Source organism: Seonamhaeicola sp. S2-3 (assembly GCF_001971785.1).
In the GTDB taxonomy this organism is placed as follows: Bacteria; Bacteroidota; Bacteroidia; order Flavobacteriales; family Flavobacteriaceae; genus Seonamhaeicola.
In genome coordinates this window covers 57,672-115,342 of the sequence record NZ_CP019389.1, presented here as the reverse complement: position 1 = coordinate 115,342, position 57,671 = coordinate 57,672, and the positions used below count along the sequence as shown (strand labels likewise).

The following is a 57,671-nucleotide window of genomic DNA, read 5'->3' as shown; positions in this document are numbered from 1 at the left end:
TTCTAATACATTTAATGCTATAAAAGTAGATGGGGTAGCAGCAGTGGTAGGAGATTACATTATTTTAGAATCTGATATTCCAAAAGAAAGAGAACAAATTAAAGCCGCAGGTGGTAACGTAGAAGGTGTTACAGATTGTGAGTTAATGGGAGCTAAATTAGAAAGTAAACTCTATGCACACCACGCTATACAAGACAGTATTCAAGTGTCAGATGCCGAAATTAGGCAACAAGTAGATTACCAAATTCAGCAGTTTTTGCAATATTTTAATGGCTCAATGGAAAAATTATTAGCCTATTATAGAAAAGATGATGAAGAAAGTTTTAGAGATGAAATGTTTGAGATAAACAAAAGCAATCAATTAGCCTCTAAAATGCAAGCAAAAATTATTGAAGAGGTAGAAATCACTCCAGAAGAAGTCCGTGAGTATTTTAATAAGATACCAGTAGATAAAAGACCTGTTTTTGGTACCGAATTAAAAGTAGCGCAAATTGTTGCAGAACCTAAAGTAAGTGAAGAAGAAGAGCAAAGAATTATAAATAGATTAAATGAGTTTAGAAGAGATGTCTTAGAAAATGGTGCTAGTTTCAGGTCTAAGGTAGTACTCTATGGTGAAGATCCAGGGTTAAAACAGTCTGGTTACGTTTACACATTAGATAGAAAAAAACCAAGAATGGTTAAAGAGTTCAGGCAAGCCGCTTTTGCTCTTCAAGAAGGTGAAGTATCAGAGCCATTTAAAACAGATTTTGGTTACCATATAGTATATTGCCAAAAAATTAGAGGACAACAATATGATGTAAGCCATATATTATTAAAACCAAAAGTGTCGGCAGAGGCAATACAGGAAGCAAAAGAAAGATTAGAAAAAGTGAGACAACGAATTGTTGATGGTGATATAACTTTTGCAGAAGCAGCTAGAGAAGCTAGTGATGAAAAAGAAACTAAAAATGATGGCGGACAATTAATAAACCCAGAAACCCAGGATTATAATTTTGAACTTACAAGAATGGATCCTAGTTTGTATGCACAAATTCAAAATTTAAAAGATGGCGAAGTAAGTTTAGTTCTCAAAGATGAAGATAACAAAGGCAATGTGAAATTTAAAATTTTAATGGTTACAGATAGAATTGATGAACACACAGCAGACTATGCTAGAGATTTCCTTAAAATTAAAGAATTAGCCTTAAAAGAAAAGCAGTTACGAGCTATTGAAAAATGGCAATCAGAAAAAATAATGGACACTTACATAAAAATTAGTGGAAAATATAGAGACTGTGAATACACAAGTAACTGGTTAAAAAAGTAAAAATATGTCTGATGTAGCTGCTATAGAACAGTTTGTAAAAAAATATAATCAGTTAAAAGTAGAAATTGCCAAAGTCATTGTTGGGCAAGATGATGTTGTTAATCAAATATTAATTTCTGTTTTTTCTGGTGGTCATTCCTTACTAATTGGAGTTCCAGGGTTAGCAAAAACATTAATGGTAAATACTATAGCCCAGGCATTAGGACTAGATTTTAAACGCATACAGTTTACACCAGATTTAATGCCAAGTGATATTTTAGGAAGCGAAATTTTAGATGAAGACCGTCACTTTAAATTTGTTAAAGGCCCTATTTTTGCTAATATTATTCTTGCCGATGAAATTAACAGAACACCACCAAAAACTCAGGCAGCTCTATTAGAAGCAATGCAAGAGCGTGCTGTTACCGTTGCTGGTCATCACTATAAACTAAATTTACCATACTTTGTATTGGCAACTCAAAATCCTATAGAGCAAGAAGGAACATACCCATTACCAGAAGCGCAGTTAGACCGTTTTATGTTTGCCATAAATTTAGATTACCCAACATTTTCTGAAGAAGTTGCGGTGGTTAAAGCAACAACAAACGATGAAAAAGCACTAGTAAACGCATTATTCTCTGCCGAGGAAATCCTAAAATATCAGCATGTCATTCGTCGCATACCTGTGGCAGACAATGTTATTGAATATGCGGTGTCTATGGTTGGTAAAACTAGACCAAATAGTGAGTCGGCTGCAGATTTAGTAAAACAATATATAGATTGGGGAGCAGGCCCTAGAGCATCTCAAAATCTAATTTTAGCAGCAAAAACACACGCTGCCATTCATGGTAAATTCTCACCAGATATTGAAGATGTACAAGCCGTAGCTTACAGTATTCTACGCCATAGAATTATAAAAAATTATAAAGCCGAAGCTGAGGGTATTTCAGAAAATCAGATAATAACAAGTTTATTTTAAATCTTTTAAGATTAACTATTAATACATTTGTATTTTTCATTATAATATTTTGAAAATATTACAATCATTTTATTTAAAAATATCACATTAATTAAAACGTATATTAAGCGATAGCAATACTTACGTTATTTTTAAAATCTTTACATTAATTTCGTATTTTGCGCTGCTTTTTGAAATAAAAAAACAACTAAAACTTATTATAATAGTAAAATAACTTTTTATAGTAAATAAATGCAACTTGTGTTCATTGTAATTTTACTGTTATACTCATTTAGATATTGAAAAATTTAATTTATGAACTATACCGATTACATCAAGGAAATTGAAGAAAGGAAAGCTCAAGGATTACACCCTAAGCCAATTGATGGAGCTGAATTATTAAGTGAAATTATTTCGCAAATAAAAGATTCAGACAATAAATATAGAGAAGATTCTCTAAAATTCTTTATTTACAACACCTTGCCAGGTACCACCAGTGCCGCAGGTGTAAAAGCAAAGTTTTTAAAAGAAATTATCCTTGGTGAATCTGTTGTTCCAGAAATTTCACCCGCATTTGCTTTTGAGCAATTATCACATATGAAAGGAGGGCCTTCAATTAAGGTGCTGTTAGACTTAGCATTAGGTGAAGATGCCTCTATTGCAGCCGATGCCGCTAAAGTGTTAAAAACACAAGTGTTTTTATACGAAGCAGATATGGAGCGTATAGAAAATGCATATAAAGAAGGAAGTGCTATTGCAAAAGAATTATTAGAAAGCTACGCACAAGCAGAGTTCTTTACAAAATTACCAGAGGTTGAAGAAGAAATAAAAGTAGTAACATATATTGCTGGAGTAGGTGATATTTCCACCGATTTATTATCGCCTGGAGCCGATGCACACTCAAGATCTGATAGAGAATTACATGGGCAATGTATTTTTGAGCATAATAAAAAAATGCAACAAGAAGTACTAGCATTAAAAGAGCAACACCCAGATAAACGCGTTATGCTAATTGCAGAAAAAGGTACTATGGGTGTAGGATCTTCAAGAATGTCTGGTGTAAACAATGTTGCACTTTGGACAGGTATTCCATCATCACCATATGTACCATTTATAAATATTGCACCAGTAATTGCAGGTACAAACGGTATTGCTCCAATTTTCTTAACTACTGTTGGAGTAACAGGTGGTATTGGTATCGATTTAAAAAACTGGGTACAACAAAAAGATGAAAATGGTAATACTATCGTTGATGAAGAAGGAGAACCAATTTTAAAAGAAGTTTACTCTGTTGCTACAGGTACAGTACTTACCATAAATACTAAAAAGAAAAAGTTATATAACGGAGATAAAGAGTTAAAAGATATTTCTGATGCATTAACGCCTCAAAAAATGGAGTTCATTAGAGCTGGAGGTTCTTATGCGGTGGTATTTGGTAAAAAATTACAAACATTAGCTTGTAAAATTTTAGGAATTGATATCCCTCAAGTTTATGCACCTTCAAAAGAAATTTCTATTGAAGGACAAGGTTTAACGGCGGTTGAAAAAATCTTCAACAAAAATGCTGTTGGTAATACACCAGGTAAAACATTACATGCAGGTTCTAATGTACGTGTAGAAGTTAACATTGTAGGCTCTCAAGATACTACAGGGTTAATGACGTCTCAGGAATTAGAAATGATGGCAGCAACCATTATTTCTCCTATTGTAGATGCAGGGTATCAGTCAGGGTGTCATACTGCTTCTGTTTGGGATGATAAGTCTAAAGCCAACATTCCAAGATTAATGAAGTTTATGAACGATTTCGGATTAATTACAGGACGTGACCCAAAAGGGCAATATCACGCCATGACCGATGTAATTCATAAAGTATTAAATGATCTTACTGTAGATGATTGGGATATCATTATTGGTGGAGATTCTCATACTCGTATGTCTAAAGGTGTTGCGTTTGGAGCAGATTCAGGAACTGTGGCCTTAGCTTTAGCAACGGGTGAAGCTACCATGCCTATTCCAGAATCGGTTAAAGTAACCTTTAAAGGTCAAATGAGAAGCTTCATGGATTTCCGAGATGTAGTACATGCTACACAACAACAAATGTTAAAGCAATTTGATGGTGAAAACGTATTCCAAGGTCGTGTAATTGAAGTACATATTGGAACTTTAACGTCAGATCAAGCCTTTACATTTACAGATTGGACTGCTGAGATGAAAGCTAAAGCATCTATCTGTATTTCTGAAGAAGAAACACTTATTGAATCTTTAGAAATTGCTAGAGACCGTATCCAAATCATGATTAAAAAAGGTATGGATAACGAAAAGCAAATGCTTCAAGGTTTAGTTGATAAAGCAAATAAGAGAATTGAAGAGTTAAAAACAGGTATTAAACCAGCGTTAAAACCTGATGCTGATGCAAAATATTATGCTGAAGTTGTTATTGATTTAGATGAAATTGCTGAACCAATGATTGCCGATCCTGATGTAAATAACGAAGATGTATCTAAGCGTTATACCCACGATACAATTCGTCCGTTATCTTACTACGGTGGTACTAAACAAGTAGATTTAGGATTTATCGGGTCGTGTATGATTCATAAAGGCGATATGCAAATATTAGCTAAAATGTTAAAAAACATTGAAGCACAACAAGGCAAAGTTGAGTTTAAAGCGCCATTAGTAGTTGCGCCTCCAACCTATAATATTGTAGACGAATTAAAAGCAGAAGGCGATTGGGAAATACTAGAAAAATATGCAGGTTTTGTATTTGATGATAACAATCCAAAGGCAGTAGCACGTACAAAATACGAAAACAAATTGTACTTAGAGCGTCCTGGTTGTAACCTATGTATGGGTAACCAAGAAAAGGCAGAACCAGGAGATACGGTTATGGCAACATCAACACGTTTATTCCAAGGACGTGTGGTAAAAGATACCGATGGTAAAAAAGGAGAATCTTTATTATCATCTACACCAGTTGTTGTATTATCTACAATATTAGGTAGAACACCAACTATGGAAGAATATGAAGCTGCTGTAGAAGGCATTGTACTTACCAAGTTTAAGCCATCACAAAAAGAACTTGTATTGCAGTAATTTAACAATAAACACATAATAAATATAAAGCTCGGGTTTTTCAACTTGGGCTTTTTTACTTCAAAATGTCCCGTCCTAAAATAAGTTGACACAAAATCGACTTATTATGAAAAATAAAGAACACAAGCGATTTAAGCGCACACAACGAGATTACAATTTAGGCTTTAAATTAGCCTTGGTGTCCGAAGTAGAAAAAGGCAACTACACATACAAACAGATTCAAAAAGCTTATGGTATCCAAGGCAGGAGTACCGTTTTGGTATGGTTAAGAAAATATGGTACTTTAGATTGGAGTAAACCAAACTTTAATAATTTGCCTAAAGAAAAAGAAACACCAGCCCAAAGGATAAAGCGTTTAGAACGAGAACTAGAAGATGAGCGATTAAAGAACTTATTGCTCAATACAATGATAGATGTATCAGACAAACAATTTGGTACTTCTATTAGAAAAAAGCTTTTATCCCAACAATCCAAATCATCAAACAAGACAAGCAAGTAGCCATTGCGCACTCATGTAGATTGTTAGGGATAAGTAGACAAGCTGTTTATCAAGCTCAAAAACGTAAAGAAGCACGTATCAAAGAACTCTCAAAGATAAAATCCTTAGTACTTGTTATTCGTAGAGATATGCCAAGACTGGGTACACGTAAACTCTACTACTTGCTAAAGCCAGAGTTTGATAAACATCAAATAAAAATAGGGAGAGATGCCTTATTTGCTTATTTAAAAACAGAACATTTATTAATAACACCAAAGAAAAACTATACCAAAACCACAAACTCAAAACATTGGCTTAAAAAGCACCCTAACCTACTAAAAGACATCCAACCTAATAGGCCAGAACATGTGTTTGTAAGTGATATTACCTACATAAAAAGCAGAGAAAAAACACATTATTTATCTTTGGTAACAGATGCTTATAGTAGAAAAATAGTTGGATATCAATTAAGTGATGATATGAGTGCAAAAAATGTAGTCAAAGCTTTTAATATGGCCATAAAGAAAAGAGATACAAATAATGAAATTATCCATCATTCTGATCGTGGACTACAGTATTGTGCTTTTGTCTATCAAAAGGCTTTAAGGGAAAACAACGTAATACCATCAATGACAGATGGTTATGATTGCTACCAAAACGCATTAGCAGAGCGCATTAATGGAATTTTAAAACAAGAGTTCTTAATTTATAAGTGCAATAATGGAAGAGAGCTTGAACGGTTAATCAAAGAATCTATAGAAACTTATAACAATAAAAGACCGCATTTGAGCCTTAACATGAAAACACCTAACTTTATACACAACAAAAAACCTGAGAAGTTAAATTCTCAGGTTTAATTTAATTTATAAAAACTGTCAACCTATTTTAGGACGACTCAAAATGGCAAGTATAGATTTAAATTAACTCGTTATAAGACAAGTCTATATTTTTACTTTTTAAACGGTATTCTAATTTCGTATATTAGTGAACCTATAATTGAATTATTAAAAATTTAAAATATACACACTTATGGCATTTGATATTGATATGATAAAAGGCGTTTACGACAGAATGAAAAATCGCGTAGATATCGCCCGAGACATTGTTGGGAAACCACTAACATTATCTGAGAAAATATTATATAATCACCTTTGGGATGGTACGCCAACAAAAGCCTTCACTAGAGGGAAAGATTATGTGGATTTTGCTCCCGATAGAATTGCGTGTCAAGACGCTACAGCGCAAATGGCCTTATTGCAATTTATGCAAGCAGGTAAAAGTAAAGTTGCTGTACCAACAACGGTACATTGTGATCACTTAATTCAAGCTAAAGATGGTGCTGAAAAAGATTTAAGACATGCCAATTCTGTAAGTAGCGAGGTATTTAATTTCTTAGAATCTGTATCTAATAAATATGGTATTGGGTTCTGGAAACCAGGAGCAGGTATCATTCACCAAGTGGTATTAGAAAATTATGCATTTCCTGGAGGTATGATGATTGGAACAGATTCTCATACCGTAAATGCAGGTGGTTTAGGTATGGTAGCTATAGGTGTTGGTGGTGCCGATGCGGTAGATGTTATGGCTGGTATGGCTTGGGAGCTTAAGTTTCCTAAGTTAATTGGGGTAAAGTTAACAGGTAAACTATCAGGATGGACGGCGCCAAAAGATGTGATTTTAAAAGTAGCAGAAATTCTTACTGTAAAAGGAGGAACAGGTGCTATTGTAGAATATTTTGGACCTGGAGCAACGGCAATGTCATGTACTGGTAAAGGAACCATTTGTAATATGGGAGCCGAAATAGGTGCAACCACATCTACTTTTGGGTACGATGAATCTATGGATAGATATTTACGTGCCACCGATAGAGCTGATATTGCAGATGCTGCCAATGAAGTAGCTCCTTATTTAACAGCCGATGCTGAGGTGTATGAAAATCCAGAACAGTATTTTGATCAAGTTATAGAAATTAATCTGTCAGAATTAGGCCCATTATTAAATGGACCATTTACCCCAGACTTATCTACTGAAGTGGGTAAGGATATGACTAAAAAAGCAACAGAAAATGGATGGCCATTAAAAGTAGAGTGGGGGTTAATTGGGTCTTGTACCAATTCATCTTACGAGGATTTATCAAGAGCCTCTTCTATTGCTCAACAAGCCTTAGATAAGGGCTTAAAAACAAAAGCAGAGTTTGGTATTAACCCAGGTTCAGAACAAGTACGTTATACCGCAGAACGCGATGGTATTCTTCAAGTATTTGAAAAATTGGGTGCTAAAATATTCACCAACGCTTGTGGTCCATGTATTGGCCAATGGGCAAGGTACAGCGATCCTAAAAATGCACCCAAAAACAGCATTGTACACTCGTTTAACCGAAACTTTGCTAAACGTGCTGATGGAAACCCAAATACGCATGCTTTTGTGGCATCTCCAGAATTAACGGCGGCTATAGCCATTGCTGGTCGTTTAGACTTTAATCCATTAACTGATACTTTAATTAATGAAAATGGTGAAGAAGTAAAGTTAGACGAACCAACAGGATGGGAGCTACCACCAAAAGGATTTGAAGTAAAAGATAACGGGTACTTGGCTCCAGAAGAAGATGGTAGTCATGTAAATGTTGTGGTTAAAGAAGATTCTGAACGTTTACAGTTACTAACACCATTTGAACCACTAGGAGATTCTATTACAGGAGCCAAACTATTAATAAAAGCCTTTGGTAAATGTACTACCGACCATATTTCTATGGCGGGACCTTGGTTACGTTACAGGGGGCATTTAGATAATATAGCAAACAACACATTAATTGGTGCTGTAAACGCTTTTAATAAGCAAACAAACTTTGTAAAAAATCAGTTAACTGGAGAGTATGGTGGTGTGCCAGATGTACAGCGCCAATACAAAAAAGCAGGTATAAAAACAGTTGTAGTTGGAGATCATAACTATGGCGAAGGATCATCTAGAGAGCATGCTGCAATGCAACCTCGTCATTTAGGAGTTGCAGCAGTAATTGTTAAGTCGTTTGCACGTATACACGAAACAAACCTTAAAAAGCAAGGTATGTTAGGTTTAACTTTTGCTAATGAAAATGATTACGATTTAATTCAAGAAGATGACACCTTCAACTTTTTAGATTTAAACGAATTTGCTCCAGACAAGCAATTAACTTTAGAGGTAGTTCATGCTGATGGAAGTAAAGACATCATTAAATTAAATCACTCATATAACGATGCTCAAATAGAGTGGTTTAAAGAAGGTTCAGCATTAAATTTAATTAAGAAACAAAACGCTTAAGTTTTAATTCATTTATAAACAAAAGACCAACGTGGAAAGCGTTGGTCTTTTGTTTATAATTTTAATCAGTTTTATTAAGTTGATGTTATTGATTTGAATAGAAGGTTAAATGCGTTCTAACAACCAGTTTTTAAATTCAAAAAAGTTTTGAGGAGCTACACCATGCCCCACAGGAAATTCAGAATATTGGTGCTTAATATTTAAGCTTTTTAAAAAAGTAGGGGTTTGTCTTGCCCAATCTACAGGAATTACTTGATCTACACTACCATGGGAGCAATAAAAATTAAGATTTGAATAATCTCTATTTTCTAAATCTTTTGGAAGAATATCATGATAAACATAACCACTTAAAGCCACTATATTTTTAATTTTTTCAGGATAATTTAAGGCCACTCCGTAACTTAAAATACTACCTTGACTAAAACCTAAAAGTGTTACGTTATTTTTATTTACCGGATAGTTTTCTGTAGCTTCATCTATAAATTTAGCAATTAAATCTCTTGATGCTTCGGCTTGCTCTTTATCATTCCATTTACCTTTTTCAGCATCGAAATTAATGGCATACCAAGCATTTCCATAGGGAGACAGGGGGTAAGGAGCTCTTACTGAAATAATAAAAAAATCATCAGGTAATTCACTAGCAAACGAAAATAAATCGTTTTCATCGCTACCATATCCATGCATCATTATTAATAAAGGTGCATTTTCTTTTAAAACAGAAGGTCTAGTAATATGGAATAAAGAAAGTGAGTTGTTCATTGTTTATCGTCCTATATTTGAAAACCATTTTTGGAATAGCTCACCTAAAATAGGAACGGTTTGAGCTTTACCCATAATAGCGTTTATTAAACCATAAATAAACAAAACACAAAAAAATAAATAAAATCCTGATGTTACGCCCCAATTATCAAAGCCACTAACAACAAAGCCTAAAAGATGAAACATAAGCCATAAGCCTATAGATTGTCTTAAATGAAAGGCTGTGAACGGATTGTTTTTGTCATTATTTAAAAAATAAGCAATAATTATACCTATAAGAGCTAAATAACTTACTATGGCTAATCCTTTACCTTCTTTAATATCTTGTTGAGTCATGTATTAATTATTTAAAGACACTTTATTGTTTGAAATAATACCGTAAACATTTCCTTTTAAACTAGCTCCTTGGAAAATGCTATTTTTTGATTTGGATAAAATATGATTTTTATTAAAAGTGTATTTAGAATTTGGATTAAAAAGTGTTATGTTGGCTTTTTCTCCAATATTTATAGGTGAATAATTTACACCAAAACGTTGTTTACCTTTAGTAAGTAAATCTATAGTTTTTTTAGTGGTGAAAATGGTTTGTAATGCTCCAAATGCACTTTCTAAACCTATGGTTCCGTAATTAGCATGATCAAACTCTACTTTCTTTTCTTCAATGTCAATAGGGGTATGGTCACTAGTTACCATATCTATAGTACCATCTTTAACCCCTTCAATTAAAGCGTCAATATCGGTTTGAGTTCTTAATGGAGGTAGTACTTTATAATTTGAATCAAAAGTTGTTAAAACATCATCTGTAAAACACAAATTATGAATTGCAACGCTACAGGTAATGTCTAATTTTTTCTTTTTGGCTTCTCTGATTAATGCCACAGATTTAGCGGTTGAAATGGTTGGAATATGCAGTTTACCACCAGTGTATTCTAGCAAGAATAAATCTCTGGCAACTTGTAATTCTTCGGCTAAAGCCGGTATTCCTTTTAAACCTAATTTGGTACTAGTTATATTTTCGTTCATAACACCTAAACCAGAAATTTTATTTTCTTGTGGAAATGAGCATACCAATCCGTTAAAATTAGAGGCATATTGAAGCGCAATTTTCATTAGGTTAGGGTTACTAATAGGCTTTTTGTAATCATAAAAAGCTACAGCCCCAGCATTAGTCATATCGTAAATTTCGGCTAAATCAACACCGTTACTACCTATGGTTAAGGCGCCAATTGGTAATACCGTTACTGCATTATTATTTGCTTTTGCAGTAACAAATGTAATATCAGAATTAGTGTCTAAAACTGGATGCGTATTAGGGTTTAAAGCAATGGTGGTAAACCCTGATGCTGCAGCAGTTTTTAGTCCGTTTTCAATGGTTTCGCGTTCTTCAAAACCAGGTTCTCCAAAACAAACACTACTATCAAACCAACCTTGAGAAATATGTAAGTTTTCTAACTTTATTTCTTGGTAGTTGTTAGTGTTTTTAATGTTTTTTGCAATTTTTAAAATCGTGCCGTTTTCAATTAAAATATCTTGAGTTAAATTGTGAAACTCACTTTTTGAATCTATTATGGTGGCAGATTTTATAAGTATGTTCATTTAAAGTATTTTAAGATGAGCATTTCAATAACTAATAATACTAGTGCAAAAATAACAAACCATTTCCACAGAACATTAACTTTTGCATCACTTTTTATGGTATTAAAAACATTGGCTATTGAATTACTCAATGTTACATTTTCTAAATTTGAAAGGTCTTGGTATATTAAGTTACTCTCATTACGGTTGTAATTATAGCTAACATTTTTAATGGTTTTGTTTTTGTTTTTAATAGCGTAAATGTTAGCAATATTAGGCGTTTCAGAGGTGTTAATAATTACTTTGTTGTTAAAGTATTTTTGTCTTGGTATAATGCTAGTACCATTATTTACAAGCGATAAAATATCATCTTGTTGTAATTGCGTTTCTACTTCAAATTCATTATTGTTTCCAATGGTATAGTATAGCTCTGGTGTTTTAAAGCTTTGTTTGGCAATATTATAAAGTGTAGGTACTATTAAAGGCGAATTTTTGAAATTAGAATTATTAGTATTTAAGGCCGAAGTAAAAACAAATACATTTTTGTTTTGAAAAAGAAAAGGTTTATCATCTTCATAACTTAAAACAGAGGTGAAATTATTTGAAGTTGTTTCATAAAAACTAAGCACTTTTGGATATTGAAAATTGTTCACTTGTTTTTCAAAAACACCTTTTTTATATAAAGGGTGTGCATAGTTAATTGTGGTAATTCTTTTCTCTGTTAAAATTTGATTGCTAAAACTTGAATTATAGTTTGCTAAAAGTAAATTGTATGATTGTAAATTGATGGTTTTAGAAGGAATAACTATTACAGACCCACCATGTAATGTAAAATGTTTTAATGCCGAAACCATTGCATTTGATATGGTTTTAAGTTCATTTAAAATAATTAAATGTTGTTGGTCTATAATATTGTAGTTTAAAGCATTGTTAGACGTAGAAACTAGATTAAACTCATCGGCTGTAAAAATCTTTTTAAGAAAAGTATCATCACCGTTATTAACAGCTAAAACGTTAATTTTAGATTTGTTATTTATATTAAAAAACAAGCTATTATCAAACTGTAAGCCAGTATCATCAATAATTATTTTTCCGTTAATAATGTTGTTGGTAGGAATTGTAAAAGTGGTTTCTGCTTCTTTAGTTATCTCTACTGATGTTTTTGCAATTAATGTGTCTTCATTAAATAATGATATGGGCATATTTTCAATGGGGGTACCACTATTTTTTAATACAACTTTTAACTCATGGTTGGCAGGTGTGGTTTGAGAAACAAAAGCTGTATCAATAGAAACATTGTTAGTGTTTATGGGCTCTAATTTTACTAATCTTAGATTGGTAAGAGAGTCTAGTTGCGGATTAAAATTAGCTGCTCTTTGTTGAAAATCAGAAATAAACACCATGTTTTTTAGAGTCCCTTTTTTATTACTAAAAAGTGTTTTGCATTTTAAGAAAGCAGATTCTAAACTTAATTGATTAGGAGTATAATCTAGCCGAAGTAAATCATTCTTTATGGCTTTAATAGTGGTGTTTTTAAACGTACTATTGTTTGTTATAACAGATATGTTATCATTCTCAGGAGCATTACTAATTACATCTTGTATAGCTCGTTTTAGTAATCCGCCTTGACTTCCTTTAGCCTGCATACTAAAAGAGTTATCAATATAAATAACGGTTTCTTTTTCAACTTTAAAAGTGTTGCTTTTAGAGCTAAAAGGTTGTGCAAAAGCCAAAATTATAGCCGATAAAAGTAATAACCTAGTACATAGAATTAGCCATTTTTTTATCTGAGAACTTTTTCTGGAATTTTGTTTTATTTCTTTTAAAAAAGCAACATTGGTAAATGCTTCTTTTTTAAAGCGTCTTAATTGAAATAAATGAATAATAATAGGAACTAATAGTAAAAATAAAGCGTAAAGAAGTTCGGGGTTTTTAAACTGCATTCCTATTTAGATTTATCAAAACTACATATTTTTTTCAACAAAAGAATATATAATCTTTTATAGGTTTTAAATTTAAACTTGTTAAGTATTTTTTAATGTCTTTTTGGGCTTCTTTATTAGCCACAGTTACAAGGCTTTGAGGGTTTTTAATGTTTTTTAGAGCATTAAAATTTAAAAGTTTTTTACCGTAAATATCTCTTCCAATTTTATTGGGGTTATCACATATCCATTCAAAAGGAATGTTTCGTTCTAAAAATAATTTTGCCATTAGTTTGCCTTTGGTTCCTGCGCCCCAAATTACTGGTGTTTTAGCTTTGTTATAATCAATATCTAAATAGTGATGTACTTTTAAAGCTGTGAAATGATTTTGAGCATAATGTATATGTGTGCGTGATGTTCTGGTACTGTAATCGCGCCATTTATGAATTATGGTATTACAAGGAATACATTTAAATTGGTGCTTGTAAAACCTAAATGTTAAATCGTAGTCCTCTGGATAGATATCTGGATTAAAAGCATCACAAGCTATTAAATCTTCTCTGTAAATCATCCAAGAAGGAGACGGAATTACACACTCTTTATAAATTTCATTGTAATTGCTACCTGTTTTTGTTAAGTTGTTAAGCCAAGTTTCATAAGTTTTATAACCTTCGCCAACACCATGTTTACTAAAATATTCTACTAAACCTACAGCAACATGTTTTTTTCCATATTGTATTAAATTATTGGCTAGAACCTCTAATTTGTTGGGTAGCATAATATCATCACTATCCATTCTTGTTATCAATTGGCCAGAGCTATTTTTAAAAGCTAATTTTAGTGCAGCAATAATACCTTTACCATTGTTTTTAAATAGTTTAATACGCGTATCTTTTGAAGCAAATTCTTTTACTAATTGAAAACTATTATCTGTTGAGTGGTCATCAATAATTAATAATTCCCAATTAGTATATGTTTGATTTAAAATAGAATTTAAGCATTCATTTAAATAAACTTCTGTATTTTTAAAGGGTGTTATAATACTTACTAATGGTGTTTGCATAGGGCGAATATACTATCTTTTAACAAAACCTTAAGACTTGAAAATGTAACATAATGGTATTTTGCACGTCATTTAAAAAACTATAAACTCAATGTAATGAATAAAAGATTTTTTGCTGCAATTTTTGCAGTTATTTTAATGGCAAGTTGTAGTACAACTAAACAGGCTGCCAATGATTTAGCAATAAATTCACCTATTGAAACTACTATTGATTTATCAAATGTTCAAAATGATAAAGCGCCGGTAACCATTAATCCAGGTAGGTTTACACAAGAAACCGTTACTTATAGATTACCAAAAGTAATACCAGGCACTTATGCGGTTAGTAACTTTGGTAAGTATGTTGAAAATGTTAAAGCCTACAATTACAAAGGGGAAGAAATACCTGTTACCAAGTTAGACGATAATTCTTGGTCTATTACAGATGCTAAAGCATTAGATAAAATCACTTACTTTGTTAATGATACTTATGATGAAGAAACCGAAGGAGGTATAGGCAAAAAAGTACCATTTTCTCCTGCAGGAACTAATATAGAACCCGAGAATTTTGTGCTGAATTTACATGGATTTATAGGATATTTTGATTCTTTAAAAAACAATCAGTATAAAGTAAATGTAACAGCACCAGCAGATTTTGTAAGAACATCGGCATTACAAAAGGTAAATTCTACTACCAGTGAAGATGGTGAAAATGTAACAACAACATATTTTGCTACTCGCTACTTTGATATTACCGATAACCCAATGATGTATGGTAATTTAGATGTTGAAGAGTTTCAAGTAGGTGATATTAAAATTGTTTTAAGTGTGTATTCTCCAAATAAACTACACTCTGCAAAATCATTAAAAGAAACCATTTATAAAATGATGAAAGCCCAAAAAACATATTTGGGCGATATTAATTCTACACCGCGTTATGATATTTACGTGTATTTATCAGAACAAAAAGAAGATTCTCCTAAAGGCTTTGGTGCTTTAGAACATCATACATCAACGGTAGTTGTTATGCCAGAAGATATTTCAGAAGAAGCACTAGCTGAAAGTATGATAGATGTAGTGTCTCATGAGTTTTTTCATATTGTAACACCACTAAGTGTACATTCTGAAGATGTGCACTATTTTGATTATAATAACCCAACATTTTCAAAACATTTATGGATGTATGAAGGTGTAACAGAATATTTTGCAACCTTATTTCAAGTAAACCAAGGGTTGGTTGATGAAGCAGCATTTTATAATAAAATATTGACTAAAATTCAAAGAGCATCTCAAATGAATGATGCTATGAGTTTCACTATTATGAGTGAAAATGTACTTAAAGAGCCTTATAAAGATCAATACTTAAATGTATACCAAAAAGGAGCTTTAATAGGTATGTGTGTTGATATTTTAATTAGAGAAGGAAGCAACGGAAACAGAGGTATTCTAAGTTTAATGAAAGAATTATCAAATAAATACGGTAAAAATAAACCTTTTGAAGATGATAAATTAATAGATGAAATTGTAGCTATGACCTACCCATCTTTAGCCGATTTCTTTGATACACATGTTATAGGAGACATCCCTATTAATTACAATAAGTTTTTAGAAAAAGTAGGTTTAGAAATAGGCGAAGGTAAAGTAGAAACCAATTACATTTTAATGGATGGAGCTCCTATTGTTGGTGGAGATCCAGAAAAAGGAACAATTTTCTTTACAGATAAAGTATTAAAAAATAGTTTTTGGGCAGAAAATGGCGCATTGCCTAATGATGTTATTAAAACCATTAATGGTACAGATTTAACCTTACAAAACGCCAATAAAGTTTTACAAGATGTTTTTATGTGGAAACCTGGTATGGATGTAGAGATTAAATTAGATAGAAATGGAGAAGAAGTAGTTATTAAAACAACTACCACAAAATCTTATACAACAGGTAAAGCTATTGTTGAAAAAGCTGATGCTACAGATGCTCAAAAAGCATTAAGAAAAGCTTGGTTAAAGGGGTAAAAGCTATTTATAACTTATAATATATTTAACGATTGATAAACTCTCTGTTTGTCAATCGTTTTTATTTTCATTAAAAGCCTTCAAAAACCCCAAGTCCAAACAAGGCAAAATCATATTTTACAGGGTCTTGTTTATCTAGTTTACGAAGAGCGGTGTCTAACTCTAATAAAGCTTTAGCATCATTTTGTTTTCTTGTTAGAATTCCTAGTTTTCTAGCAACATTTCCAGAATGTACATCTAAAGGACAAGATAGTTGAGAAGGCGAGATGCTTTTCCAAATACCAAAATCTACACCAGCTTGGTCTTGTCTTACCATCCATCGTAAAAACATGTTTATACGTTTTGCAGCAGAATTTTTTAAGGGGTTGCTAACATGTTTTTCGGTACGAGGTAAATGTTCAATTTCAAAAAAAATTTCTTTAAATTTTGAAATAGCTTTTTGAAGGGAGTCTTTTTCTGCGTGTTTTAAAAATACAAATTCTAAACTATTGTATTGTTTATAGATATGATTTAATGATGTTATAAATTGAATAAAATCATCACCATTAAATGTGCGGTGTACAAATGATGAAAGTTTTTCTAAATCAGTTTTATTATGATTCATTACAAAGTCATGAGGTGCGTTGTCAAGCAATTCCATCATGCGTTGTGCATTTTTAATAATCATTTTTCGGTTACCCCAAGCTATGGTCGCTGTCAAAAAAGCGGCAATTTCAATATCTTCTTTTAAGCTAAATGCGTGCGGTATTTGTATAGGGTCAGTCTCAATAAACTTAGGGTTGTTGTATTGAAAAACTTTAGAGTCTAGGAATTCTTTTAATTCAATCAAGTTCAAACTTTAGAAATGCTAAATAACGGGTTAAATAACTAGGTAAAAATACGTTATTAAGGTAAATCAAAAAACCTAAAAAAGCATTTTTTGAAAGATTAAAAACGAGTGAAAACATCGATTAACAGTAACAAACACCCTTTAAAATGTAAAAAATTGAGGTAGTTTTTATTAAAATTCATATTTATAATGTTATTTAGTAAAATAAAAATAAATGTTATGCGAAAATTTATAGTCCCAATTTTAGCCATTCTTTTTATGAATTGTGAAGAAGAACTTAACGAAACAGCAGATTCAATTGCTGCTGTAGAGGCTTTAACAGAATATGTAACCATAAGTAAAGTATTTCAGGATATAGGAAATAATAGTGGAGACGCTCTTTTATCGGCAGAAGATTCTATGGAATCAAAATCTGGAAAAATTAGTACAGATGGTCCTGTTATAACTATAGAACCATTAGATTATACAACGTTTCCTAAAACAACTACTATAGATTATGGTGATGGTGTACTGTGTAAAGATGGTATTACCCGTAAAGGCATTGTTACCATTGTTTCTACTAATTGGTATGGAGTAGAAAATAGCACTCATACGGGTACTTTTACAGATTATTATCATGAAGATTTTAAGGTTGAAGGTACGCATGTGGTTAAAAACTTTGGAAAGAATATAAATGATGAGTTAGAGTATAGCGTTACTATTAATGATGGAAAAATAACAGCTACAACAGGAGCAACCATTAGTTACACCGAAAACTCTACAAGAACATGGATTGCAGGAGCCAATACCCCCTTTAATATTTGGGATGATGAGTATATGCTAGCTGGTACTCAATCAGGAGTAAGTTCTAAAGGTATATCTTATACTTTAACTATAGAAGAAGACTTGCATTTTGTGTTATTACCAAGAAGCATACAATCTGGAATATTAGATGTTAGTGTTGGAAGTATAGATGATATTAAGTTGAATTATACCACTTCTACAATAACTATTTTAGGAAAAACATTTTCTTTTGAAAATTAGCTCTAGCTAAATAAATAACTTTTATAAAGGTTTGCTATAAAATAAATTAAGCAAGCCTTTTTTATTTCTATAAAGCTTTAGTTGTTTACTATTTTACCATCAACCATTGTAAGTTTTCTATCTGCCATATTAGCTAGTTCTTCATTATGGGTAACAATAACAAAGGTTTGCCCAAATTCATCACGCAGTTTAAAAAATAAATTATGAAGATTTTCAGCAGATTCACTATCTAAATTACCAGAAGGCTCATCAGCAAAAATTAAATCGGGTTTATTAATTAAAGCTCTTGCTACCGCTACACGTTGTTGCTCTCCACCAGATAGCTCACTAGGTTTATGGTTGTAACGGTGAGATAAGCCTAAAAAATCTAATAATTCTTTAGCTCTAGTTTCGGCATTGGTTTTTTTAGTTCCTTTAATAAAAGCTGGTAAACAAACATTTTCAAGTGCAGTAAATTCTGGTAATAATTGATGAAACTGAAAAATGAAACCTATATGATGATTTCTAAATTTAGCTAATTCTTTATCAGAAAGAACAGATAAATTTGTATTGTTAATATTTAACTCAAAAGGGTCATCTTTTGAAGCGTTATCTAAAGTGCCTAAAATTTGTAAAAGTGTGGTTTTACCAGCTCCAGAAGCTCCAACAATAGATACTACTTCGCCTTTTTCAACCTTAATATCTACACCTTTTAATACGTGTAAATTATTGTAGTATTTATGAATGTTTTTTGCTTGAATCATTACTTGTGTTTCAAGCTATGAAAATACTACATTACTTGTTAATCAGCAAAATTATACCCACTGGTTTTTTATAAGAATTAAGTCTAATATTTTTTAACTATTTTTATTTTATAATAATAAGAGTATGCCGTACAAAAATTTAGAAGAATACAATGTTGAAATAACAGATCATATAAAAGAGCGTTACAAAAGCATTATTAAAGATTTAGGAGAAGACACTCAACGAGATGGTTTGCTAAAAACCCCCGAACGTGCAGCCAAAGCTATGCAATTTTTAACTCAAGGATATGAACAAGATCCGGTTGAGATTTTAAAAGCAGCCATGTTTAAAGAGTCTTATAATGAAATGGTTATTGTTAAAGATATAGAGTTGTATTCGCTTTGTGAACATCATATCTTGCCTTTTTTTGGTAAGGTACACATTGCTTATATACCTAATGGACAAATTGTAGGCTTAAGTAAATTACCAAGAGTTGTTGATGTTTTTGCAAGACGTTTGCAAGTGCAAGAACGCTTAACAGAACAAATTTTAGATTGTATTAATGATACATTACAGCCTCAAGGTGTAGCTGTGGTAATTGAAGCTTCTCATATGTGTATGATGATGCGAGGTGTACAAAAACAAAACTCTACAACTACAACCTCAGGGTTTAGAGGTCAGTTTGAAAAAATTGAAACCAGAAATGAGTTTTTAAAACTTATAGGAAAGTAGAAATTGTACAATATTTTGGTATGTTTCTTGTTATCAATTTATTAAAAGTTAGTTAATGAATAAATACAAAAAATTATTTCTTAGTTTAATTTTAGATGCATTGGGATATGTATCTTTTATTATTCCGGGAATTGGAGAATTTTCAGATATAGTATGGGCACCCGTTTCTGCTTGGGTAATGACTAAAATGTATAAAGGAAAAGATGGGAAAATAGCAGGAGCAGTATCTTTTATAGAAGAGGCAATGCCTGGTCTTGATGTGGTGCCAACATTTACGTTAATGTGGTTATACTCTTATGTGCTTAAGCCCAAAAAAGGAAAAGTTATAGAAGCATAAAAAACAAAAAAGAGGCTTGATTTAATCAAGCCTCTTTTTTTCTGTATTACAACAAATAAAAATATTCTAATTACTCTACTTCAATAGAAAATGTTACCGATACATCTGTACTACCACCGGCACTAGTTGATGTACCATCATTTGGTTTTGTAGGTTCATGTTTTAAAATAATGGTTAAAGAACCTGTTCCGGCATCACCAGTTGTTAAAGTTGTTTCAATACCAATTGGATTTCCATCTTCATCTGTATCTGTTTTTGTAAAAGTTATGTCTGAAATGGTTGAGGTATAGAAAAATTCGTGTTCATCACCTTCTTCTTCAACTTCTTCTGTAATATCTTCAGCAGGATTTTCGGTTGCGTTTAATAATTCAATAGATCCCGTATAAGTTGTGTTTGCAGATAGGTTACCAGAAACAGTATAAGTTCCATCTGTGCCACCTTCACCATCTAAATCTTCGAACTTTAAAGTAACAACATCGTCACCATTTGTTAATGTGTAAGTTACTGTAGTAATAAGTTCTTTTTCGTGGTCATGATCATCATGGTCATCATCGCTTGAACAGCTTACAAATACTAAGCTCGATACGAAAAATAAGGCTAATAATTTTATAGTTTTCATGTTTTTTAATTTTAAATGTGTTATCATTTTTCTTTTATTTTAGTAATTTATTTTAATTTTTAAGTTAAAGTTTCTTCCTAATTCATCGGCAAAATATCGAAGCCTATTAAGGTATTCTCTATACGATGTATTGAATATATTTTCAATATTAAATTCTAGTTTTAATGTTCCTTTTTTAAAAGCTTTAAAGCTTGCGGTACTGTTAAAACCAAATAATGAATAGGCAGATGGGGGAGAGCTAATATCAACATAAACGTAATCGTTAATAGTAGCATCATAGGTGTTAAAATTATAATCAGGATATCTGTTTTGTTGTAATACAGTTTTATGATTTAAACTAATTGATAGTTGGTTTAAATCTTTGTTATAGTAAGATATACTATTTGTGAAATTTGTTGATGGCATATGTATAAGCGGAATATCATTGGTTAAATTATCGCCTTGTAATAAACTTATACTGCCTTGGTAATTTAATGTGTTATTAATTTTCTTGTCAATATCAATATCAACACCAAAAATTATGGCATTAACTTGATTGTATTCCCAAACAGGAAAAGCACCCCTTACTGTTGTAGTGATACCTACAGGAATAAGTTGAACATAATCATTAATATAATTGAAATACGGACTTATGGTAAAGCCAAATTTTTGATTATTTCTTTCTAATGAAAGCATAAACTTATTAGCAATTTCTTTACCAATGGTTAATTTACCAGTTTCAATTCTAGCAGCGCTATGGTGTAAACCATCACTAAATAATTCTGATGGATTAGGCATTCTAGAAGCTAAACCATAATTAAAAAACAGCTCAAAATCGTTACTAAAGTGTCTGTTATAACCTAAGTTAGCCGAAAAGTTATGAAACGAAAACTCCGGATAGGTTAGTGTTTCAGAATTATCTGTTGTTCCAGATTCAAATTCTGGGAACAATTCATCGTAATTATAAGTATCTTCCCAATCTGTGGTATTATACCATTTTGTAGCTTCAATTCTTGAAAAATCGTATCTAAGACCTGCACTTATTTCGCTAAATAAATTGAGATTATAATTGGCTGTGGCATAAATACCGGCATCATATTTCTCAAAATCAGGAATTAAAGGGCTTACACCAGTTCCAGAAATAGCATCGTTTTGTTGAAACCGTAAAAGAAAACCCGTGTTTATTTCTAGGTTATCAAATACATCAATTTGTAAATTAGGTTGTAAAGAAGTTGTAAATAGTCTAAGGTCTATTACAGGAGTGTCTGCTAAATCACCTCTTCTTAAATCGTATTCTTTACGTCTGTTAATTTGAAAATCATACTGTAATGATAATTTACCTAATTTTTTAAAACGCTTGTAAGCTTCAATTTTGCCTAAATGATGCAAAATACTTTGTTTAGGATAACTTATATTATACGAGAAATCTTCTACCACTCTAGGCTCTTTATTATTTATTGCGGTAACTAAATCGTTCACATTACCAATATGAGATGATTTTAGAATGGCAAATTCATTATTTACAATACTGTAATAGGCATTAAAACCTTTTTCAAAACTGTTATATCCTATGCTCATTGAGGCATTAAGATTTCTAAGTCCAGTATTGGTTAAGTAATAGTGAGGAGCTTTAAAATCTCCAAACTGTTTATAACTAGCTTGCAGTTTTGCATAATAACCAGATTTGTAGGTTTTAATAATTTCAGAATTTACATTACCGCCCAAGCCATTTGTGTTAAATGACACCATAGAACTACCAAATAAACTATCTATAGCAGCATATTTTTTAGGTTTAATAAGTATTAAACCTCCAATAGCATCACTACCATATTTAAGGGTATTAGCTCCTTTAATAACTTCTAATGAATTACTAGTATTAATATCAATATTAGGTGCATGTTCGTCTCCCCATTCTTGGTCAAACAAGCGTACATTATTATTAACTATTAAAAGCCTACTGCTATGTAATCCATGAATCATAGGTTTAACAATAGAGTTCCCCGTGTTTAATGATGATACACCACTAATAGTATTTAATGCATCTCCTAAAGATTTATCGGTATAGGTTTCAATTTGTGTTTTAGAAACAGTTTGCTGAATAGCGGTGTTATCTAACTTTGTGTTGGCAGCAACTACAACTTCATTTAATTCTTCTAAATGATGTTCCATATTTATTTCTTTGTAGGTATTGCCGTTAATATCTATTTCCACACGTTTTGTTTCGCAACCAACATGAGAAATAACCAATACTAAAGTGCCATTGCACAAGTTTTTAACAGAGAATTTTCCGTTAATATCTGCAGTTGTATAAGAGTTAAGTGTTTCTATATGAATGGTTGCACCTGCTAAAGGTGTGCCATCATGAAAATCCTTAATTTCACCTAAAAAAGTATATGTGCAGTCTTGAGCATGGGTAATGTTTAAAAAACATAACACCACAATCAATAAATAATGTTTCATTGCAATTTTGTTTATAGTTTAAAAAAAAGAAGTGAAGCTTTAAACTAAAACAGGAGGGCCACGTAATGAAAAGGATAGTGGTTGGTATTTATTTAAAAATTTATAAGAAACAATTGGTGTTTGGTACTGATGAGAGACATTTAACCATTCATTAAATTCATCTGGAATTATGAAATGAGTACTTAGTTGAAATTTAAAAAACTCACATTCAAAATCTACTTGATGGATATGTGTTGAGTTACCACCTTTACAAACAACATGTTTATGATGCTCAAAAACATGAGCAAATTTAATTATAGAAGGCGCTAGAAATGTTGCTACTATTGAAAGAGCAACTAACTTAAAAGCTATATGTTGTTTAAGTTTATGCATTATTCTATAAAGCGTTTTAACCCAAGTCTAGCTAACATTTTTTTTTCAAAATTCCAAAAGAAACCGTATTGCCCAAAAAGCCAGCCTATTGCTACCAATAATATTTGATAGAAAATAAACCCAATAAAAATATATAAAGTCCAATAAGCAAAACTAGGCAGGTTGTCTTTAGTAATGCCAATAAATTTAATAATAGGTTTTCCTATATAAACAGATGATGATCCAGTAATTGCAAATACAAGAAAAATACTAATGAGCTCCCAGCGGTATGAAACATTCCATTTGCTTTCTAGTTGTTTAAAAATGTATAAAACAAGTTTGAGTAGCAAAAAAAATAAGATAGCACTTAGAGCAATGATAAGAGCAATATGTTGTTCTTTTAAGAACACTAAAGATAACCTGAATGAAGAATACGCTAAACCAATTATTCCTAGAAAAGGAAAAATTAGTTGGTAATTTTTATATATCTCCCAACGCTCTTTTAATTTTTTCACAAATGCAATTTAGTTGCAAAAGTATTAAAATTAAATTCTAGGAACAAACGGTCCTAGTCTTTGATTGTATTTCATTTGAAAATATATGAAGTAATTGTATAGTTTATAATTTACTTCGTATCCATAATCAATATTAGGGTCATAATCAATTCTTAATTCATATAGGTTAGGGTTAAACTTGTTAGGTTGTAATACTCTTTGGTTCCATTCAATAACGTAAATGTTATTTCTTGTTTCTAAAAATTGTTGCGAGTAGAAACCTTCTGGTTTAGCTCTAGACACCAACCAAGAGGCATAACCAGGGTCTATTATAATAATTTCGTATTCTAATGCTTCATTAGCTATTTTAACAGTATCACTAACTGCAGTATTTTCTTTTTGTTCATTATTTTTTGAAACGGGCTGTTTTGAAGTATTACAGCCAAAAGCAAGGAATAAACAGGTTATTGTTATGTAAATTAAATTTCTCATGATTAAAAGGTTCAATAATATATAACTCAAATGTAAATTGTAAGCTCAATTTATAAAAGTATAAATGAGTTAACGCTTATTTATGGTGAGTAATTATAATCAATGCTGTATTTAAATTTACAAAAATCATTCCGTAAAGCCTTGTTTTATAATGATTTTAACAAAAAAAAGCCAAACTAAAATGTTTGGCTTTTCGATATACATTTAGGAATTTTTACTTTCCGCCAAAAAGCCCTCCTAATAAACCACCAAGTCCACTTTTCTTTTTATCTCCTCCTAAAACCATACCAGCAACATCATCAACAACACTGCCATCACCATCGGCATCTAAAATAGATTCTAAAAAGCTTTGTTCTTGTTGCGGTGAATTTCCTTTTAACAAACCACCAAGCAAACTTTCTATTCCACCTGGATTACTAATGTTTTGTTGTTTTGATTGTTTCCCCAAAACACCCATTAATATTGGGGCTGCTACTTTTAGTATTTGAGCTACAGAGCCAGCGTCCATTCCAGATTTAGCGCCCAGTGCATTTGTAACATTTTGTTCTTTATTACCTAATACATGCCCTAGAATTTTACTACCATCATCAAGTACATCATTATCAACGCCACCACTAAAAAGACCGCCTAAGTTATCTAATATACTACCGTCATGTTTGTTGCTTAAAGCATTCATTAAGCCTTGAGCTCCTTCAGGAGTTGAAGCATTACGTTTCATGGCTTGCATTAACACAGGTAAAGCCATTGTTAAGACGTCTTGTGTTTTGTTTTGAGGTTGATTGGTTTGACCCGCAACACCACTAACAATGGTTTTCCCTAGGTCACTGTTTAATAAATCTAAAATTCCAGACATAATATTATTTAATTTAAATTGAAAAAAAATGGATTTAGAAGGTACAAAAAAAGTCCCAACTAATATAGTTAGGACTCAAATATAACGTTTAGGTCACATTAAAAAATATTAACCAAGGATACTAATAATTTGAGAAGCTAATTCCGTTCCAATTCTATCTTGAGCTTCATTGGTTGCAGCACCAGTATGAGGCGTTAGAGATAGAGCAGGATTCATAAGTAATTGAATTTCTGGTTTTGGCTCTTTTTCAAAAACATCTAAAGCGGCTCTAGCTACTTTTCCGCTTTCAATAGCTTTAACTAATGCAACTTCATTTACAACACCACCACGCGCAGCATTAACTAAAATAACGCCGTCTTTCATCATGTTAAATTCTGCTTCATCAATAACGTAATCTTTTTGTGCAGGTACATGTAATGTAATAAAATCGGCTTGTTTTAAAACGTCTTCTTTAGAAATAGTTTCAATATCAAAATTTACTTTTTGGCCATCAAAGAAATCTAATTCAAGATTAACTTTATCGATAAACGGATCAAAAGCAATTACTTTCATACCTGCGCCTAAAGCAACTTTTGCTGTAGCTTGACCAATACGACCAAAACCTAAAACACCTAAAGTTTTTCCTTTTAACTCAATTCCTTTAGCATATGCTTTCTTTAATCCTTTAAAGTTGCTATCTCCTTCTAAAGGCATTTCGCGGTTAGCATTATGTAAAAAACGAGCTAAACCATATAGGTGTCCGAACACTAATTCTGCTACAGAGTGAGATGAGGCCGCTGGTGTATTTATAACATGTTTACCTTGTTCTCTTGCATATTCTACATCAATATTATCCATACCAACACCACCACGACCAATGATTTTTAAGTTTGGACAAGCATCAATTAAATCTTTACGAACTGTTGTTGCACTACGTACTAATAGTACAGTAATGTCGTTCTCGTTTATGTAGTTTATTAATTGTTCTTGTGCTACGGTTGTGGTACTTACTTGATATCCTGCTTTTTCTAAGGCATCAATTCCGCTTTGTGAAATACCGTCGTTTGCTAATACTTTCATTTTTTTAAGTTAAAATTTTTAAGTTAAAAGTTAAAAGTTTATAAACTTTCTGTTTTTAACTAAAAGTTAATTTTATTTTAAAGTTTTTAATAGGCTAAAATAAAAAGCTTTTGCCTACAATAAACTGTTTAAGCTTTTCTTTCTAATTCACTCATTACCTCTACAACTACTTTAACACTATCTAGTGTTAAGGCATTGTACATTGAGGCTCTATACCCCCCAACACTTCTATGGCCATTTAAACCAACAACTCCTGCTTCTTTAAGCATGGTATCAAATGTTTCTTTAAGGTTTTCATTTTCTAAAGTAAAGGTTGCGTTCATTAAAGAGCGATCTTCTTTTGTAGCAAACCCTTTAAATAATGGGTTTAAATCTATTTCAGAATACATTAAACGCGCCTTTTTTTCGTTTTCTTTTTCTATAGCAGCAATGCCTCCTTGGTTTTTTAACCACTCTAAATTAAGCATTGAAGTGTAAACAGCAAATACAGGAGGAGTATTAAACATACTTCCTTTACTAATATGCGTTTTATAATCCATCATTGATGGAATTTTACGAGATACTTTACCTAAACAATCTTCTTTAATAACTACTAGAGTTGTGCCTGCTGGCCCCATGTTTTTTTGTGCTCCAGCGTATATAATATCAAATTGAGTAAAATCTAAAGTTCTTGAAAAAATATCACTACTCATATCACAAACCATTGGGATTGGAGAGTTAGGAAATTCTTTCATTTGAGTTCCATAGATAGTGTTGTTTGATGTACAGTGGAAATAATCATAATCTTCAGGGATTTCATAGCCTTTAGGAATATAATTATAGTTAGCATCTTTGGAAGAAGCTACTTCATAAATATCATCATAAATTTTAGCTTCTTTAATAGCTTTTGCAGCCCAAGAACCAGAATTTAAATAACCCGCTCTTTTTTCTAAAAGATTAAGCGCAACCATTAAAAACTGTGTGCTAGCTCCTCCTTGTAAAAATAATGCTTTGTAACCTTTACCTTCTAACCCAAGCAATTCTAGAGCTAGGGCTCTGGCATTCTCCATAATATCTACAAAAGCTTTACTTCTGTGTGAAATTTCTAGGACAGATAATCCACTATTGTCTAAATCTACAACGCCTTGAGAGGCTTTTAATAAGACTTCTGGTGGTAAAATACTTGGTCCTGCACTAAAGTTATGTTTTTTCATTTTGTGTGGTAAAATTTAAAGATGCAAAGTTGGTAATTAATTCAATAAATCATAGTGAAAAATTAATAATTTTTTTACTAAATTGATAATAAAAATTCAACAGAATCGACACTATCTGCATAATCCCAAAGTTGAGGTTTTTGTGTTTGCCCAAATGCAATTTCATTTTCGGTAAATCCATTAGAAGCAATACATTGAATGTGTTGTTCATCAAATTTTAGTTTTTCTTTGAGTTTGTTTGCATTATCATAAAACTCATAAAACACTGTAGCAATAGGTGATGCGTAGCTTTTATCTTCTTTAATCATAAGGAAACCGTTTTCTAACATATCAAACTCACTCATTAAATAAACCGCTTTATTATAATCATAATTATTAGCGTATTTGGTCTCTTCAATAATTGGGTGCCAATGGTAAATAGCTTTAAAGAAGCTATCAAAATTATAATTTTTAGGTACAAATAGTTTAGAAACGTTTCTACATCCAAGCCCGTAGTATCTAAAAATGTCTTCAGATAGATTTTTTAAATCATCTTCCGTTTCGTTACCTGTTAATACAGCTACCGAGTTTCTGTTGTTTCTAATAATAGAAGGTTTGTCTTTAAAATAATACTCAAAATAGCGAGCCGTATTATTACTTCCAGTAGCAATTACGGCATCAAAGTTTTCTATCTTTTCTTCTGTAAAAGAAATACGGCCTTTAAAATTTGGTTCAACATACTCTAAATATTTTGCTAAATAAGGAAGTAGTTGTTTGTCATTGGAAGATTGTTTAACCAAAACATGATGTCCGGAAATTAAAACAGAAAGAAAGTCATGAAACCCAACTAACGGAATATTTCCGGCCATAATAATAGCCACTTTTTTAGGCGATATTTCATTAAAATTATACTTAGAAAGCCACTTAGTAAGGTTTGCTTGTGTTAAAGCATTACTCCAGTTGTTTAAGGCAAAAGCAATGTTTTCTGTGGTAAACCAACCGTTGTGTTCTTCGGCTAATCTTAGTTGGTGTTTAAAACCATCAAAGAATAAATCATTTAATTCAACATTATTTTGTTTAGTAATAACTTTGTTAGAAAATTGTCCTAAAAAATCTCCTAATTTTATAAAAGCATTAATTCTTTCTTGTAAATGCATTCTTAATTTGGTTATGAATGGTTTTGGCGTTATTTTTGCGTCTGCAAATTTAAGCAAACTCAAGAGAAAAAACGGTATGGCAATTATAATAACAGACGAATGTATAAATTGTGGAGCTTGTGAACCTGAATGTCCAAACACTGCAATTTACGAAGGCGCCGATGATTGGCGCTATAAAGATGGTACTAGTTTAGAAGGTACCGTAGTGTTAACTAATGGTGCAGAAGTTGATGCAGACGAAGCTCAAGAGCCAATAAGTGATGAGTTTTACTACATTGTTCCGGATAAATGTACAGAATGTAAAGGTTTTCATGATGAGCCACAGTGTGCTGCGGTTTGTCCGGTAGATTGTTGTGTGCCAGATGAAGACCATGAAGAAACCGAGGAAGAATTATTGGCAAAACAACGTTTTATGCACCCTGAAGATTAGTATATAACTAATATTAATATTATTAAATCCCAAGTTAAAGCTTGGGATTTTTTGTTTTCAATCTAAATAATTAAATCATCTAATAATCAAATCCATCTAAATAACTACATTTGCACTCGCAAAAAACCTAATTAATAGGTTATTGTCTCTTTAATAAAAAAGTCTAAAGAAAAATGAAAGCAGGAATTGTAGGATTACCAAACGTAGGTAAATCAACCTTATTTAATTGTTTGTCTAATGCCAAAGCTCAAAGTGCAAATTTCCCATTTTGTACCATAGAGCCTAATATAGGAGTTGTAAACGTACCAGATCCTAGGTTAGAAAAATTAGAGAGTTTGGTAAATCCAGAACGCGTTTTACCTGCAACTGTAGAAATTGTAGATATTGCTGGATTGGTAAAAGGAGCTAGTAAAGGTGAAGGGTTAGGAAATCAATTTTTAGCAAATATTAGAGAAACAGATGCTATTTTGCATGTGTTGCGTTGTTTTAAAAATGATAATATTGTTCATGTAGATGGTAGTGTAGATCCTATAAGAGATAAAGAAACCATTGATATGGAGTTACAGCTTAAAGATCTTGAAACTGCCGAAAAAAAGTTAGATAAAGTAAAAAGAGCTGCCAAAACAGGTAATAAAGAAGCGCAAGCAGAAGAAGCTGTACTATTAAAAATAAAGGAAGGTTTAGAAAACGGAACATCAGTAAGAGCCTTAGAGTTTAGTGATGAAGATTATGCAGAGTACGTTAAACCCCTACAATTTATCACAGATAAACCTGTTATGTATGTGTGTAATGTAGATGAAGGAGCCGCCGTTTCTGGTAATGATTTTGTAGAACAAGTAAAAGAAGCTGTTAAAGATGAAAACGCCGAAGTTTTAGTTTTAGCCGTAGGTACAGAAGCCGATATAAATGAATTGGAAGATTATGAAGAGCGTAAAATGTTTTTAGAAGATATTGGGTTAGAAGAACCCGGTTCTGCTAAATTAATTAGAGGGGCTTACAAACTATTAAATCAGCAAACCTACTTTACCGCAGGTGTAAAAGAAGTACGCGCTTGGACTATTGATATTGGTGCTACAGCGCCACAAGCTGCAGGTGTTATCCACACCGATTTTGAAAAAGGGTTCATTAGAGCCGAAGTTATTAGTTACGATGATTACGTGTCTTATGGAAGTGAAACTAAAGTAAAAGAAGCTGGAAAAATGCGTGTTGAAGGAAAGAATTATGTTGTTAAAGATGGCGACATTATGCATTTCTTGTTTAATGTTTAAAAAGATATTGTCCCCATAATATCTGCTATAACAATTTTTTTTTTTTGAAGTGACTTTTAGGTTATGTTATGTGTCAATATAAAGGAGTTTAGTTGAATTAAACTTTTTTCCTTCGTAGTGTAACGTGTAATTTATAACCCGAAATATGCCAGTTATTAAAATAGAAACTAAAATTAATGCTAAAATTAAAGACTGTTTTGATTTAGCCCGTAATGTTGATTTTTATCAAGACACTTTAAAAAATAACTTAAAATATTCAAAAGAAATTGCTATTTCAGGTAAGGTTGCTGGTTTGGTTTGTTTAAATGATTATATAACTTGGGAGTCTAATCATTTTGGATTTGTTCAACACCTTACTTTAAAAATATCAGAATTTAAAACGCCATACTTGTTTGTAGAAGAACTGGTTTTTGGAGTTTTTAAAACTTACAGGCATGAACATCACTTTGTAGAGAAAGGTAATAAAACAATAATGACTAATGTCTTTCATTTTGAATTACCTTATGGAATTTTAGGTAAGCTGTTAAGTTGGATGTTCTTTAAAAAATATATGACCAAGTTTATAAAAACTAGAAATAATTTATTAAAAGCAAAGGCAGAAAAACAATTGGTATCTCTCACCAATTTACAGTTTAGATAATATTTTTTTCTACGTTCTCAACAATATTATTGTTGTATTGTTAATTACTTTGTGTTAATGCTATTTTATTTTTTAAGACGTTGTCTTATATTAGCATTCCATCATTAAATTTCACTCTTTTTTATGGCAGTACAATCTAATTATACCGAAGATAATATACGTTCATTAGACTGGAAAGAACATATTCGTATGCGCCCAGGAATGTATATTGGTAAGTTGGGTGATGGTTCATCGCCAGACGATGGTATTTATATCTTGCTAAAAGAAGTTATTGATAACTCCATAGATGAGTTTGTTATGGGGGCAGGAAAAACTATCGAAATTTCTGTTCAAGGAACCAAAGTTATTGTTAGAGATTACGGTCGCGGAATTCCTTTAGGAAAAGTGGTAGATGTAGTTTCTAAAATGAATACCGGAGGTAAATACGATTCTAAAGCCTTTAAAAAATCGGTAGGATTAAATGGCGTAGGTACCAAAGCAGTAAATGCACTCTCAAGTTATTTTAGAGTAGAATCAACAAGAGATGGTAAATCTGCTTCAGCAGAGTTTGAAAAAGGAGAGTTAATCAATAAAGACCTTCTTGATAATACTACACGCAGAAAAGGAACTAAAGTATCTTTTGTTCCAGATGAAAGCATTTTCAAAAATTATAAATTCAGAAGTGAATATATTGTAAAAATGCTTAAAAACTATGTATACCTCAATCCTGGGTTAACCATAGTTTTTAATGGAGAAAAGTATTTTAGCGAAAACGGGTTAAAAGATTTATTAACAGAGAGAACTAAAGAAACAGATTTATTATACCCAATTATACATTTAAGAGGAGATGACGTTGAAGTGGCTATAACCCACAGTAAAACACAATATAGTGAGGAATATCATTCTTTTGTAAATGGGCAAAATACCACTCAAGGAGGGACTCATTTAAATGCTTTTAGAGAGGCTATTGTAAAAACTATTCGTGAGTTTTATGGTAAAAATTTTGATGCGGCAGACATAAGAAAATCTATTATAAGTGCCATTGCCATTAAGGTTATGGAACCCGTTTTTGAGAGCCAAACCAAAACAAAACTTGGCTCTACAGATATGGGAGGAGATTACCCTACGGTTAGAACTTATATAAACGATTTTGTAAAAACCAACCTAGATAACTATTTACATAAAAACCCAGATACTGCAGAAAAAATTCTTAAAAAAATTCTACAAGCAGAACGTGAACGTAAAGAATTATCAGGAATAAGAAAACTAGCAAGAGATAGAGCTAAAAAAGCAAGCCTTCATAATAAAAAATTACGCGATTGTAGAATACATTTCGGAGACACCAAAAACGAAAGGAATTTAGAAACCACACTCTTTATAACAGAGGGAGATTCGGCTTCTGGTAGTATTACAAAGTCTCGAGATGTTAATACACAAGCGGTGTTCAGTTTAAAAGGAAAACCACTTAATTGCTACGGGTTAAGTAAAAAAATAGTTTATGAAAATGAAGAATTTAACCTGTTACAAGCAGCTTTAAATATTGAAGAATCTTTAGAAGATTTACGTTATAATAATGTTGTAATTGCAACCGATGCCGATGTAGATGGAATGCATATTAGATTATTATTAATTACGTTTTTTTTACAATTTTTCCCAGAAATAATAAAAGAAGGGCATTTATACATTTTGCAAACACCACTCTTTAGAGTTCGCAATAAAAAAGAAACCATTTATTGTTATACTGAAGAAGAGCGTATAGATGCTATAGAAAAACTTAAACCAAAACCAGAAATTACTCGGTTTAAAGGGCTAGGTGAAATTTCACCAGATGAATTTAAACATTTTATAGGAAGAGATATACGTCTAGATCCTGTAATGCTTGATGATGATATGTCTATAGATGAATTATTGTCATTTTACATGGGAAAAAACACACCAACAAGACAAGAGTTTATAATAGACAATTTAAAAGTAGAATTGGATATTATTGAGTAAACAGGTGTTTTAATTGTTAAATTAAGATTATTTGTTTGTTAAAATGAGAATTTGATATAAAAATAAGTTAAAATACGATGTAATATCTTAGTTTAAACGTAAATTTGCATTAGAAATAATGTTTAATACCTGTTTGGTTAACAGGACAAAATGAAATTAAGATGTTATATACAAAAGAAAAAAAAGAAGAAAAAAAGAGAAGTTACAAATATTTGTACCAAAATAATAGTAGTGAAGAATTACATTTTTTAAACGCTAAGAAGCTTAAAAAAATTCTTAAAGGTAAACCCCATTTAAATTAAAATAATTAATGATTGAGGAAGGCGAAGATTTAAATAACAAACCAGAAGAGTCAAAAGAAACAATTACCCGGGTAACGGGTATGTATAAAGATTGGTTTTTAGATTACGCCTCATACGTTATACTAGAGCGTGCAGTACCAGCTATTGAAGATGGTTTTAAACCAGTACAGCGTCGTATAATGCACTCTATGAAAGATCTTGACGATGGGCGCTATAACAAAGTAGCAAACATTGTAGGGCATACTATGCAGTATCATCCACATGGAGATGCAAGTATAGCCGATGCCATGGTTCAAATTGGCCAGAAAGATTTGCTTATAGACACCCAAGGTAACTGGGGAAATATACTAACAGGAGATAGCGCCGCGGCCTCTAGGTATATAGAGGCGCGCCTCTCTAAATTTGCTCTAGATGTAGTATATAGCCCTAAAATTACAGAATGGCAAGCTAGTTATGATGGCCGAAGAAAAGAGCCTGTTAATTTACCTGTTAAGTTTCCGTTGCTATTAGCACAAGGTGGCGAGGGGATTGCTGTTGGGCTTTCAACCAAAATATTACCACACAATTTTATAGAGTTAATAGATGCTTCAATTAAGCACTTACAAGGTAAACGTTTTACTTTACTTCCAGATTTTCCAACTGCAGGAATAGCAGATTTCTCAAATTATAATGATGGAAATAGAGGTGGTAAAGTACGTGTTCGTGCCAAAATTTCTCAATTAGATAAAAACACACTTGTAATCACAGAAATACCTTACGGAACTACCACATCATCTTTAATAGATTCTATTTTAAAAGCCAACGACAAGGGCAAAATTAAAATTAAAAAAATAGAAGATAACACCGCTGCTGAGGTTGAAATTTTAGTGCATTTACCATCAGGATTGTCGCCAGATAAAACTATTGATGCATTGTACGCTTTTACTAGCTGTGAATCTTCAATTTCGCCATTAGGCTGTGTCATAGAAGACAATAAACCTCTATTTATAGGGGTTTCAGAAATGTTGCGCCGTTCAACAGATAACACCGTTCAGCTTTTAAAACAAGAGCTAGAAATAAAACTAGGGGAGTTAGAAGAGCAGTGGCATTTTGCTTCACTTGAGCGTATTTTTATTGAGAACAGAATTTATCGTGATATTGAAGAAGAAGAAACTTGGGATGGTGTAATAACTGCTATTGACAAAGGACTAAAACCTCATATTAAACATTTAAAACGCGCCATAACAGAAGACGATATTGTGCGTTTAACCGAAATTAGAATTAAAAGAATTTCAAAATTTGATATAGATAAAGCACAACAAAAAATTGATGCTTTAGAAGAACAAATAGCAGAGGTAAAACATCATTTAGCTAACATTATAGATTACACCATAACTTATTTTAAAAGGCTTAAAAAAGAATATGGAGAAGGAAGAGAGCGTAAAACTGAGATTAGAACTTTTGATGATGTAGATGCCACAAGAGTAGTTATTAGAAACATAAAACTATATGTAAATAGAGCCGAAGGTTTTATAGGAACATCATTAAGAAGAGACGAGTATGTTTGTGATTGTAGTGATATAGATGACATTATTGTTTTTACCAAAGCCGGTAAAATGATGGTTACAAAAGTTGATGCTAAAACTTTTATTGGTAAAGACATTATTCATGTAGCTGTATTTAAAAAGAAAGATAAACGCACCATTTATAATTTAATTTATAGAGATGGTAAAAAAGGTCCTTCATACATTAAGCGGTTTGCAGTTACTGCAATGACAAGAGATAGAGAGTATGATGTAACTAACGGAAACAAAGGCTCACAAATACTTTATTTTTCAGCTAATCCTAACGGAGAAGCAGAGGTTGTTACAGTTCATTTAAGACAAGCAGGAAGTATAAAAAAACTTAAATGGGATATTGATTTTGCCGATATTTTAATAAAAGGGCGCGCATCAAAAGGTAACTTAGTAACAAAATATACCGTAAAACGTATAGAGTTAAAAGAAAAAGGAGTTTCTACCTTAAAGCCCAGAAAAATTTGGTTTGATGAAACCGTACAACGTTTAAATGTTGATGGCAGAGGTGAATTAATTGGTGAGTTTAGAGGTGAAGATAAGCTACTAATAATAAACCAAAAAGGCATAGTTAAAACAGTTACACCAGAGGTTACTATGCATTTTGATGATGATATGGTAGTGCTAGAAAAATGGAACCCCAAAAAACCTATATCTGTAATATATTTTCATGGTGAAAAACAAATCTATTACGTAAAAAGATTTTTAATTGAAAACGAAAATAAAGAGGAAAGTTTTATACCAGATGTTCCTAATTCGCAATTAGAAATTGTTTCTACAGATTGGAAACCAATGGCAGAAATTGTTTTTGCTAAAGAAAGGGGTAAAGACAGAAAAGATAATCTTGAAATTAATTTAGAAGAATTTATAGCCATTAAAGGTATAAATGCTATTGGTAATCAATTAACTAAAGATAAGGTGAATCAAATTAATTTATTAGATCCTTTACCTTATGAAGCTCCAGATGAAGTACATGCTGATGATTTAGAAGTTGTAGATGAAAAAGAAGTATCATCAGAAGACCCAAATGATGATAAAGAAGGTACAGATGATGGGCAAACGGCTTTATTTTAACTAAAAAAGCTATTTAATTTCCATTTTAACACATAAAAAATTTCAGATATTGTAATAGTGTAGCTAAAAGTTAGGCTTATAAATAATTGATATTCAAGATGTTGTTTGTTTTGTTTGTAGTAATATATAGTTTAAACTTATTTAAAACAAACTATGTAATATTTCAAATAACTAGTTTACTAAGAAGGCTTTAGTAAAAATTTACTCCATTTAATTTTTTTAATAAAAGTACCTTTAGAGTTTTATTAAGAAAAGCGTGTTCATATACTCAAAAAACTCTTAACTTATTTTTTAGAAATTCAAAATGTAATAGCTGTATATTTACACCAAAATTTAATAGCACAGTATGTCATCAGACACTATTTCATTTAAACAAACAGGCTATTTTTCATCATTAATTTGCAATTATATAGATGGAAACCCAGATTTAAAACCGTTTTATAATAGATTTCCAGAAGTAGATAATTTTCAAGTACAAATAAAGGAAAAACAACAGTCTGCTTTAGTTTCAAATTCTAATAGAAACGTTTTAGTAAAAGTTTTAAAAGAGCAATATAAAAACCTTAACACTTCAGATTTAACTTTACAGAATATTGAAGCTTTAAAAAGCGATAAAACTTTTACAATTACCACAGGGCATCAGCTTAATTTGTTTACGGGACCGCTTTATTTCCTATACAAAATAGTATCAACAATTAATCTTACCAAAGAATTAAAAAAACAATATCCAGAGTTTAATTTTGTGCCCGTTTATTGGATGGCTACAGAAGATCACGATTTTGATGAAATAAACTACTTTAATTTTAAAGGAAAAAAAATTCAATGGAATAGAGAATCTTATGGAGCTGTAGGCGAATTGTCAACTAAAGGATTAGAAGATGTTTTAGAAGTTTTAAAAGGTGAATTTGGCCATAGCAATAATGCAGAATATTTAAAAGAACTATTTAAAACCGCATACTTGCAACATAACAACCTTGCAAGTGCTACTAGATATTTAGCTAATGAACTTTTTAAAGCCTATGGTTTAGTTATTATTGATGCTAATAACAAAGAATTAAAGCGTTTGTTCATTCCTTATATTGAAGACGAATTGCTTAATAATACGTCTTTTAAAGCGGTTTCAGAAACTAGTAAAGAGCTCTCGAAAAATTATAATATTCAAGTAAACCCAAGAGAGATTAATCTGTTTTATATTACAGATAATTTACGTGAACGTATTGTTTTTGAAGATGGTGTTTATAGTGTTTTAAATACCAATATTTCTTGGAGTAAAAGTGAAATTCAAAAAGAACTAGCAGAGTTCCCAGAACGGTTTTCACCCAATGTTATTATGCGTCCGCTATACCAAGAGGTAATTTTACCTAATCTCTGTTATATTGGTGGCGGCGGTGAGTTGGCTTATTGGTTTCAGCTAAAACAAATGTTTGGTAAATTTAATGTAACTTTTCCAATATTGTTACTCCGTAATTCAGTGTTAATTCAAACCGAAAATCAATTTAAAAAACTAAAAAACCTAGGTGTTTCTAAAGAAGATATCTTTTTAAAAAGAGACACCTTTATTAATAAAAAAGTGAGAGAAATATCTAATATTGAAATAGATTTTTCTGAACAAAAACAGCATTTAAAAAAACAGTTTGAAACATTATTTTCTTTAGCAAAACAAACCGATAAATCCTTTTTAGGAGCTGTAAAAGCACAAGAAGTAAAACAATTAAAAGGCTTAGATAAATTAGAAAAACGATTGTTAAAGGCTCAAAAAAAGGTGCTGTCAGATCAAGTTTTTCGAATGACAGAACTTCAAAACCAATTGTTTCCAAACGGAAGTTTGCAAGAGCGTAATACCAATTTTTCTGAGTTTTATTTAGAGTTTGGTGAAAATTTAATCCCTAAACTTATAGAAAATTTAAAACCACTTCAAAGTGAGTTTCTAATATTAAAAATGTAACTAATGCATAAGATTGATATAGATTTAGTTGAAATGACTATGGATGTAATGAAATATACCATAGATAGGGTTTCAGCTACCAAAAGAGCAATAGGTAAACCTAAAAAAGAAGAAGAATTAAAGGAACTAGTAGGAGAAACCATTACACCAGAAGGAATAGGAGGTGAGTATGCTTTTAAGTTATGGAAAAAACACTTATCAAAAGCCACTGTACCCATAGATCACCCAAGGCATTTAGCTTTTGTATCTGCAGCACCAACTAGAGCTGCTATTATGTTTGATTTGGTAACATCGGCTTCAAGTATTCACGGAGCTTATTGGATGGAAGGGGCTGGTGGTATTTTTTGCGAAAATGAAGCAATGAGTTGGATAGTGTCATTAACAGGATTACCCCAAGGCGCTTTTGGTGTTTTTACAAGCGGAGGTACTGCAGCAAACCTATCGGCTATTGTTACAGCACGAGAATACTGGAGAGAAAATGAGGCTTTTAAATCAGAAAAAGGATTAATTATAACCTCTATTGGGGCGCACTCATCAATAAAAGCAATGGCTAAAGTTGCCGATGTTGATATTTTGTTAGTAGATACTGAAGATGTTTTACATGGTGAAGCCTTAAAAAATTGCATAAATAATTTAACAGAACAGCAGCGTAAACGTTTGTTTGCGGTAGTAGCAACAGGAGGCACAACAAATGCAGGTATTATTGATGATTTAGATGGAATAGCTTCGGTTTGCGAAAAAGAAAATTTATGGTTTCATGTAGATGCTGCTTACGGTGGAGGCGCTTTAGTAGCAGACTCTGTAAGGCATTTGTTTAAAGGCATTGAAAGAGCTGATAGCATTACAATAGATCCTCATAAATGGATGTTTTCTCCGTATGATTGCGGAGCCGTAATTTATAAAGATCCAGAATTAGCTAAAAGAGCACATGCACAAGAGGGATCTTATTTAGAAATATTTAAAGACGAAGGTGCCAATGGGTTTAATCCGTCAGATTATCAAATTCAACTAACAAGGCGTGTAAGAGGTTTACCTTTATGGTTTTCTTTAGCTATGCATGGCACAGAGAAATATAAAGAAGCCGTAGAGCGTGGATTAGAATTAGCACAAATAGCGGGTAAAATGATAGCAGAAAAACCACATGTTGAATTGGTAAGAGACCCAAGTTTATCTTGTGTTTTATATAGAAGAAAAGGATGGAATGCAGATGATTATAAACATTGGACTTATGAGAATCACAGAAAAGGATTTGCTTTAGTAACTCCTACAAAATGGCGAAAACCCGATGGTTTTGAAACCGTATCACGCTTCTGTTTTATTAATCCAGACACCACAGAAGATGATATTGAAGCTATTTTAGATTCTATGGTTTAAAACTTGTTAAAAAAATACGTACTCGTAATTTCTCATTATAAAATCAATTATTACTTTTGCGCATGCAACATGACAAGGTACTAATTTTAGACTTCGGATCGCAATACACACAACTTATTGCTCGTAGAGTTAGGGAACTCAACATTTATTCCGAAATACATCCATTTAATAAAATTCCAAACAACCTACAAGAGTATAAAGCGGTTATACTTTCTGGTAGCCCAAATTCTGTTAGAGGGGAAGATGCATTGCATCCAGATCTTTCAGAAATTCGCGGTAAAAAACCAGTATTAGCCGTTTGTTACGGAGCACAATATTTGGCACATTTTTCTGGTGGAGAAGTGGCACCTTCAAACACAAGAGAGTATGGGAGGGCTAATTTATCGTTCATAAAAAGTAATGAGCCATTTTTTGCACATATTCATACTGGTAGTCAAGTTTGGATGAGTCATTCAGATACTATTAAACAATTGCCTACTAATGGCGTTTTAATAGCTAGTACGCATGACGTTAAAAATGCAGCTTATAGAATTGAAGGCGAAGAAACGTATGCCATTCAATTTCATCCTGAAGTATACCATTCTACCGATGGAAAACAACTATTAGAGAATTTTTTAGTAAGTATTGCTGGCTTACACCAAGATTGGACACCAGACTCTTTTATAGAAGAAACTGTAGAAGCCATTGAAGAAAAAGTAGGTAATGAAAAAGTAGTTTTAGGTCTTTCAGGTGGAGTAGATTCTACGGTAGCGGCAGTATTGTTAAACAAAGCTATAGGCAAAAACTTGTACTGCATTTTTGTTAATAATGGTTTATTGCGCAAAAATGAATTTGAAAATGTACTAAATCAATATGAAGGCATGGGGCTTAACGTAAAAGGGGTTGATGCATCAGCACGTTTTTTAAATGCCCTAAAAGGTATTGAAGACCCAGAGCAAAAACGTAAAGCTATTGGTAATGCGTTTATTGAAGTTTTTGATGATGAAGCTCATAAAATTGAAGATGTTACCTTTTTAGCTCAAGGTACTATTTATCCCGATGTTATTGAAAGTGTATCTGCTACAGGAGGACCTTCAGCAACTATAAAAAGTCATCATAATGTTGGTGGATTACCAGACTTTATGAAACTTAAAATAGTAGAACCATTACGCGCCATTTTTAAAGATGAAGTGCGTAGAGTAGGTAAGTCTTTAGGAATTAACCCCGAGCTTTTGGGACGTCATCCATTTCCTGGTCCTGGATTAGGAATTAGAATTCTAGGAGATATTACTGCCGAAAAAGTGCGCATTCTGCAAGAGGTAGACCATATTTTTATTAGTGGTTTAAAAGAATGGGGACTTTATGATAAAGTATGGCAAGCAGGTGCTATGTTGTTGCCAGTAAATAGCGTTGGTGTTATGGGTGATGAGCGTACTTACGAAAAGTGTGTGGCTTTAAGAGCTGTAGAAAGTACCGATGGAATGACTGCCGATTGGGTAAACCTGCCTTATGAATTTCTTCAAAAAATATCAAATGATATAATAAATAAAGTAAAAGGCGTTAATAGAGTAGTTTATGATATAAGCTCTAAACCACCTGCAACCATCGAATGGGAATAATGGCGTGATAAAGTAAAAATTAGCGTGTCATAAAAAAGCAGTAAAGTAAAGGGCTTAGGGTATTTATAGCTATTTATAAATAGTAGTGTCAACTTAATTTCACAAAGTTTCGTATATATTTACATGAGTTTATAAATTTTTCCCTTTTTGGCATACTATATGATTTAGGTAACCTATATGTAGTAAAATTTTATAGATTTAACCTTTAACAAAATAAATAACAACGTTAAATGACTAAATTCTTTTCCATTTTTTGTTTTCTATGTTTTTTTGGTTTTGGCATAGTACAGGCACAAAATTACAGCACACATAAAGTTAAAAAAGGCGAAACTGTTGAAGGTATTGCTAAACAATATTACGTTACACCTCTTGATATTTACAAGTTAAATCCAGAGGCAAAAGCGGGGTTAAAACCCAATACCATTTTAATAATTCCAAAGTCTAAAGTTGAAATAAAAACAACGGTAGTTAAGGAATTACAAGGATTTAAAACCCATAAAACAAAAAGAAAAGAAACTTTATATAGTTTATCTAAGAAGTACAATGTAGAAGAAGCAGATATAAAAAAGCATAATAAGTTTTTGTATGCAAACCCACTAAGAAAGGGTGATAAACTTCAAATACCTATTTTTAAAACTACAGAAGTTACAGAAGCCGTAGAACCTTATAGAACTTACATAGTTAAACCTAAAGAAGGAAAATGGCGAATAGCTTATAAGTTTGGAATTACCATAGCTGAATTAGAAAGTATAAATCCAGATATGGGAGAGGTTTTAAAAGAAGGTCAAGAAATTAAAGTACCTAATATAGAAGATGAAGCAGAAAAAGTAGTAGATGAAGAATTTAGTTATTACAAAGTATTACCAAAAGAAGGTTTTTATAGGTTAAAATTAAAACTAGGCTTAGAACAATCTGAAATAGAAGCACTAAACCCTGGTTTAGCTGAAAGTGGCCTAAAAGCAGGTATGATTCTTAAAATACCTTTTAATGAAGCTCTTTCTGAAGAAAAGGAACATAAAATTAATTTAGTAGATAGTATTTCTGATTATACTACCAAGCATATTGCTGTTATGTTGCCTTTTAGATTGAGTAAGGTAGATTTTGATTCTATTTCAGGTATTAAAAAAAGTATTAAAAGAGACCCCTATTTAGATGCGTCGTTAGACTTTCATTCAGGGGTATTAATGGCTGTAGATTCTTTAAAAGCTTTAGGTATTTCACTTAAAGTTGATGTCTTTGACACAAAAAATCAAATAAGTGAAGTAGCAGATATTATTGATAATAATAATTTAGAAGAAGTAGATGCAGTTATTGGTCCGTTAACATCAAAGAACTTTGAAAAAGCAGCTTCTAAATTAAAGGCAGCACATGTTCCTGTAGTATCACCCATTGGTACAAACTTAAAATTGTATGATAATGTTTTTCAATCTAGAGCATCAGATGATTTGCTTAAAAGAAAAGTTGTAAATTTTGTAAAGGCAGATACGTTATCAAGTAATATTGTAATTATTTCAGATTCAAAACATACAGCTATATCAAACAGTTTAAAACAAGAATTTATTGCTGCAAAGCAAGTGTACTCTAAGAAAGATAAAGAAGGAGCAGATAAATATTATGTAAACAGACAAGATATTGAAAAAGTTTTAAAACCAGGTAATAACATGGTGTTTTTAGAAACCAAAAACTCTGGGTTTGTCTCAAACGTAACAAGTATTTTGGCATCTTTAATTCAAAAAGACGATAAAGCAAAAAGAATTGAACAACGAGATATTGTTTTAATAACCACCAATTTTAATAAAGCATTTGAAGGCGATGAGGTATCTAATGAGCATCTATCTAAACTTCAATTTCATTATGCAACCACCTCTAAAAGTTATGATGAAACCAATTCTTTTGTAAAGAACTATAAACGTAAATATAATATAACACCAAACAAAAGAGCCGTAAAAGGTTTTGATTTAACAATGGATGTTGTGTTGCGCTTAGTGTCTTCTGATGATTTATTTATGTCTGTAAAAAAAGCACCAGTTACAGAATATGTAGAAAACAAATTTGCTTACAAAAAGAAAATGTTTGGAGGTTACTATAATGACACGGTGTATTTAGTTAAATATCAAGATTTAACAATTGTAGAAGTGAAACAATAAGCTAATTAGCTTTACGTTTTAAATTTGTGATTAGAATTCTTATTGTTTTCTGTAGTTTTTTTCTAATTCAAGATGAACCCGTATTATCTTGGAAAGAGTCTTACAAACTCACTTGGTCTGATTTTAAAGGCACACCTAATTTACGTGATAGTGCAGTAGCGGTTACAGCTTCTGGTGTTTCTTTTGGGTTTTCCATTAAGCAAACTAACAAGGAAGTAACTGATTTTTCTACTCAAGTACATGCACATTTTTATCCAGAACAATCTTGGTATAAACCAGATAGGGCAGACCTTCATGTATTAAGCCATGAGCAGTTACATTTTGATATTACCGAGTTGCATGCCAGAAAGTTAAGGTATGAGATTAGTAAACTTAAAATAACAAATCATGTTAAAAGAGAGTTGAAAACTCTTCAAAAAAACATTAATATAGAATTAAAAAAGTTACAGGATAAATACGATTTAGAAACCAATTTTTCTAGAAATAAAGAAGCTCAGGCACAATGGGAAACCTATATTAGCCATGAGCTAAAAAAGTTTTCAAAGTATAAATCAAATTAATATTACTAACTTTTACATAAGTTAGATGCTTTTACCTCAAGTATAATAGATTTATTAAAAACTATGATTCCAGATAAAGAATTCCTTTTAAAGCTAGCACATACTAAAATGCCCTATGGCAAGTATAAAGACCGTTATTTAATAGACCTTCCTGAGTATTATGTGGTTTGGTATCATAGAAAAGGATTTCCTAAAAATAAATTAGGAGATATGCTTACCACAGTTTATGAATTAAAAGTAAATGGTTTAGAATATTTAGTAAGAAATATTAAAAAAGAATATCCAAGATAATAGCTATTAAAGCAAGGGTTAAATAAAAGTACCTATGGTAAATTGGTTATACTGTGGGATTAAAAATCCCCAACCACTAATATTATTATTTTGGTATTCGGTATTAATACTAGCCACAATAGTGTGCTTTTTATTGGGTTGAAAGGTGTCTTTGATGTTTAAAGAATAGGTGTTTTTAATAAACTCGAGTTCTTTGGTATTATTTGGTTAGGGTATATTACCATGAGATGTTGGATCGATTGTTCTTCTCGATTATTATTTTGATAACCTATATCTAAAAATAATGTATGTTTATCTATAGATGTGTTATTGATAACCTTAAAATGATTTACTTTATGGTATGGTAAATCTATATCTCTGTTAGAAGCATCGTAATCTATCTCAGAGACTCTAACTTCTAGACTATGTGCATTAGCAAAAAAGCCATTTTTAGCATAGACATTGCTGATAAAAGTTTCTGAGGTTATATTATTAAATGAGGTTATATTATTAAAATTGTAACCAATGCTGAAATTAGCATTAGCTTCACGTCCTGCTGTATTTCTTAAATCATTATCATGAAGTTCAAAAATGTAGTTTTCATAATTAATTTTATTTGTTGGTACTTTATAGTCACCATAATCTCTATAAGTTATGCGTGTACGGTAAAACCATTTTTCTTTCCGTTTTTGTAAACCTACAGAAACACCTAATAAATAATTATTACTTTCTGCTAAAAGGTTTACTTCACCATTAAAAGAGTTTTCAAGAGGCAATTTATGGGGTTCAATATCCACAACACTAGGAATAGCATCTGAGTCATAAACTAAAGAAGCAGCACCTTTTATTATTTTAATGTTCTCAATACCATATTGGTCACAAAAGGAGGGATGGCGTTGTAATAATAACAGTTTAATGCAATGAACAAACCGCCAAGAAGGTTCATATATTTACCGTAGTCTAAATACCGCTTGTTTTGTAAAAGGGGTAGGGTATAAGCCAGAATGATTAATCCCGAACCCGACCAACCTAAGAAGTCGAAGAGTAGCTTCATAGTTTGTTATATTGCAAATTGTCGATATATTGAGTTAAATTTTTTTAGCTAATAAAGTTGATATACTCTTGAATGATTTTTTCATTTCTTTTCAGATAGGACCATTTGCCGTGTCGTGTTGAAATGAGCAAACCACATTTTTCCATATTGGATAAATAGGTAGAAATGGTAGATTGTGAAAGACCTGCCTTTTCTTGAATGTAGGTTACGCAAACCCCGTCGTTAAAATGCTTTAAGGTCTTATGGGGCGGGAAGTTTTTTTCCGGCTCCTTCAACCATTCCATAATTTGCAATCGCGTGTGGTTAGACAAACATTTTCCTATTTCAGTAGCTTGTTTTAAATTCATGTTTCAAATATATCTATAATTTTCGATATGTGGAAGTGGTTAACGAGTTTTTTGTATGAATATTTGTTGAGATATAGGTAGTAAAAACCTCAAAACCCCATTTCGTTTCCAACGGTTGTGGCGTATTTTACAAGCTTGGCAACGGTTTTGTTTAATTCGTTTTTGCGCTTTATTAAAAGTGAAGTTCCTTGATAAATAGTATTAAAAACACTACTTATCAAGGAATATGGTTATAATTAATACCAACCTCCACCTAAGGCTTTGTATAAGTTCACTGTTGCTATTTGTTTTTGTTTATGAGCATCGATAAGCTCCAATTTACTCTGTAAATAATTTTGATGTGCTGTCAGCACTTCTAAATAGGAAGCTTTTGCCATTTTATAAAACAATTTTGAAGCCTCAATAGATTCTTCTAATATATTCGTTTCTTGTTTTTTAAGTTTTATGAGTTCTTCCAGTTGTTTTAGATTAATCATTTCGTCACTAACTTCCATAAAACCGTTCAAAATGCTTTTTTGATAATTGAACAAAGCTTCCAATTGATTGGCCTTAGCAGTATTAAATTCCGCTTTTAGGGCTTTTCGGTTGATTAAGGGAGCTGTCAATCCTCCGGTAATGGAATAAGCGATAGATTCTGGAGAGGTAAACAAAAATTTAGGATTAAAAGCATTATAACCCAATTTGGCTCCAATAGTTAAACTTGGAAAAAACGCAGCTTTAACGGTTTTTAAATCAAATTTTGTAGCCTCTACCTCTAAAGCAGCTTGACGAATATCAGGGCGGTTTGTGAGCAATTGAACGGGCAATCCTGTTTTAATGTCATGAGGGAAATCTTGAAATAAACGGGTTTTGGGGCGCTCAATGGGTTGTGGGTATCGACCTAATAAAAAATTAAGAGCATTTTCGGTTTTGGCAATGGCTTGTAAGGTTTCATTTTTACGGGCCTGTGAATTGAGCAATTGTGCCTGAAATTGCTGGATGGCCAATGCATTTGCTTTTCCTACTTCTTTTTGAAGATTTACCACTTCAAGGGCTTCTTTTTGTTTCTCAATGGTATGCGTAAGCGTTTCAAGTTCATTGTCCAAAGCCAACAGTTCATAATACAAAGTGGCAACATTGGCAACTAAGTTTGATTTTACAAAGGTACTGCCTTCAATACTTGCTAAGTATCTAGAAAGTGCAGCCTTACGGCTGTTTTTCAGTTTTCCCCAGATGTCAATTTCCCATGAGCTTGTCAAGCCTAAGTAATAATCATTATAGGCAGGGTTCAATGGGTCACCTGAGAGAAAAGTTCCCCCTTCATTACCGGCCCAATCTACAGAATATTCTCCAACACGTTCGCGACCAGCCCAAGAATTTAAATCTACATTAGGCAGCTGTTTGCCCTTAGCTTTCAACAATTCCGATTTCACAGTTATTATTCTTTGTAAAGCCATTTGTAAATCAAAATTGTTTGCAAGAGCTGTGTCTATTAATCGGATGAGATGCTCATCACCAAAGTATGCTTTCCAATTGAGTTGGGCTATATTGGTACTATCGCTCAGTGTTTTGTTATAATGTTCAGGAAGTTTTTGTTGTGGAATACCCACATTGGTATTTAGTGTCTTACAACTACTTAAAATAAGTAGAAATAAAAAAAGGATATATGTAAATTTTAATGATTTCATACTTAATGGTTTAATGTTTCGGTGAATGTTTTTTGAGACTTTTCGGTTCGACTGAATTTTTCAGATATTTTGGCAAAAATTAAATACAGTCCGGGGATGATAATTACACCAAAAAGGGTTCCGAACAGCATGCCGCCCAGTGCTGCCGAACCTATGGTTTTGTTACCTATGGCACCTGCACCAGAAGCCAAGACTAAGGGTAATAAACCAGCCATAAAAGCAAAAGAGGTCATCAAAATAGGACGCAAACGCAATTTAGCCCCTTCAATGGCGGCCTGTAAGGCACTTTTCCCTTCGCTACGTTTCTGATTGGCAAACTCCACAATTAGGATGGCATTTTTACCTAAAAGTCCAATGAGCATGATCATGGCAATTTGCGAGTAGATATTATTTTCCAAACCGAAAATGCTGAGGGTGAAGAACGCTCCAAACATGCCTGTTGGGAGTGACAGAATTACGGGCAGGGGTAGCAAAAAACTTTCGTATTGTCCCGAAAGAATCAAAAAAACAAAAAGCAAACAAATAAAGAAAATAAGGATGCCTTTGTTACCGGCATTGACTTCGTCATACGAAATACCTGCCCAAGCAATGTCAAAGCCTCTTGGCAGTTTTTCTTTTGCTACTTCTTGTATGGCCTTTAGAGCATCGCCACTACTGTAGCCTGGTGCTTCCTCACCATTTAGAGCTGCAGCAAAGTACATATTGTGTCTATTTATTTGATCTACGCCAAATGATTTTTCTAAGGAAATAAAGGTAGAAAGCGGTACCATTTCACCACGGTCGTTTTTTACACGATAATTTAAAATATCCTCTGGCTTCTCCCTGTATTGCGGAAGGGCTTGTACCATCACTTTATAGGTTCTTCCAAATTTGATAAAGTTGGAAGCGTATTCACTACCAACTAAGGTAGAAAGTGTATTCATGGCATTGTTTACCGTAACACCTTTTTGAGCAGCTTTATCATAATCCACATGTAATGTATAATGCGGTATGTTGGCGTTGAAAAGAGTAAAACAATTGCCTATTTCAGGACGATTGTTCAAATCTTCAACAAACTGTTGGGTAACGGCCTCCATTGCCTTTAGGTCGTTATTTCCTGTTTTGTCCAATAATTTCACTTCAAAACCACTAGCATTTCCATAACCCGGTACGGCAGGAGGAGGAAAAAATTCAATTTCAGCGCCTTTAATATGTGCTGTTCTTTCCTTAAGTTTTTCGATAATATCTGTTACAGAAGCTTTGCGTTCGCTCCAAGATTTAAGGTTAATCAAAAAGCTGCCGTAAGTGGCACCGGTTCCATCAGAAAGGATATTGGTTCCCGCCAAGGAAGAAATACTTTCTATCTCTTTTGCATCTCGGATTTCTTTTTCAATTTCAGCAACCACTTCTTTGGTACGTTCTAAGGTAGAACCCGGAGGAGTCAGTACGTTGATGTAAAACATTCCTTGGTCTTCATTAGGGATAAACCCGCTGCGCAATACTTTTCCAAAAATTCCCGAACCAATTACAAAAGCAATTAAGATTCCCCAAGTTATTACCCTTCTGTTGATGATACGATTGAGAATGTTTTGGTATTTGCTTTCCAAGTTTTCATAAATCCCATTAAATTTTGAAAAAAATTTTCCAAAGAAACTGTGGTTATCCAATTCAGGGTGTTTGAGCAACAAGGAACAAAGGGCTGGCGCTAAGGTAAGGGCAACGATTCCTGAAAGCACAATGGCAATGGCCATGGTAAGTGAGAACTGGCGAAAGAAAATTCCAGAAGGGCCGCTCATAAAAGCAACAGGAACAAACACAGCCGACATTACCAAAGTTATGGCAATAATGGCACCGCTAATTTCTTTCATAGCCGCTTGGGTAGCCTGTTTGGCATTTAGTCCGTAGTGTTCCATTTTAGCATGTACAGCTTCTACTACAACAATCGAATCATCAACGACAATACCAATCACAATCACCAAGGCAAATAGGGTAATTAAATTGAGTGAAAAGCCAAAGAATTGCATAAAGAAGAAAGTTCCTATAATAGAAACCGGAACGGCAAGAGCTGGAATGAGGGTGGCTCTCCAATTTTGTAGAAATACAAAAACGACTAAGGTTACCAAAAGCAAGGCTTCAATGAAGGTTTTTATCACTTCCTTGATAGAAGCGTCCATAAATCGAGAAGTGTCATAGCTCACCTCATAATCCATACCTTCAAGAAACATGGTTTCTTTGAGTTCTTCCATGCGTTGTTTAACATTCTCTATAACTTCTCGGGCGTTGGTTCCAGGCAATTGTTTAAGGATAATTGAAGCGGCAGGTTTGCCATTGAACTTAGCTTCGACATCAAAATACTCGGTGCCAAATTCAATTTCAGCCACATCTTTGATTCGCAATATCTTGCCTTCTTCATTGGCTCTAATTGGGATATTGGCATACTGTTCTTCGGTGTTAAATCTTCCAGTATAACTGAGAATATATTGTAAATCCGAATTGTCTGTTTTATCAGAGTTTTCGCCAACTTTTCCTGGAGAGGCTTCCAAATTATGTTCTTGTAAGGCCTCAATAACTTCATCAGTTGTTAAATTATATGCCAGCATTCTATCTGGTTTAAGCCAAATGCGCATGGCATATTCTTTGGCTCCTAAAATATTGGCATACCCTACACCTTTTACACGTTTTAGCTCGGTAAGAACATTCAAATCAGCAAAGTTATGGATAAATTTTTCCGTCATCTCAGGGTCATCACTAAAGATATTGATGTACATCAAAATGGCGTTGGTTTCCTTGCCAATAAGCACTCCACGCTGAATGACTTCTGGAGGGAGTTCACCCATAATATCCGTAATTCGGTTCTGAACATTAACGGCTGCGTCATTGATATCCGTACCGGTTTCAAAAATCACTTGAACAATACCCACACCATCACTACCGATGTTGCTACTCATATATTTCATGTTGGGTACGCCGTTGATGGCACGTTCCAAAGGTTCAATAGCCGATTTTGCCACGGTTTCTGCATTGGCTCCCTGATATTCCACCTCTACGTTTACCTCGGGTGGAGCAACAGAAGGAAACAGAGCCATCGGCAGTTGGAATAAAGATAAGATGCCTAAAAATAGTATAATCAATGAGATAACGATTGCCAATATAGGACGATTGATAATGTTGATTTTCATAATTTCAGAATTTTATTGTTAATTGAATTGAGAAAATGAAACCAACTCAGTATTGATGGTATCTCCTTCTTTTACATATTGTAATCCTTCATAAAGAATCTTATCTTTTGGGGATAAGCCCTCTTTTATAGCGATGAGGTGAGGCAATCGAAACGATGGCTTTACTTTTCGAATTTGAAGTCTATTTTGTTTGTCAACTACAAAGACACACAAGTGTTCTTGCTGTTCGAAAGTTACTTTTTGGGGGATTAGAATAGCATTTTTTACTTGTTCTTCGAGTTGTACTTTAGTTGTAGCTCCGTGCTTTAGAACATTGTCAGGATTAGGAAATTTAGCACGAAAGGCAATAGTTCCCGTATTATTGTCAAATTCACTTTCTACCGTTTCAATGACACCTTGATGAGGATAGCGACTACCATCGGCTAAGATTAAGCTCAAGGTTCTCTTATCTTCTTTGGTTGAGGCTATATATTTTAAATAATCGACTTCAGAAACATTGAAATAAGCAAACATTTCCTGATTGTTGGAGATAGTAGTAAGCAAATCACCTTCTTCAACAATACTACCTATTTTTAAAGGAATGCGGTTAATAAATCCGTCAAAAGGAGCTCTAACCTGGGCAAAGGAAAGATGAAGTTCTGCTTGTGCTTCTTCGGCTTTTGCTTCTTGTAATTTGGCTTTTAAAGCTTCTACCTTGGCCTGTGTTATATTGTATTCGGCCTGTGAAATAAAATTTTTGTCAAGCAATTGTTGTGCCCCTTCCAATTCAATTTCGGCAGAACGAAGTTCGGCTTCTGCACTTTGGGTTGCAGCTTTTGCTTTTTGGAGGTTTTGGACAAACTGACTGTTGTTAATGCTAAATAACACTTGACCTTTTTTTACTTTCTGTCCTTCGTCTACCAGCTGAGATTCTATAAATCCATTTACGCGAGAGCGAATTTCTACATGTTGTAAAGCATGGATTTCTGCAACATAATTTTGTGTATAAGAAGTGTCTTTTAACAAAGGAGTTGTTACCTTAAAAGTTTGTTTTTCTTTTGAAGTATTGGTTTTTGTAGAGCATGCAGTTAAAATTGTTATAGCGCCAATGCTCAAAAGCCAGAATAAATTCTTCATAGTTTTTGATGTTTTTATAAATGTTTGTACATAAAATGTTTGGAGTAAAATTTAAATTGATGTTGACTAACAAATAGTAATAGACATCTTACTTCAATCACAAAAAGTGTTCGTAGTAAGAATGGTGTTTTACTAAAGCTGTTAATCAGAAAAAAATGAAGAATTAAGCCTTAGGAGGCGGCGTAGAAATTTCGGGTTGAAATTGCTTGAAGTATTTGTCTTTATAAAAGCTGATGTGTTTCTTTTCAATGAAGTTATCGTGAAGCAAAACAGAATAATTGAATTGTTTCTGATAGAAAACAGGAACGAAACTGTGATTTAAAAGCCCTTGAGAGGTATCATCGTCTTCTTGTTCAGGTATAGCATCTTCAAAACCCAAAATCTGTTCAAGCACAATTTCCACAACACTTTCCATATCGTTATAGCCTAAATCTTCAGGAATATAATCAGGCTTAACATCAGGAGCATCAACACTAATATTCAGAATGTGCAAAGACATTATGAACCAGAAAAGTCTAAGATTGATATGTTGTTTTATAAAAGTCATAAAATCATGGCAAAAATAAAAGACTTTGTTAATACTCTTTAAGTTTTAAAAATAATTAACATTGTATTTCTTTTAAACGTCATATAACATAATAAACTCCAAAAAATTGTGTTGAAAACAATTATTACCAAAGAAATTTGTAAGTAAGCTGTTATAATAAGTTTTATGAACCAAAACCTCAAAACCCCATTTCGTTTCCAATAATTTTGGCGTATTGAACAACATTAGTAACCGCTTTTTTTCTAACCCAATGTTCTCGAAGAAACTCACCAGCATTGGTAAATTTTACATTTCTCTTACTACTTTGAAAAAAGTTGTATTTGTAATGCGTCTTCTGAGGCTTGCATTTGTATACTCAATGAGTGCTTTAAAATATAATTGAAGAAAGATTTTGATTTCCATTTGGTTTTAACCTAGTATCTATGTTGTTAACTACCGTTTTTTTATTTTATTTCAAAAAATTGATTATCAGAATCAACCAACAAAAAGAGAAACCATGTTTAAAACGGCTGTTTTAATTCTGTTAAAGTTTAAATTTCTAAATGAAGGTTTGCTCGGACGAAAGTTATTTTAAGTCAACAGAAAAAGTTGATTGTTTTTGGAAATTTGGCGTAAAGCCCCAACAGGTAAATTGCATGTAACATTACATTAGGAATGTATTATAAATTTTGAACATACTCCATTATTCTTTCACTATTAAATCATCACACTTAGATTTTTTGTCAAATGATTGCTTCCATATGTGATTTGGTCTTCCGATTTTTCAGATGTAGGACTATGAATGATGAAACAAAACATATATCGATACCAATCCTAATTAAAACTTTAAAGAATTCTTATTAATAAATTCCAAAAATTTAGGCTTATACTGTTCTGAAACGGTAATGCGCTGTTTGTTAATAATGATTTGGCTGCGTTCTATTACATCTATATTATTTAATGATACTATAAACGAACGATGTACACGCATAAATTGGGTTTCAGGCAATTCTTCTTCCAAAGATTTAAGGCTCATTAAAGTTAAAATGGGTTTAGGATTATCTTTCAACCATATTTTAATGTAGTCTTTTAAACCTTCAAAATACAATACATCGGCTAGTTTAATGCGTAGTTGTTTGTATTCTGATTTTACAAAAAGAAATTCTTTTTCTTTTGAAATCAATTCAGGTTGGTTGGTTTTTCCTTTTAATAATTCAAACCATTTTTGTGCTTTGTTAGCTGCGGTTAAAAACTCGGCATAATCAAAAGGCTTTAACAAATAATCTATGGCATCTACTTTAAAGCCGTCTAATGCATAGTGATCAAAAGCTGTTGTGAAAATAACGCGTGTATGCTCTGGTAATAATTTAGAAAATTCAATACCAGTAAGATCTGGCATTTGTATATCTAAAAATAACAGTTCTACAGGATGTTCTTTAATATATTGCATAGCTTCTATAGCGCTACTGCATTTAGTTTTTAGTTTTAAAAATGGCGTTTTTTCAATATAACTTTCTACTAAGTTTAAAGCCATAGGTTCGTCATCTACAGCTACGCAAGATATTTTTAAACTACTCATATTTTAAACAGTTTCCAACTCTAAATTTACATTAAAATATTCATTTTCTACCTTAGTATTAAATTTATATTTACCTGCGTATAAAAGTTGTAAACGTTTTTCAAGATTTTGTAGCCCAATACCAGAGCCACTTTTATCTTGAGTGTTTTTAGGAAAGTTATTGTTTTTTGTTATAAACATTACCTTGTTATCTTCTAGAGTCATTGTAATATCTATTGTACTATCTTGACTTGCAGACACTCCGTGTTTAAAAGCATTTTCTATTAATGAGATAAATAATAAAGGTGCTATTTTAATACTACTTCCGTCTTTTGGGAAACTATAATTAACAATAGTTTTCTCAGAGACGCGTAGCTTCATTAATTCAATGTATTTAGACATAAATTCAATTTCCTTAGTCAGGGAAACTTCTTCTACATTGGTCTCGTACAACATATAGCGCATTAGTTTGCTTAAGCTATGAATAGATGTTTTGGCTTTTTCTGGCGAAATATCTACCATTGCATAAATGTTGTTTAACGAATTAAAAAAGAAATGTGGCTGTAACTGGTAATGTAAATGTTGTAATTCTGACTGTAATTTAAAATTAGCGGCTTCTTTACGCTCGGTCTCCGCTTTTACCCAACGTTTGGTGGTTTTTACAGCAATTGAAAATAATAAAGGTGCCAAATAAGAAAACATTTGCACATAAATCATCATCTTTAATGGAGGGCCATTACCATCACTGTTTTTAGGAATACTAAGATCAGCAAAAACATTACCTTCAATTTGTTCTTTTGCAGTAATACAAACAGCAATTATTAAGGCATTAATAAGTATAAATAAAAGCGTTTCCTTTTTAAACAAATACTTATCAATTAACACAAAATAGTTAGTGTAAAAAATAACAGCATAAAAGAGAACAGGAATCCAAAAATGAGCTATAACTCTATTGATGTTTTGCTCTTGCCCATACGATAAAATATACGGAATACTAAAAAGTACCAACCATACTAAACTATGTGAAAAAAACGTTATTTTATTTTTTTTATCCATAAAGATGAATTGATTTTAGTCCCAGATATGTTTCGATGAAATAGCATATTTTCCAGAACCTATAAAAAACAAAGTTAATGCACCAAAAGCATACAATAAAATTAATTCTATTTGTAAACCGCCTGTTTTTGATAATGCAAACATATTTCCTGAATGTGCTAAAAATAAAGCGGTTATCATTCCAAAGAAAAATATTATCGATGCTAAACGTGTTCTAAAGCCTATAATCATTAAAACTGGAGCAATGATTTTAGTTATAAATACACCATAAGCCATAAATTCAGGAATTCCACTAGAAGATAACATATTTTTGATACCATCTAAATGACTCAATTTTGCTACGCCATGAAACAACATTAAACCTGCAACTGTAATCCTTAGTATTAAGAATCCTAAATCTATATTTTTTTTCATTTTATTTATTTTACCTTCTAATTTAAGGTTTGTTTTAAGTTTTTGATACTAAAATAGATGTTTGTATCTGTTAACTATATAGATAGTATCATTTTATCGATGGAAGTTGGTCTTCAATTTTACTATTTTATACACAAATTAATTAAGCCAACCTCCCCCTAATGCACGGTACAACTGAATAACAGCTTGTAGTTCTTGTTGCTTGTCACTAACACTATCTAATTGTGATGATAAAAGATTGTTTCTTAATCAAGTTGTTTTCTGTTTTTAGTTTAACTATTCGTTTTGCAAGCCTTTTAAATTATATTTCTTCACTAGTAGTACAGCAAACAAAGCCGCTAAAGCATCACTTGCAATAAAGGCTGTCCAAATTCCCTTAAATCCATACCAATCACTTAAAACAAAAGAGATGGGAATGAAAAGAAATATTGGTCGTAGTATTGCCAAAAAGGTGGCAATGGTATTTTTTTGCAAAGCCTGGAAATACCGGGCTATAACCACTTGCGTCATGTAAAAAGGAATGGACCAAACAAAAATATTTAGTGCAGTATGCGTAATACTTCGGATATTTTCATTGCCATTGATAAAGATGTTGATGATGGCATTAGGGAATAATTCTAAAATTAAAATCCCAAACAACGCCACAGAAAGTACAAAAACCAAAACATAGATCAAGGTTTTTGCGGCTCGGTCGTAAAGTTTTGCACCAAAATTAAAACTTACAATAGGCTGCATACCATCACCAGTACCAAGAGCCGTCATCATAAAAAAGACATTGATTCCAAAAATGATTCCCATAGCGGCTACCGCATCAGTTCCCCCTGTTTGTAATAGAAGGTTATTCGCAAAAGCATTTTGAAAACTCACCGCCCCATCCATAAGAAAAGGAGAAAAACCCACTGATAAAATAGGGAGAATGACTTCTTTTTTTAATCGGATTTGTTTCCATTGCAATTTCACCAAACTTTTACCATTGAGATAATAATTAATTAAAAGCAATGCATTAGTTCCTTGAGCAATAATGGTAGCAAGTGCAGCACCTTTAACGCCCATATCCATTACTTTCATAAAGACATAGTCTAAACAGATGTTGATAATGGCAGAAAGCAATATAAGTTTTGCGGGTAAACGCGGATTGCCTTCGGCACGGCAAGTAAATTCCAGTGCGATAAAAAAGCTTAAGGGAAACCCTAACACAATAACAAACAAGTATGCAGCAGACTGTTGTAACAATTGTCCCTCGGCTCCTAGAAGCTGTAAAATTTCTTTATGGAAAAGCAAGCCTAAAAGAGTAAAAACAGCACTAACAACAGTAAGACCTGCCATCATATTGCCCAATACCTCTTCGGCTTTGTCTTGCCTGTTTTCGCCTAAGTATTTAGCTATTAACACACCGGCGCCACTGCCTAACAACAGTACAAAACTGAACTTAAAAAGAGCAATCGGGAATACCATGGTTACGGCCGATAAGCCGTCGGCTCCCACAAAATGGCCAACAAAAATTCTATCTACAACATTGTAAAAAATATTGATTAAAAGCCCCAATACTGCTGGACCTACAAAGACCCAAAGCAGTTTGATAATGGATTCTTTTTTAAGCGAATCATGTTTGCCTATTATTGGTTCTGTTTGCATGGTTTATACTTCTCAGCAACGGAGTGTTCGTTAACCCATAAAGGATGAATTCCTAATTTACATTTCTAACCAAACGCACGTAATTATAATACCTTTCGCCACCTTCACCTGCTGGACCATTTTCATGTTTGGTGTCAAATCGAACAGCTCCCGCACCGTGAAAATCCAAACCTTTTGGATTTACAGCGCGACCAAAAGCCACGTACCAAGCATAGTAATAAGGCATGCCCTTTCTAAATCTTGCCGAAGTACTTGTCCAATAATTAGGATAATCTTTATCGCCATTTTCATTAGTGATTTCAGTAGATTGAAACAAAGGGTCTATAGCAGGTCCCACATGCTCTGGATCTTTGGCATCAGGCGCGTAAGAATAATCTACAATGCCCTGTAATTCTTTTACATTCGGCAATCGCCAATCTGAATACCCGGCCAAATTGGAATTCTTAGCATAAGTTAAAGCCGTTTTCCAATCCATGCCTTCACCGCTATCTACTTTTGCCCACATTAATCCTGTAGCATTATCGGTTATGGTACTATCACCATTATCTTTAAAATCATTAGTTCCATAAACAGTACCTCTAACAGCACGAACATGTTTTAACATTGGATTTCCCATGGGGCTATCTCCATTACCTGGAGAAGGTGGTCTGTTCCCTTGTTCACCATCACCTTTAGCTACACCTTCTCCTTGAGGGGGTTGATTCCCTTGAGGAGGGCGTTGATTGCTTGGAGGCGGTCCCTTGCGCTCTGTATTATTTTGGAAAGCTTCTCCCGGATACGCTTTAATATGTCCGGTAGCATGATTAACCCCAAAAGCAGCACTGTATTTACCTTCTTCGGTGTGACCAACATATGTGTTGCTTGTCCAATATTGTTCACTCTTATCTACAAAATTGTTGTTAACAAGCGAAAAATAGGTTGTATCTAAATAGGGCCAACCTTCGCTAAAATCGCTGATAGAAAATAATTCTTTGGCAGTTGGCAGCCTCCAATCATCATAACCACCAAGTTCTAAGTTCTCACAATAATCTTTAGCCGATTGCCAATCAAAACCTTCGGAAGTTGGTGTTTCTTGCCACATTAAGCCAGAATTGACATCGGTTATAGTACCATCACCATTATTAACATAAGCCATTTTTTTGCCAGTTGGGTAATTGGCATCTTGCCCAAAAAGCGAATCGCTGGGTTGTAAATGGGTAACGATATTACCATCTTCGTCATATAAATCTACCTGCCCAGTAGCTATTTGTGTAAAAGGTTTTTCTTTAGTCTTTATAGTAGTTTGATTTTCCTTGGTCTTACTGCT

47 protein-coding genes (2 of these 47 cut by a window edge) are annotated in these 57,671 nt (G+C 32.5%); 20 read left to right on the top strand and 27 right to left on the bottom strand.

Going from position 1 to position 57,671, the window contains the following annotated elements:
• The 5 genes from BWZ22_RS00535 to BWZ22_RS00510 form a co-directional block, all read left to right on the top strand.
• A protein-coding gene (locus BWZ22_RS00535; protein ID WP_076697123.1) for a peptidylprolyl isomerase crosses the window boundary here: on the top strand, window positions 1-1,306 show its 3' portion. 155 nt of this gene lie to the left of the window's left edge; the window shows 1,306 of its 1,461 coding nt (coding positions 156-1,461); its start codon lies beyond the left edge, outside the window; the stop codon is at window positions 1,304-1,306.
• Window positions 1,307-1,310: 4 nt separating this feature from the next.
• Entirely contained in the window at window positions 1,311-2,264 is a 954-nt protein-coding gene (locus BWZ22_RS00530; protein ID WP_076697120.1) for a MoxR family ATPase, read from the top strand.
• A gap of 294 nt (window positions 2,265-2,558) precedes the next feature.
• On the top strand, window positions 2,559-5,336 hold the full coding sequence (locus BWZ22_RS00525; protein WP_076697119.1) for a bifunctional aconitate hydratase 2/2-methylisocitrate dehydratase: 2,778 nt from the start codon (window positions 2,559-2,561) through the stop codon (window positions 5,334-5,336).
• Between the two features lie 106 nt (window positions 5,337-5,442).
• A protein-coding gene (locus BWZ22_RS00515; RefSeq protein ID WP_371326805.1) for an IS3 family transposase occupies window positions 5,443-6,671 on the top strand; the annotation gives its coding sequence in 2 pieces (ribosomal slippage) (window positions 5,443-5,803 and window positions 5,803-6,671; 1,230 coding nt in all).
• A gap of 172 nt (window positions 6,672-6,843) precedes the next feature.
• Window positions 6,844-9,111, top strand: coding sequence for an aconitate hydratase (locus BWZ22_RS00510; protein ID WP_076697112.1), 2,268 nt, complete (start codon window positions 6,844-6,846; stop codon window positions 9,109-9,111).
• 105 nt (window positions 9,112-9,216) lie between these two features.
• Here BWZ22_RS00510 and BWZ22_RS00505 read toward each other — a convergent pair whose 3' ends face one another.
• Genes BWZ22_RS00505 through BWZ22_RS00485 form a run of 5 tightly spaced genes read right to left on the bottom strand, consistent with a single transcriptional unit; the run spans window position 9,217 to window position 14,430 of the window.
• Window positions 9,217-9,870: an alpha/beta hydrolase gene (locus BWZ22_RS00505; protein ID WP_076697110.1), complete on the bottom strand. Its 654-nt coding sequence runs from the start codon at window positions 9,868-9,870 to the stop codon at window positions 9,217-9,219.
• 3 nt (window positions 9,871-9,873) lie between these two features.
• Entirely contained in the window at window positions 9,874-10,206 is a 333-nt protein-coding gene (locus tag BWZ22_RS00500; RefSeq protein ID WP_076697108.1) for a hypothetical protein, read from the bottom strand.
• A gap of 3 nt (window positions 10,207-10,209) precedes the next feature.
• The gene (locus BWZ22_RS00495) at window positions 10,210-11,466 is read right to left on the bottom strand and encodes a dihydroorotase family protein (RefSeq protein ID WP_076697106.1); all 1,257 of its coding nucleotides are present in this window, start codon (window positions 11,464-11,466) and stop codon (window positions 10,210-10,212) included.
• A complete protein-coding gene (locus tag BWZ22_RS00490) occupies window positions 11,463-13,388 on the bottom strand; it encodes a BatA and WFA domain-containing protein (protein ID WP_076697104.1) in 1,926 nt (641 codons plus the stop codon). Before BWZ22_RS00490 ends, BWZ22_RS00495 begins: the two co-directional genes overlap by 4 nt.
• Window positions 13,389-13,422: 34 nt before the next feature.
• A complete protein-coding gene (locus BWZ22_RS00485) occupies window positions 13,423-14,430 on the bottom strand; it encodes a glycosyltransferase family 2 protein (protein ID WP_076697102.1) in 1,008 nt (335 codons plus the stop codon).
• A gap of 96 nt (window positions 14,431-14,526) precedes the next feature.
• Between BWZ22_RS00485 and BWZ22_RS00480 the strand changes: the two genes are divergently transcribed.
• Entirely contained in the window at window positions 14,527-16,419 is a 1,893-nt protein-coding gene (locus BWZ22_RS00480) for a peptidase M61 (RefSeq protein WP_076697100.1), read from the top strand.
• A 70-nt stretch (window positions 16,420-16,489) separates the two neighbouring features.
• Here the strand turns inward: BWZ22_RS00480 and BWZ22_RS00475 are convergent, their stop codons facing one another.
• A complete protein-coding gene (locus BWZ22_RS00475) occupies window positions 16,490-17,254 on the bottom strand; it encodes a TIGR02757 family protein (protein ID WP_076697098.1) in 765 nt (254 codons plus the stop codon).
• 213 nt (window positions 17,255-17,467) lie between these two features.
• On the opposite strand from BWZ22_RS00475, the gene BWZ22_RS00470 reads away from it, so the two are divergent.
• Window positions 17,468-18,271: a hypothetical protein gene (locus tag BWZ22_RS00470; protein ID WP_157607871.1), complete on the top strand. Its 804-nt coding sequence runs from the start codon at window positions 17,468-17,470 to the stop codon at window positions 18,269-18,271.
• 77 nt (window positions 18,272-18,348) lie between these two features.
• On the opposite strand, the gene BWZ22_RS00465 is transcribed toward BWZ22_RS00470, so the two are convergent.
• Window positions 18,349-19,014 carry an ABC transporter ATP-binding protein gene (locus BWZ22_RS00465; protein ID WP_076697094.1) on the bottom strand — a complete coding sequence of 222 codons (666 nt, stop codon included), beginning with the start codon at window positions 19,012-19,014 and terminating at the stop codon, window positions 18,349-18,351.
• 124 nt (window positions 19,015-19,138) lie between these two features.
• Here BWZ22_RS00465 and folE point away from each other — a divergent pair, with 124 nt between their 5' ends.
• Both folE and BWZ22_RS00455 read left to right on the top strand, forming a co-directional pair.
• Window positions 19,139-19,726 carry a GTP cyclohydrolase I FolE gene (folE, locus tag BWZ22_RS00460; RefSeq protein WP_076697092.1) on the top strand — a complete coding sequence of 196 codons (588 nt, stop codon included), beginning with the start codon at window positions 19,139-19,141 and terminating at the stop codon, window positions 19,724-19,726.
• Window positions 19,727-19,781: 55 nt separating this feature from the next.
• Window positions 19,782-20,063, top strand: a complete 282-nt coding sequence (locus tag BWZ22_RS00455; RefSeq protein ID WP_076697090.1) for a hypothetical protein — start codon at window positions 19,782-19,784, stop codon at window positions 20,061-20,063.
• Window positions 20,064-20,133: 70 nt separating this feature from the next.
• Here BWZ22_RS00455 and BWZ22_RS00450 read toward each other — a convergent pair whose 3' ends face one another.
• From BWZ22_RS00450 to BWZ22_RS00410, 9 genes are all read right to left on the bottom strand, one after another.
• Entirely contained in the window at window positions 20,134-20,682 is a 549-nt protein-coding gene (locus BWZ22_RS00450; RefSeq protein ID WP_076702200.1) for a type 1 periplasmic binding fold superfamily protein, read from the bottom strand.
• Window positions 20,683-20,721: 39 nt separating this feature from the next.
• Window positions 20,722-23,121 carry a TonB-dependent receptor gene (locus BWZ22_RS00445; RefSeq protein ID WP_076697088.1) on the bottom strand — a complete coding sequence of 800 codons (2,400 nt, stop codon included), beginning with the start codon at window positions 23,119-23,121 and terminating at the stop codon, window positions 20,722-20,724.
• A 39-nt stretch (window positions 23,122-23,160) separates the two neighbouring features.
• On the bottom strand, window positions 23,161-23,493 hold the full coding sequence (locus BWZ22_RS00440; RefSeq protein ID WP_076697087.1) for a hypothetical protein: 333 nt from the start codon (window positions 23,491-23,493) through the stop codon (window positions 23,161-23,163).
• The gene (locus BWZ22_RS00435) at window positions 23,493-23,987 is read right to left on the bottom strand and encodes a DUF6787 family protein (protein WP_076697085.1); all 495 of its coding nucleotides are present in this window, start codon (window positions 23,985-23,987) and stop codon (window positions 23,493-23,495) included. The genes BWZ22_RS00440 and BWZ22_RS00435 overlap by 1 nt, the downstream gene beginning before the upstream one ends.
• A gap of 30 nt (window positions 23,988-24,017) precedes the next feature.
• Window positions 24,018-24,458, bottom strand: coding sequence for a DUF6146 family protein (locus tag BWZ22_RS00430; RefSeq protein ID WP_076697082.1), 441 nt, complete (start codon window positions 24,456-24,458; stop codon window positions 24,018-24,020).
• A gap of 214 nt (window positions 24,459-24,672) precedes the next feature.
• Window positions 24,673-25,311, bottom strand: a complete 639-nt coding sequence (locus tag BWZ22_RS00425; RefSeq protein ID WP_076697080.1) for a DUF937 domain-containing protein — start codon at window positions 25,309-25,311, stop codon at window positions 24,673-24,675.
• A gap of 108 nt (window positions 25,312-25,419) precedes the next feature.
• On the bottom strand, window positions 25,420-26,370 hold the full coding sequence (locus BWZ22_RS00420) for a D-2-hydroxyacid dehydrogenase (protein WP_076697077.1): 951 nt from the start codon (window positions 26,368-26,370) through the stop codon (window positions 25,420-25,422).
• Window positions 26,371-26,498: 128 nt separating this feature from the next.
• A complete protein-coding gene (serC, locus tag BWZ22_RS00415; RefSeq protein WP_076697074.1) occupies window positions 26,499-27,563 on the bottom strand; it encodes a 3-phosphoserine/phosphohydroxythreonine transaminase in 1,065 nt (354 codons plus the stop codon).
• Between the two features lie 77 nt (window positions 27,564-27,640).
• A complete protein-coding gene (locus tag BWZ22_RS00410; RefSeq protein ID WP_076702199.1) occupies window positions 27,641-28,699 on the bottom strand; it encodes an acyl-CoA reductase in 1,059 nt (352 codons plus the stop codon).
• A 76-nt stretch (window positions 28,700-28,775) separates the two neighbouring features.
• On the opposite strand from BWZ22_RS00410, the gene BWZ22_RS00405 reads away from it, so the two are divergent.
• The 11 genes from BWZ22_RS00405 (at window position 28,776) to BWZ22_RS00355 (ending at window position 43,855) form a co-directional block, all read left to right on the top strand.
• Complete coding sequence (locus BWZ22_RS00405; RefSeq protein ID WP_076702196.1) at window positions 28,776-29,129, top strand: 4Fe-4S dicluster domain-containing protein; 354 nt, start codon at window positions 28,776-28,778, stop codon at window positions 29,127-29,129.
• A 173-nt stretch (window positions 29,130-29,302) separates the two neighbouring features.
• Window positions 29,303-30,397: a redox-regulated ATPase YchF gene (gene ychF / locus BWZ22_RS00400; RefSeq protein WP_076697072.1), complete on the top strand. Its 1,095-nt coding sequence runs from the start codon at window positions 29,303-29,305 to the stop codon at window positions 30,395-30,397.
• Between the two features lie 145 nt (window positions 30,398-30,542).
• On the top strand, window positions 30,543-31,037 hold the full coding sequence (locus tag BWZ22_RS00395) for an SRPBCC family protein (protein WP_076697069.1): 495 nt from the start codon (window positions 30,543-30,545) through the stop codon (window positions 31,035-31,037).
• Between the two features lie 123 nt (window positions 31,038-31,160).
• Window positions 31,161-33,011 (top strand): DNA topoisomerase IV subunit B, encoded by a 1,851-nt coding sequence (locus tag BWZ22_RS00390; RefSeq protein WP_076697066.1) that lies wholly within the window; start codon window positions 31,161-31,163, stop codon window positions 33,009-33,011.
• 310 nt (window positions 33,012-33,321) lie between these two features.
• On the top strand, window positions 33,322-35,940 hold the full coding sequence (locus BWZ22_RS00385; protein WP_076697063.1) for a DNA gyrase/topoisomerase IV subunit A: 2,619 nt from the start codon (window positions 33,322-33,324) through the stop codon (window positions 35,938-35,940).
• 346 nt (window positions 35,941-36,286) lie between these two features.
• Window positions 36,287-37,885 carry a bacillithiol biosynthesis cysteine-adding enzyme BshC gene (bshC, locus tag BWZ22_RS00380; RefSeq protein WP_076697061.1) on the top strand — a complete coding sequence of 533 codons (1,599 nt, stop codon included), beginning with the start codon at window positions 36,287-36,289 and terminating at the stop codon, window positions 37,883-37,885.
• Window positions 37,886-37,888: 3 nt separating this feature from the next.
• The gene (locus tag BWZ22_RS00375; protein ID WP_076697059.1) at window positions 37,889-39,259 is read left to right on the top strand and encodes an aminotransferase class V-fold PLP-dependent enzyme; all 1,371 of its coding nucleotides are present in this window, start codon (window positions 37,889-37,891) and stop codon (window positions 39,257-39,259) included.
• Between the two features lie 62 nt (window positions 39,260-39,321).
• Window positions 39,322-40,857 carry a glutamine-hydrolyzing GMP synthase gene (gene guaA / locus BWZ22_RS00370; RefSeq protein ID WP_076697057.1) on the top strand — a complete coding sequence of 512 codons (1,536 nt, stop codon included), beginning with the start codon at window positions 39,322-39,324 and terminating at the stop codon, window positions 40,855-40,857.
• 230 nt (window positions 40,858-41,087) lie between these two features.
• Window positions 41,088-43,004, top strand: coding sequence for a LysM peptidoglycan-binding domain-containing protein (locus tag BWZ22_RS00365; protein ID WP_076697055.1), 1,917 nt, complete (start codon window positions 41,088-41,090; stop codon window positions 43,002-43,004).
• Between the two features lie 26 nt (window positions 43,005-43,030).
• Window positions 43,031-43,564, top strand: a complete 534-nt coding sequence (locus BWZ22_RS00360; protein ID WP_076697053.1) for a DUF922 domain-containing protein — start codon at window positions 43,031-43,033, stop codon at window positions 43,562-43,564.
• A 63-nt stretch (window positions 43,565-43,627) separates the two neighbouring features.
• Complete coding sequence (locus tag BWZ22_RS00355) at window positions 43,628-43,855, top strand: DUF3820 family protein (RefSeq protein WP_076697051.1); 228 nt, start codon at window positions 43,628-43,630, stop codon at window positions 43,853-43,855.
• A gap of 158 nt (window positions 43,856-44,013) precedes the next feature.
• On the opposite strand, the gene BWZ22_RS00350 is transcribed toward BWZ22_RS00355, so the two are convergent.
• The 11 genes from BWZ22_RS00350 to BWZ22_RS00295 all read right to left on the bottom strand — a co-directional run.
• Complete coding sequence (locus BWZ22_RS00350; protein ID WP_076697049.1) at window positions 44,014-44,631, bottom strand: hypothetical protein; 618 nt, start codon at window positions 44,629-44,631, stop codon at window positions 44,014-44,016.
• 301 nt (window positions 44,632-44,932) lie between these two features.
• Entirely contained in the window at window positions 44,933-45,235 is a 303-nt protein-coding gene (locus BWZ22_RS00340) for a helix-turn-helix transcriptional regulator (protein ID WP_076697045.1), read from the bottom strand.
• Window positions 45,236-45,471: 236 nt separating this feature from the next.
• Window positions 45,472-46,902 carry a TolC family protein gene (locus BWZ22_RS00335; protein WP_076697043.1) on the bottom strand — a complete coding sequence of 477 codons (1,431 nt, stop codon included), beginning with the start codon at window positions 46,900-46,902 and terminating at the stop codon, window positions 45,472-45,474.
• Between the two features lie 2 nt (window positions 46,903-46,904).
• Window positions 46,905-50,060, bottom strand: a complete 3,156-nt coding sequence (locus tag BWZ22_RS00330; RefSeq protein WP_076697041.1) for an efflux RND transporter permease subunit — start codon at window positions 50,058-50,060, stop codon at window positions 46,905-46,907.
• An 18-nt stretch (window positions 50,061-50,078) separates the two neighbouring features.
• Window positions 50,079-51,176 carry an efflux RND transporter periplasmic adaptor subunit gene (locus BWZ22_RS00325; RefSeq protein WP_076697039.1) on the bottom strand — a complete coding sequence of 366 codons (1,098 nt, stop codon included), beginning with the start codon at window positions 51,174-51,176 and terminating at the stop codon, window positions 50,079-50,081.
• A gap of 163 nt (window positions 51,177-51,339) precedes the next feature.
• Window positions 51,340-51,669 (bottom strand): hypothetical protein, encoded by a 330-nt coding sequence (locus BWZ22_RS00320; RefSeq protein WP_157607869.1) that lies wholly within the window; start codon window positions 51,667-51,669, stop codon window positions 51,340-51,342.
• Window positions 51,670-52,540: 871 nt separating this feature from the next.
• Window positions 52,541-53,281: a LytTR family DNA-binding domain-containing protein gene (locus tag BWZ22_RS00315; RefSeq protein WP_076697037.1), complete on the bottom strand. Its 741-nt coding sequence runs from the start codon at window positions 53,279-53,281 to the stop codon at window positions 52,541-52,543.
• Between the two features lie 3 nt (window positions 53,282-53,284).
• Window positions 53,285-54,316, bottom strand: coding sequence for a sensor histidine kinase (locus BWZ22_RS00310; protein WP_076697035.1), 1,032 nt, complete (start codon window positions 54,314-54,316; stop codon window positions 53,285-53,287).
• A gap of 15 nt (window positions 54,317-54,331) precedes the next feature.
• Window positions 54,332-54,730 (bottom strand): DoxX family protein, encoded by a 399-nt coding sequence (locus tag BWZ22_RS00305; protein WP_076697033.1) that lies wholly within the window; start codon window positions 54,728-54,730, stop codon window positions 54,332-54,334.
• A 276-nt stretch (window positions 54,731-55,006) separates the two neighbouring features.
• Window positions 55,007-56,365, bottom strand: coding sequence for an MATE family efflux transporter (locus BWZ22_RS00300; RefSeq protein WP_076697031.1), 1,359 nt, complete (start codon window positions 56,363-56,365; stop codon window positions 55,007-55,009).
• A 52-nt stretch (window positions 56,366-56,417) separates the two neighbouring features.
• Window positions 56,418-57,671, bottom strand: partial view of a DUF1566 domain-containing protein gene (locus tag BWZ22_RS00295; RefSeq protein ID WP_076697029.1) — the 3' portion only. It continues 66 nt past the right edge of the window; the window shows 1,254 of its 1,320 coding nt (coding positions 67-1,320); its start codon lies off the right edge, out of view; its stop codon occupies window positions 56,418-56,420.

Excerpts from the sequence above, each read along its gene's own strand:
- BWZ22_RS00425 (WP_076697080.1), bottom strand. The coding sequence starts at position 25,311 with ATGTCTGGAATTTTAGATTTATTAAACAGTGACCTAGGGAAAACCATT.
- BWZ22_RS00335 (WP_076697043.1), bottom strand. The coding sequence starts at position 46,902 with ATGAAATCATTAAAATTTACATATATCCTTTTTTTATTTCTACTTATT.
- BWZ22_RS00485 (WP_076697102.1), bottom strand. The coding sequence starts at position 14,430 with ATGCAAACACCATTAGTAAGTATTATAACACCCTTTAAAAATACAGAA.
- BWZ22_RS00420 (WP_076697077.1), bottom strand. The coding sequence starts at position 26,370 with ATGAAAGTATTAGCAAACGACGGTATTTCACAAAGCGGAATTGATGCC.
- BWZ22_RS00530 (WP_076697120.1), top strand. The coding sequence starts at position 1,311 with ATGTCTGATGTAGCTGCTATAGAACAGTTTGTAAAAAAATATAATCAG.
- BWZ22_RS00305 (WP_076697033.1), bottom strand. The coding sequence starts at position 54,730 with ATGAAAAAAAATATAGATTTAGGATTCTTAATACTAAGGATTACAGTT.
- BWZ22_RS00500 (WP_076697108.1), bottom strand. The coding sequence starts at position 10,206 with ATGACTCAACAAGATATTAAAGAAGGTAAAGGATTAGCCATAGTAAGT.
- bshC (WP_076697061.1), top strand. The coding sequence starts at position 36,287 with ATGTCATCAGACACTATTTCATTTAAACAAACAGGCTATTTTTCATCA.
- BWZ22_RS00310 (WP_076697035.1), bottom strand. The coding sequence starts at position 54,316 with ATGGATAAAAAAAATAAAATAACGTTTTTTTCACATAGTTTAGTATGG.
- BWZ22_RS00405 (WP_076702196.1), top strand. The coding sequence starts at position 28,776 with ATGGCAATTATAATAACAGACGAATGTATAAATTGTGGAGCTTGTGAA.
- BWZ22_RS00480 (WP_076697100.1), top strand. The coding sequence starts at position 14,527 with ATGAATAAAAGATTTTTTGCTGCAATTTTTGCAGTTATTTTAATGGCA.
- BWZ22_RS00340 (WP_076697045.1), bottom strand. The coding sequence starts at position 45,235 with ATGAATTTAAAACAAGCTACTGAAATAGGAAAATGTTTGTCTAACCAC.
- BWZ22_RS00455 (WP_076697090.1), top strand. The coding sequence starts at position 19,782 with ATGAATAAATACAAAAAATTATTTCTTAGTTTAATTTTAGATGCATTG.
- BWZ22_RS00395 (WP_076697069.1), top strand. The coding sequence starts at position 30,543 with ATGCCAGTTATTAAAATAGAAACTAAAATTAATGCTAAAATTAAAGAC.
- BWZ22_RS00365 (WP_076697055.1), top strand. The coding sequence starts at position 41,088 with ATGACTAAATTCTTTTCCATTTTTTGTTTTCTATGTTTTTTTGGTTTT.
- BWZ22_RS00385 (WP_076697063.1), top strand. The coding sequence starts at position 33,322 with ATGATTGAGGAAGGCGAAGATTTAAATAACAAACCAGAAGAGTCAAAA.
- BWZ22_RS00440 (WP_076697087.1), bottom strand. The coding sequence starts at position 23,493 with ATGCATAAACTTAAACAACATATAGCTTTTAAGTTAGTTGCTCTTTCA.
- BWZ22_RS00315 (WP_076697037.1), bottom strand. The coding sequence starts at position 53,281 with ATGAGTAGTTTAAAAATATCTTGCGTAGCTGTAGATGACGAACCTATG.
- BWZ22_RS00445 (WP_076697088.1), bottom strand. The coding sequence starts at position 23,121 with ATGAAACATTATTTATTGATTGTGGTGTTATGTTTTTTAAACATTACC.
- BWZ22_RS00430 (WP_076697082.1), bottom strand. The coding sequence starts at position 24,458 with ATGAGAAATTTAATTTACATAACAATAACCTGTTTATTCCTTGCTTTT.
- BWZ22_RS00505 (WP_076697110.1), bottom strand. The coding sequence starts at position 9,870 with ATGAACAACTCACTTTCTTTATTCCATATTACTAGACCTTCTGTTTTA.
- BWZ22_RS00390 (WP_076697066.1), top strand. The coding sequence starts at position 31,161 with ATGGCAGTACAATCTAATTATACCGAAGATAATATACGTTCATTAGAC.
- BWZ22_RS00525 (WP_076697119.1), top strand. The coding sequence starts at position 2,559 with ATGAACTATACCGATTACATCAAGGAAATTGAAGAAAGGAAAGCTCAA.
- BWZ22_RS00355 (WP_076697051.1), top strand. The coding sequence starts at position 43,628 with ATGATTCCAGATAAAGAATTCCTTTTAAAGCTAGCACATACTAAAATG.
- BWZ22_RS00465 (WP_076697094.1), bottom strand. The coding sequence starts at position 19,014 with ATGATTCAAGCAAAAAACATTCATAAATACTACAATAATTTACACGTA.
- BWZ22_RS00495 (WP_076697106.1), bottom strand. The coding sequence starts at position 11,466 with ATGAACATACTTATAAAATCTGCCACCATAATAGATTCAAAAAGTGAG.
- BWZ22_RS00375 (WP_076697059.1), top strand. The coding sequence starts at position 37,889 with ATGCATAAGATTGATATAGATTTAGTTGAAATGACTATGGATGTAATG.
- BWZ22_RS00490 (WP_076697104.1), bottom strand. The coding sequence starts at position 13,388 with ATGCAGTTTAAAAACCCCGAACTTCTTTACGCTTTATTTTTACTATTA.
- BWZ22_RS00510 (WP_076697112.1), top strand. The coding sequence starts at position 6,844 with ATGGCATTTGATATTGATATGATAAAAGGCGTTTACGACAGAATGAAA.
- serC (WP_076697074.1), bottom strand. The coding sequence starts at position 27,563 with ATGAAAAAACATAACTTTAGTGCAGGACCAAGTATTTTACCACCAGAA.
- guaA (WP_076697057.1), top strand. The coding sequence starts at position 39,322 with ATGCAACATGACAAGGTACTAATTTTAGACTTCGGATCGCAATACACA.
- BWZ22_RS00450 (WP_076702200.1), bottom strand. The coding sequence starts at position 20,682 with ATGAAAACTATAAAATTATTAGCCTTATTTTTCGTATCGAGCTTAGTA.
- BWZ22_RS00470 (WP_157607871.1), top strand. The coding sequence starts at position 17,468 with ATGCGAAAATTTATAGTCCCAATTTTAGCCATTCTTTTTATGAATTGT.
- folE (WP_076697092.1), top strand. The coding sequence starts at position 19,139 with ATGCCGTACAAAAATTTAGAAGAATACAATGTTGAAATAACAGATCAT.
- BWZ22_RS00300 (WP_076697031.1), bottom strand. The coding sequence starts at position 56,365 with ATGCAAACAGAACCAATAATAGGCAAACATGATTCGCTTAAAAAAGAA.
- BWZ22_RS00410 (WP_076702199.1), bottom strand. The coding sequence starts at position 28,699 with ATGCATTTACAAGAAAGAATTAATGCTTTTATAAAATTAGGAGATTTT.
- ychF (WP_076697072.1), top strand. The coding sequence starts at position 29,303 with ATGAAAGCAGGAATTGTAGGATTACCAAACGTAGGTAAATCAACCTTA.
- BWZ22_RS00330 (WP_076697041.1), bottom strand. The coding sequence starts at position 50,060 with ATGAAAATCAACATTATCAATCGTCCTATATTGGCAATCGTTATCTCA.
- BWZ22_RS00325 (WP_076697039.1), bottom strand. The coding sequence starts at position 51,176 with ATGAAGAATTTATTCTGGCTTTTGAGCATTGGCGCTATAACAATTTTA.